The organism is Streptomyces sp. NPDC006365, from assembly GCF_042870755.1.
Taxonomy (GTDB): domain Bacteria; phylum Actinomycetota; class Actinomycetes; order Streptomycetales; family Streptomycetaceae; genus Streptomyces; species Streptomyces xiangluensis.
This window is the reverse complement of the sequence record NZ_JBIAHS010000002.1, coordinates 35,639-92,108: the sequence shown is the minus strand read 5'-3', so window position 1 is coordinate 92,108 and position 56,470 is coordinate 35,639. Positions and strand designations below refer to the sequence as shown.

The following is a 56,470-nucleotide window of genomic DNA, read 5'->3' as shown; positions in this document are numbered from 1 at the left end:
GGCGGCAGGGGTCATCGCCGGGATCGGGCGGGTGAGCGGCCGCGAGTGCGTGGTCGTCGCCAATGACGCGACCGTCAAGGGCGGCACGTACTACCCGATGACGGTGAAGAAGCACCTGCGCGCCCAGGAGGTGGCGCTGGAGAACCGCCTCCCCTGTGTGTACCTGGTGGACTCCGGGGGCGCGTTCCTGCCCATGCAGGACGAGGTCTTCCCCGACCGCGAGCACTTCGGGCGGATCTTCTACAACCAGGCGCGGATGTCGGGGGCGGGGATCCCGCAGATCGCGGCGGTGCTCGGCTCCTGCACAGCGGGTGGGGCGTATGTCCCCGCCATGAGCGACGAGGCCGTGATCGTGCGCAATCAGGGCACGATCTTCCTCGGCGGCCCGCCCCTGGTGAAGGCCGCCACCGGAGAGGTCGTCACCGCCGAGGAGCTGGGCGGCGGCGAGGTCCACGCGCGCGTGTCGGGTGTCACCGACCATCTCGCGGAGGACGACGCGCACGCGCTGCGGATCGTGCGCACCATCGTTTCCACCCTCCCCGCGCGCGGAGCACTGCCCTGGACGGTCGCACCGGCCGTGGAGCCGAAGGCGGACCCGGCGGGACTCTACGGCGTGGTGCCGGTGGATTCCCGTACCCCCTATGACGTACGCGAGGTCATCACGCGCGTGGTCGACGGCTCGCGCTTCGCGGAGTTCAAGTCGGAGTTCGGGCAGACGCTGGTGACGGGGTTCGCGCGGGTGCACGGGCATCCGGTCGGGATCATCGCCAACAACGGCATCCTGTTCTCCGAATCGGCCCAGAAGGGCGCCCACTTCATCGAGCTGTGCGACCAGCGCGGGATCCCGCTGCTGTTCCTGCAGAACATCTCGGGCTTCATGGTGGGGCGTGACTACGAGGCGGGCGGTATCGCCAAGCACGGCGCCAAGATGGTCACAGCGGTGGCCAGTACGCGCGTACCGAAGCTGACGGTGGTGATCGGCGGCTCGTACGGCGCGGGCAACTACTCGATGTGCGGCCGGGCGTACTCCCCGCGCTTCCTGTGGATGTGGCCCAACGCCAAGATCTCCGTGATGGGCGGCGAGCAGGCGGCGTCGGTCCTCGCGACCGTCAAGCGCGACCAGTTGGAGGCCCGCGGCGAGTCCTGGCCCGCCGAGGAGGAAGAGGCCTTCAAGGAGCCGATCCGCGCACAGTACGAGCGCCAGGGGAACGCCTACTACGCGACGGCCCGGCTCTGGGACGACGGGGTCATCGACCCGATGGAGACCCGGCAGGTACTGGGACTGGCGCTGACTGCGTGCGCGAACGCCCCGCTGGGCGAGCCCCAGTTCGGCGTCTTCCGGATGTGAGGGTGAGGGACTCTTGACGATGTTCGAGACAGTGCTTGTGGCCAACCGGGGCGAGATCGCGGTCCGTGTCATCCGTACGCTCCGGTCGCTGGGTGTGCGTTCGGTGGCCGTCTTCAGCGATGCGGACGCCGACGCACGGCACGTCCGGGAGGCGGACACGGCCGTACGGATCGGTCCGGCGCCGGCGGGTGAGAGCTATCTGTCGGCGGAGCGGCTGCTGGAGGCGGCGGCACGGACGGGCGCGCAGGCGGTGCATCCGGGCTATGGCTTCCTCGCCGAGAACGCCTCCTTCGCGCGTTCCTGTGCCGACGCCGGGCTCGTCTTCGTCGGGCCGCCCGCCTCGGTCATCGAGCTCATGGGCGACAAGATCCGGGCCAAGGAGACGGTGCGGGCGGCCGGGGTTCCGGTCGTACCGGGGGCCGCCGATCCCGAACTGGAGGAGGCGGCCCGCGAGTTGGGCGCGCCCGTGCTGCTCAAGCCCTCGGCGGGCGGTGGCGGCAAGGGGATGCGGCTGGTGCGCGACCTGTCGGTGCTGCGCGAGGAGATCGCGGCGGCCCGGCGTGAGGCGCGGGCATCCTTCGGTGACGACACGCTGCTCGTGGAGCGGTGGATCGACCGTCCCCGGCACATCGAGATCCAGGTCCTGGCGGACGGCCACGGCCATGTGGTGCACCTGGGCGAGCGTGAGTGCTCCCTCCAGCGCCGGCACCAGAAGATCATCGAAGAGGCGCCGAGTGTGCTGCTCGACGAGAAGACGCGGGCGGCCATGGGGGCGGCGGCGGTTGAGGCGGCGCGGTCCTGCGGGTATGTGGGTGCGGGCACGGTCGAGTTCATCGTGCCGGGCGATGACCCTCCCCCAGCTACCGCTGGGGGGACCCCCAGGTACTACTTCATGGAGATGAACACCCGGCTTCAGGTCGAGCATCCGGTGACGGAGATGGTCACGGGGGTCGATCTTGTCGAGTGGCAGCTCCGGGTCGCTGCGGGTGAGCGGCTGGCGTTCGGGCAAGAGGACATCACGCTCACCGGGCACGCGGTCGAGGCGCGGATCTGCGCGGAGGATCCGGCGCGGGGGTTCCTTCCCTCCGGGGGGACGGTGCTGGCTCTGCGCGAGCCTCAGGGCGACGGTGTTCGCACCGACTCGGGGCTCAGCGAGGGCACAGAGGTCGGTTCGCTCTACGACCCGATGCTGTCGAAGGTCATCGCGTACGGGCCGGACCGCGCGACCGCGCTGCGGAAGCTCCGCACCGCCCTCGCCGAGACGGTGACGCTGGGGGTGCCGACCAACGCGGGGTTCCTGCGGAGGCTGTTGGCCCACCCTGCCGTTGTGGCCGGGGAGTTGGATACGGGGCTGGTGGAGCGGGAGGTTGACGGGCTGGTCTCGGCTGAGGTGCCTGGTGAGGTGTACGTGGCGGCGGGGTTGCTGCGACAGGCGGAACTTCTCCCTGAACGGCCTCGTCCTCAATCGCCGGACGGGCTGGAGGGGTGGACCGATCCTTTCTCGGTACCCAGTGGGTGGCGGCTCGGCGGCGAACCGGCGTGGACCCTGCACCACTTGCGAGTACCAGGGCACGACCCCGTGACCGTCCGCGTGCGGAGCACATCGGAGGGCGTGGAGTTCCTCCTTGAAGGCGCAGCCGAACCGCTTCGAGGGTCTGGGGGCTTGCCCCCAGCTTCGGGAAGGGGCGGGCTTGGGGAAGAAAAACCCCCCACTGCCACCCTCCACCTGAACGGCGTCACCCACACCTTCGCCGCCCTGCCGGCAGGCACATGGCTCGGCCGCGACGGCGACGCCTGGAACGTCCAGGATCACGACCCCGTCGCCGCCTTGCTCACCGGCGCCGCCCGCACCGGCGTCGACTCCCTCACCGCCCCCATGCCCGGCACCGTCACCGTCGTCAAGGTGGCCGTTGGGGACGAAGTGGCCGCCGGACAGAGCCTGTTGGTGGTGGAGGCGATGAAGATGGAGCACGTCATCTCCGCCCCGCATGCCGGCACCGTCACCGAGCTGGACGTCACCGTGGGCTCGACCGTCGCCATGGACCAGGCGCTGGCCGTCATCGCGCCTCAGGAGCAGGAACTGGGGCAGGAGCAGGAGGAGGCCACCTCATGACCGCACCCGCGCTGGGACTCCCGATGGCCGTTCCCACCCAAGGCATCCCGGCCACCGTCCGGATCCACGAGGTCGGTGCCCGCGACGGTCTGCAGAACGAGAAGGCCACCGTCCCGACGGAGACCAAGGCCGAGTTCATCCGGCGCCTCGCCGACGCGGGCCTCACCACCATCGAGGCCACAAGTTTCGTGCACCCCAAGTGGGTGCCCCAACTGGCCGACGCGGAGCAGCTGTTCCCCCTCGTACGGGACCTCGCCGACCTGAGCGACACCGCCCTGCCCGTGCTCGTACCCAACGAAAGCGGGCTGGACCGCGCCCTCACGCTCGGCGCGAGCCGTATCGCCGTGTTCGCGAGCGCCACGGAGTCCTTCGCGAAGGCCAACCTCAACCGAACCGTCGACGAGGCGCTGGCCATGTTCGAGCCGGTGGTCGAGCGGGCGAGGGGGCAGCAGGCCCACGTCCGCGGTTATCTCTCCATGTGCTTCGGCGACCCCTGGGAGGGCCCGGTCCCCGTCCCCCAGGTCGTGCGGGTCTCCAAGGCACTCCTGGACATGGGCTGTGACGAACTGAGCCTCGGCGACACGATCGGCGTCGCGACCCCGGGGCACGTACAGGCACTGCTCAGCGCGCTGAACGACGCAGGCGTCCCCACGCACACCCTCGGCGTGCACTTCCACGACACATACGGGCAGGCCCTCGCCAACACCCTGGCGGCGCTTCAGCACGGGGTCACAACCGTCGACGCGTCCGCCGGAGGGCTCGGCGGCTGCCCGTTCGCCAAGTCCGCCACCGGCAACCTCGCCACCGAAGACCTCGTGTGGATGCTGCACGGCCTCGGCATCGACACCGGGGTCGACCTCGACCGTCTCGTCGCCACCAGCGTCTGGATGGCCGAACGACTGGGCCGGCCCAGCCCATCCCGCACCGTCCGCGCCCTCTCCCACAAGGAGTGATTCCCCATGTCACTTGACCATCGGCTCTCCCCCGAACTCGAAGAACTCCGGCGTACGGTCGAGGAGTTCGCCCACGATGTCGTGGCCCCGAAGATCGGTGATTTCTACGAGCGGCATGAGTTCCCGTACGAGATCGTGCGGGAGATGGGCCGGATGGGCCTGTTCGGGCTGCCGTTCCCGGAGGAGTACGGCGGTATGGGCGGCGACTATATGGCGCTGGGCATCGCGCTGGAGGAACTGGCCCGCGTGGACTCCTCGGTGGCGATCACGCTGGAGGCGGGCGTCTCGCTGGGCGCCATGCCGATCCACCTCTTCGGCACGGAGGACCAGAAGCGGGAATGGCTGCCCCGCCTCTGCACGGGCGAGATCCTCGGCGCCTTCGGCCTGACCGAACCGGACGGCGGTTCGGACGCGGGCGCGACCCGTACGACAGCCCGTCTGGACGAGGCGACGAACGAATGGGTGATCAACGGCACCAAGTGCTTCATCACCAACTCCGGTACGGCTGTCACGGGTCTGGTCACCGTCACGGCGGTGACCGGCCGCACCGCCGAGGGCAAGCCCCGTATCTCGGCGATCATCGTCCCGTCCGGGACGCCGGGCTTCACGGTGGCGCCCGCGTACTCGAAGGTCGGCTGGAACGCCTCGGACACCCGCGAGCTGTCCTTCGACGACGTCCGCGTACCAGCCGCGAACCTGCTCGGCGAGGAGGGCCGCGGTTACGCCCAGTTCCTCCGCATCCTCGACGAGGGCCGTATCGCCATAGCGGCCCTGGCGACGGGTCTGGCGCAGGGCTGCGTCGACGAATCCCTCAAGTACGCCAAGGAGCGCCAGGCCTTCGGCCGGCCGATCGGCGCGAACCAGGCGATCCAGTTCAAGATCGCCGACATGGAGATGAAGGCCCACACGGCCCGCCTGGCCTGGCGCGACGCGGCCTCCCGCCTGGTGACCGGCGACCCCTTCAAGAAGGAGGCGGCCCTGGCCAAGCTCTACTCCTCCACGATCGCCGTGGACAACGCCCGCGACGCCACCCAGATCCACGGCGGCTACGGCTTCATGAACGAGTACCCGGTGGCCCGCATGTGGCGCGACTCCAAGATCCTGGAGATCGGCGAGGGCACGAGCGAGGTCCAACGCATGTTGATCGCACGGGAGTTGGGGCTGGCGGGATGATCCCCTCCCCGTCGGAAGTCCGTGTGATGTGAACCGCCGCGCCGCGAACTGCTCGATGGTGTCGCGCCGGCTCACCCTCACGGGTGACGATGAGCAGAGTGGCCCACTCGACCAAGGCATGGGGCAGGTCGAGTGTGGCTGGACAGGGAACCAACGAGGTTCCTGAGCCGGTGAGTTGAGACGTCGAACACCTCTCTCACATGTGCAGCAGCTGGCCGCCGTCAACCACCAGTACATGACCCGTGACATAGTCGGCCTCGGCCAGGAAGACAACCGCATGACCGATCTCCTCGGGTCGGCCGAATCGCCCCAGCGGGATCATTGACAATACGCGCTCCTTGAATTCCGGAGAGGCGCCCTGAGTCATTGCGGTGTCGAAGTTTCCAGGCGCCACGGCGTTGACCCGGATATTCTTCGGACCCAATTCCCTCGCGAGGCCGGAGGTCACCGAAACCAATCCGGCTTTGGCAGCCGCATAGGCCATCACGCCGGCCGACCCGGCCAAGCCGTATGCGGAAGTGATGTTGATGACGACACCGCCACGCCGTTCCATGGAAGGGACGATCTTCTGCATGACACGGATGTGCCCGGTGACGTTCGCCGCGATGGTGGCATCCAAGTCACTGCCGAGGAGCTTGTCCCAACTCCCCGGACGCCGCAACTCTCCGCCATTGTTGACCAGAATGTCGGGATCCTGGAGTTCGGCGACCCGGCGAGCGAAGTTCTCAATGCTCGACTCCGAAAGCAAATCGAGCTGAATAATGTTGCACTTTCCGCCACGAGCAACGATGAGATCACCTACTTCCGCGGCAGCGTCCTTGTCGGATTTATAGGTGATCGACACGGTCGCACCACGATCGGCAAGCGATAATGCAATCGCCCTTCCCAGCCCCCGGCTGCCGCCAGTGACCACAGCGTGCGCACCCTCGATATTCACGAATCAAGCCCCCTACTGGCATGTGCAATACCGCATGTGTAATACCGGCACAGAAGACTACTCCGGCCCCTTGCGCCGGTCAATCGAGGACACAACGGCAAGGTGACCTTCCGAACAGGTGAACTCTCGAACCCCCGGGCGGGCGAAAAGGTAAGCGCTCCGTGTGTGGCCGCCGGTCGCGATTCATTCAAGAGCACGCACAATCGCGTGATACGTGGTTGCCGCGGCTCGTAAATACTCGGTACCCTGCCCGGCGAATCCAGACCCCAAGTTGATTCCTTCATTCACTTCGAGTATCCGCCACGATCGATCGCCGGACTCCACCAGATCTACGGCGGCCAGTCTGAGCCCGATGACTTCACAGGCACGAAGGGCTTCGGCGATCAACCGCTCATTTTCATGGATGGACAGCAATTTCGGTGCTGCACCGAACGCGAGGTTGTGCCGCCAGTCAGCATTGCGGATCTTCTCGAAGATCAGCAGCGGCGCACCGTCCAGGACGATCACCCGAACCTCGCGCCGGAGGTCCAGGTAGGGAGAAACAGCGGCCACTCCGTCGTAGCGCCCCAGCAAATGGTCCAGCTTTTTCCGGGCGGCACGGAATGTGGCTGCCCGCTCGACATCACGGCCATTGCTTCCCGTTACGGGTTTCAGGACCACTTCCGAGGTCGACAGCCCCGCCAGTCTCAGCTGGTTGTGACACAGCCGCCGAATCTCCTGCCGGCTTCGCCCTTTGGCCAGCACCAGGAAGTGCTGGACGGCGTCGACGCCGGCAGCCGACAGGACTGTGTACGTCGCAACCTTGTCCATGGCGACTCTGGCTGCGGTATTTGAGTTGTGCGGAAAAGAGTAGCCGATCACGTAGTGTTTCGTGCCGCCCTTCTGCAGTTCATGCAGCCAGCCACCCCGAAGCGCCTGGTAGTCCCACCCCAGATTGTCCGCGGACCCCCTGAGGAAGTATCCGATGTCATGCAATGCCTCAGCCTCCAGTTCCGGAGCGATCACGGTCGTGTTCGACAGAACCGGCTAACTGGCTTCCTTTTTCTGCGCCCAGCCCCACCAGCCATCCTCGTCGATCACTCGGGCGAACGCCGGGTTCGTTTTGACCAGGAGGTCGAATACGGCACGCAGATGGGGTGTCCGGCGCTCCGTCTCGCTCAGTCCGGAGACTTCCACTTCATAGTGTCTGGGCCCGTATGAATGCTCTTCGTAATTCCATCCGAGATCATCCATGACAAGCCATCCGCCCGGAGCGAGGAGCCTTTCCGCCAGCACCACGGCCAAGCCGTCGACCGACCATTCTTTGGCCCCGTCGAGAAAGATCAGGTCGTAGGCCGAAGCGGGGTCTCCACCCTTCTTGAGGTGGTGTTCCAGTTGCACCTTCAGGAACCAGGTGTACGTGGAGAAACTTCGGTCGAGCACTACCAGATCAGCCAGGTCGGCTCTCTCCAGCGTCTCCTGCGCAGAGGGCTCTTTCCATTCCCTGCGGCATGAATCCACACTCGTGAGACGGCCGGCTCCGTTGGCCCTGAGCGCGGCCGCGATGAAGACTGCGGAACCACCACGTGCTGTCCCCAGTTCCAGTACCCGGGTGGGCCGCCACTGCCTGATGTGGTCGTACAGCATGCGGCCGCGATGGGCCCGGATATGGGGTCCGGGCAGTTCATCGACGACAGCTCTTGCCAGCTCGAACTCCATGGCTCCCCAGACGGTCGTGGATCACGGCTGCGAAGCCCCGGCGAGCTCGGCGGACAGCAATGAACGAAGTCGCGTCCAGTGCGCCGCACCGGAGAAAGCAGCCGCAGCGTGCTCACCGGCGCGCCGACCGGCGGCCGATCGTTCTTCCTCCCTCGAACCGAAACGGCACAGTGCGTCGACCGCCGCCCGATAGCACCGGCGCGGATCGCGCGGTACGGGAGGCTCCAGGGGGACGGTGGCGCCTGCATCACAGGCGTGAATGTCAGGGGCGATACCGACCACATCGGTGGTGACCACCGGAACGCCGCACGCCATTGCCTCAGCGAGGCTCAGATTGAACGAATCGTGACGACTGAGGTTGAGTTCCGCGTCCGAGACCTGCAGAACTTCGGTCACATCACGGAGCAGCCCAAGCAACCGGATGTCAAGGGGTGACAGGTCCCACGGGATACTGGGCGCGGGTCCGGCCAGAAGGAGAACCACGTTCCTCGAGTCGAGCAGGCCGGCCACTCGGCGCGCAACACACAGGACGTCTTCCGGCGCCTTCACCGGCCGCATGTTGCTGTGCATCGAGATGAGAAACGCATCGGCAGGCAGACCCAGTCTGCGCCGTGCAGCAGCACGGTCCACGGCCGACAGCGGGCGGTACCTGCCGCTGAGGCAGGGTTTCAGCACGTCAATGGGCCGGTTCACCCCATACTGGTCCGAGAGTTCGGCGGCAAAGGATGGGGAGTAGGTGACAATACGGTCCACTCCCGGATCGCGGAGGAGACCAGTGGAAAGCTCCCTGAGTTGGGGTCCTACCTCCCAGATGTCGGAGCCGGCCGGGTTCAGCCAGAGCCGCACCGGTACACCGGAGCCACGCAGGAGACCTGCGGCCATCAGCCCGGCCGCGCCATAGGGGAACAGGTAGTGCGCCCATATGAGGGGTGCGTTTCCTTCGGCAGCGGACAACCGCGCTGCCCTCATCAAGGAATCCGCCAGTTCCAGCGGCAGTAGTACGGACTCGTTGGCGATGGCGGCCCCGGCTCCTATGGCGCCTGACCTCACCGGCCCGTCTCGCCACGTCACCTCGACTTCCCCGCTTCCACCCCGTCTCCATGGGAAGGGTGTGGCCGGCCCGACATAGGTGCATCGTCCCCCGTGCTCGGCGGCGTTCTGGAGACCGTTGCACATGATTCGGCCCGCCCCAGCGAAGCCGCTTGGGCCGCATGCGATGAGGTGGCTGCTCACACTCCACCCCGTACAACACGTTCGATCTTCTCCGCAGCACCGCGCATGTCGGGCTCGACCGGAAAATGAACAGTTTCCTGGGTTGCCCGAGTAAACCATTCAACGGACTCGAGTATGCTCTGCAGAACGCTTTGCCTGGAGTATTCAGGGAGACTGAACTCAAGTATTCGGGCTACGTCAGCACCCATCTGCTCTTCGTACCGTTTCGCAGGATGGTACGGGCCCACCACCGGGCTGTAACGTCCATGTTGGATGCGAACGATCTGCTGCATCGCCTTGCGCATGTCAGCCAGATACTCGATTGCCCGCCACAGCTCCCCCCTCTGGGCGCTACGAGATGCGTACAACGCCCTTATCCAGAAGTAGCAGTAGTGCTCGTGGTACACCTTCGAGATGTCGATGAGCATCGACTTCGATTGTTCGACCAACGAGGTCATGTATCCATTGCGGTCCAGCACGATCCGGCTGGCGGACCTCATCGGATTGAGCTCAATTGTTTCCCGGGTGTTGACATTCATCTGGCATACGGCAAGATCCGCCAGGACAGCGGTGATCGAGTAACCGAAGTGCGGCACGAAGACCGGACCGCGACGGAGTACGACATCACCGGCCCAGTCGATCAGAGTGTCGGCAGCGTGGTCCACGGTCACGTCGCTATCGGGTGCGATGAGGAAGAAGAGATCGAGATCCGAGTGCTCATCGTGTTCATCGCGTGCGTGCGATCCCGCGATTGACACGGATTCGATCCAGAGCGGCAGCTCTTCTCCGGCACCTCGCACGAGGCGATCCACCAGTTGCGCAAGAGAGCTGAGCGGCATCAAGTCTCCTGAATGGTGTGCGGCTAAGGGAAGTCCGCGACGGCCGATGCGAGGGCTCCGACATGGTGGACGGCTTCGCTGCAATCGCTCGGAACGTGTATCAGGTGATCCCCCGCCGTTGTGTCCCGTCGTGGAACGTGCGTGATCATTTCTTTCCGGTACCGCTTCTTCTCCTCGTTCAGCAGGCGCGCCAGAACAGACACCTCCAGGCGGCGCGTCTCCGCCTGGAGCACCAGGAAGCGGCCTTGGTTGTTCCGGTAGACCCGGCGGTATCTCGGGTCGCCCGGAGGGTGGTCGTCCAGATCCGCGTAAAGCAACCTGATGATGTCCGACCTGCGCTCGTCCACATACGCGGTGAGAAGGTGCGAAAAGGCCAGGTCATGGTGTTCCTCCAGAAATGCCAGGAACACCCCGCCCAGAATGTTGATTCTCAGGAGCTCACAGATGTTCTCGCCCCGCGCGACGATGCCCGCCGCGGGCGTCTCAGCCGTATCGCTCCAGGCACGCACCAATCGCCTCATCGTTCCACGATCCGGAACGAAGGCACTGTCCGGGCAGTGGTAACACGACCCTTCTCGCGTTGCGGCGGTGGGTTTGATGGCCACAGGCCAGGCAGGCGCAGGCCCGGTCATGAAGCTGCATCTTCGGCAGCCGCATCAAAGGGGGGTGCGTTCACCACCACGTACTGCGCCGTTCCTTCCATCGCATGTGTCGCCCCCTTGGGTACCAAGACGGCGTCCCCCGCGCCCACCTTGAACTTCTCGGTGGCCACAGTGAACATGAGAGAGCCCTCGACGATGTAGTACGCCCGCTCACTGAGCCGGCTCACGGTCGGCGGGTGCACACCCCTCAAGGTTGCGACAGAGAGACTGAAGGCCGACTTTGCTGCTCCGGTGATCAGATTTGTGATCTCTACGTCCGCGAACCGGCGAATCACACCGTCTGAATTCGGAAAGCGGTACATGGCCATGCCTTTTTTGCCTTTCAAGTAAGTCTGCTCAGAATGTCTTGGAACACCGTTTTCCGCACCCCACTCGAACAAAACTTGCGTTCGTACTCATAGGTGAGTCGGGAGTCGGCCGACCGAACGGTCATGGGCGATTTTCCCGTGAAACCGCCGCTGGACATCACGGTGATGACCAGATCATCACTGTTCGTTCGTGTCCAGTGGAAGAATTCAGCCGGAATCTGGTAACGCGTCCCCTGCTGTATTCGCTCTTCATTTTCGATCCGAACGGTGACTCGCCGACCCGTGGATTGCGAAATAGAGACGCCTGCGCCATAGGACACCTCATACAGCGTGTAGGGGGCCGCCGCGTCGGCCTCCACATCATATGTTTCGTTCACGAAGCTGCCATAAAGAACCACGCTGTCCAGATGCCAGCCGTGTGAGTGGCAGACATCGGGTGGATCCTGCGGACGAGAGAATTCTGGGTGCCACACGTGGATCGTTGTGTGGGTGCTCTTTCGGCACGCAGCCGCAGCGCCTTCCGATATGGGAATGTCTATGAATCCGAGTGGATGCCATCTGGCTACCAGCTCCTGCGCGTCAGCGCATGCAACCAGCCTGCGTGCCGCCTGCGCGACGTCCTCCCAGTCGGCCTGCTCCTGGTTCATACTCGTCAGTTGCTGGCGTAACCCCATGCTCCCCCACCTTCATTCTCATCAGGCCGTTTCTCCGGCCGGAGCCTCTCCCACGCCGCCGAGAGAGCCAGGATCCCGTCTCTTGTCGGCCAGCTGTGCATGACGGTGTCTTCGTACTGGAAATAGGAGCCCCGATGCGACTTCATCAGTGCCCGGACGCCGTCAACTATGGAGAGTTCGGAGTCCGAGGTCAACGCCGCAGCTATTCCCAGCAGACAATAGGCGTCGCCGAACCTTGTTATCGTATGGCCCATCGGCCGGTCAATCGTGGAGGCCCAGGTACCATCCGGCCTCCGCCGTTCCTTGATGAAATCGAGCGCTCCGCCGATGAGATCAGTGGAATCCATCGTGGGCGCCGCAGCCAATCGTGAAAGCGTGAACAGTACCATTCCGGTAATCGCCACCCGTGAGGTATCACCTGCTTGTGATCCCCAGCCGCAGTCGTTGTTCTGTGTCGTCAGCAACCACTGCTGTGCGACTCGGATCGAGTCCTGAATGTTTTCTCGCTGATCGGGGAGCAGGGGAAGGACAGCGCCCAGAGCGATCAGACCGAAGCACGTTGATGCGGTCCAGCTTGGTTCCCTGCCGGGTCGCCACGCCCATCCTGAGCCGGGTTCCTGGTGCAGGACCAGCCAGTTCGTGAGGTCGGTCATCTTGTCCCGGTAGAAACGATCGCCAGTCGACTCATAGCAGGCGCGGGTGGCCAGGAGTGCCTGCGCGGTGGCATCTGTGATCGACGGGTCCCCCTTACCGACGATAGGAATACCCCGGTCCTGGTTTCCGTGGTCGAGGACCCAGATCAAGGCGCGTTGCCTCCATAGAGCGGCGGCGTCCTCCCCTGCCTCGGCCATGGCCCAGAGCAGACCGGCGGTCGACCATGTGCAGCTCATGGATCCCTCGTTGTCAGAAGGGAGGCCACCATCCTTGTTCTGCACCCGCTGGACCCATGCGCACGACCGCCGAACAACCGAGTCCACATTCCGATAGTGCGATTCCTCAGCTGACTGAAGCGTTACCTGGACCGGTTGGAGGGGGTTCTGGACGGAACCCGAATCGCTGAGGGCGTCGACATCCCGGCTCAGCGCCAGGTAGACCTTACGCAGGTCAAGATGGAGTGGTTCCTTCCGATAATTCTTTTCCCACGTCCAGTGCTTGTCCCGGAGCTTGGCGACGGCGACACGGCGTTCCTGTGCCGGCTTTCCGGTCCAGTCCCCAAGGGCGAACAACATCTCCGCCGCTTGACGATCGTTCATCTTGAGCTGCTCGGCGACAACCCTTTCCAGGACAACAATGAACCCTCGGGCCCTTGCTCCCGGCGAGGATCTCAGTCCGACCCTTCTTACCACCGCAGGAAGATCGATGAGTGGTGAATCCTCCAGCGGAGCCGCATATACACCGGGCGAGATGAGCGCTTTCAAGGCCTCGATGTACATATCGATGTCATCGGCAGGTGGCGTCTCTTCCATGCGGTTCTCAAGCTCCTGACGGGAGGCTACCCCACGACCCTACTCCTGTCTGCTCTTTGTACCTGAAATCGTCGATGTTGGATTCCCCGTCGTAGTCGAAAATGGTCCAGTTCGATCAAACTGTTCTCAAGGTGACAACCGAGGCTCTTGATGTCAGTGATACAGAGCGCCGCATTCCACCCGGTGAGAAAGCCGTGACCAGCCACTACGACACGTTCGGCTCCCACCTGCCGTCTCAACCGAGGCCAGGACGCGGCCATCGCTGGGGAGCGCACGTGCGCCGGGCAGGCGGTCATGCAGGCGGCGCGGACTCGGCCAAGCGGTCCGGCCCGTCGTGGAAGGTCGCCGGACACCGGCGGTGCGGCAGCCGGGACTCGGCGCTTTCTCCCGCAGCTCGACGATCCTTCCCGGCAATTCCCGGCAACTGTTTGGCACGTTGATTCCCGGGAGGCGCCTCCCTTCCAACTCCTCACGGAAGGGAACCCGAGAACATGCTCGCCAAGATCGCTGTGCGTGTCCGTGCCCTGCGCGGCCGCATCAACCGGATGTTGACCCGTTTCGACATCGGCTGGATTGCCGGAGTCGCCATCAGGGCGCTGTTCGTCCTGGCTGGTGTGGAGGCCGTGGACGGACTGCTGGACGGCGTGGTGGTGCTACTCCTGCCGAGTGTCCAGGACGGACTCATCATGCTCGTCCGCTACTGGCTCCGTGCAGGAAAGTCACCGAGGGCCCTCGCGAAGAGGCCCCACGGCAATGTCCGCCGCCTCCGTCGCCGCAAGCGCCAGTCTCAGGGTGATAGGAAGCGGTAACCGGACGGCGGTTCGCAGCCTCATGGAGGCCGATGTCGTCCGCCGCGCTGTGGGACGTCCTCGAAGCCCTGGCAGGGCTTCGAGGACGGAGCGCTTTGCGGCTGCATGGTCGTTGAGCCTTGCATCGGCGCCGCGGAGGTCGCATGCCCTGGCGGTCAGGGCGTGCCGCACGTGGGTTCCGAGTTGGTCTCGGTGGTGCCGGACAGTGGTCCGAAGTCCCCAACGTCCGTGATGGAAAAGGGCGCCTGGCCGCTGGGCTGCTCCAGCGGAGCCTGTTCGTTCTCCCGGAACCAGGCAATGGTCTGCTTCAAGCCGTCGATGACAGAGAATCGCGGTGCCCAGTCGAGTCTCCGGTTGGCGAGTGTGATGTCCGGGCAGCGAACGTCGGGATCGTCCGTGGGGCGATCCACGAAGACTATGGGCGAGTTGGACCCCGTGAGTTCTCTGACCAGCTCGGCGATCTGAAGGACGGTCAGTTCCTCGGGGTTGCCCAGATTGACGGGGCCTGCGAGGTTCGAATGGAGCATCCCGACGACGCCCGCGACAAGGTCGTGCACATAGCAGAGGGAGCGGGACTGGGTGCCGGAGCCCGCGACTGTGATGGGTCTCCCGGCCAGTGCCTGGGTGATGAAGGTGGGTATCGCTCTGCCGTCGTCCTTGCGCATGCGTGGTCCGAAAGTGTTGAAAATACGGACGATGGCGGTGTCGAGGCCCTGGCTCCTGTGACAAGCCATGGTCAGGGCTTCCGAGAAGCGCTTCGACTCGTCGTACACACTGCGCGGGCCAACCGGATTGACATTGCCCCAGTAGGTCTCCGGCTGCGGATGCACCTGTGGGTTCCCGTACGTCTCACTGGTCGATGCCAGCACGAAGCGGGCGCCTTTGCGGTGGGCCAGATCCAGGGCGTGGAAGGTGCCCGAAGAACCCGCCTTCATGGTGGCCAACGGCATGCTCAGATAGTCCGTCGGGGACGCCGGCGAGGCGAGATGCAGCACTGCGTCGACGGGGCCCGGGACATCGCAGCCCTCCGCAACGTCGGTGACTTCGACCGTCAGTCGCCCAGAAGCCGCAGACGACTTCAGGTTTTCCTTCCGGCCGGAGCTGAAGTTGTCCAGGCATACGACCTCCGCGCCGGCGCCCAGGAAGTAGTCACAGAGGTGGGACCCGAGGAACCCGGCTCCGCCTGTTATGACAATGCGTGTGAATTTCACCTGTGTAGTCCTCGGATCGCGCACAGTCGGAGAAGGTCGGTCCGGGCAGGGTGCACGCGTTCAGGCGGTGGTCCCCGTCGGCACCGAAGTAGTCGTTGCCGACCGGTGACGAACGTCCCCGCGCCCCATCCGGGCAGGCGACCAACTCGGCGGCCCCCGCATCAATGCGGACGGGTCGGGCCGTACGCCGAGCATGGTCGTCGGTGTGGCCAGGGAAGTGTCTCGCGCGTCACAGCCATACCGCCAGAGGGGCAACCACATGGTCGAGAAATCCCTCACCCGCGCAACCCCTGTCGGCGGCAACGGAGTTGGGCGCTTTCGGGATGGCCCCTGCCCGTCCTCGCCAACGCCCCATTGGACAGCTTGTAAGGTTAGGCTAACCTACCTTTGACATTGTTCCGTGGGCGATCCGCCCTGTGCGAAAGCAGTCACCACCATGTTCAACGCCCGTTCCGCCCACCTCACCCGCCGCGGCATCCTCGCCGCGGGCGGCGCCCTCAGCCTCGGCGCCGTCCTCGCGGCCTGCGGCGACGACGACGCGCAAAGCGGTGGCTCGGCCGACTCCGAGGAGGCCGCCAAGTCCGGCCCCTGGAGCTTCAAGGACGACCGCGGCGAGACCGCCAAGGCTGACAAGGTCCCGGCGAACATCGTCGCGTTCACCGGCGTCGCCGCCGCGCTCCACGACTACGGCATCGAGGTCAAGGGCGTCTTCGGCCCCACCAAGACCAAGGACGGCAAGGCCGACGTCCAGGCCGGCGATCTCGACATCAACAAGGTGACCATTCTCGGCAACGAGTTCGGCCAGTTCAACGTCGAGAAGTACGCGACCCTGGCGCCCGACGTGCTGATCACCACCATGTTCGACGACGCGGGCACGCTCTGGTACGTCCCCGAGGAGTCCAAGGACAAGATCGTCACCCTCGCCCCGACCGTCGGCATCTCCGTCTACGACCGCCGGCTGACCGAGCCGCTGCAGCGCATGATGGCGCTCGCCGAGTCGCTGGGCGCCGACGTCAAGGCCGCCGAGGTGACCGCCGCGAAGAAGCGCTTCGAGGACGCCTCCGCCAAGGTGCGCGCCGCCGTGAAGGCCAACCCCGGCATCAAGGTGCTGGCCGGCTCCGCGAGCCAGGACATCTTCTACGTCTCCACCTCGAACCTCTCCGTCGACCTGGAGTACTACAAGGCGCTCGGCGTGAACTTCGTCGAGCCCCCCGCCGACGTACTGAAGGCCAACGGCGGCTGGTTCGAGAACCTGAGCTGGGAGAACGTCGACAAGTACGGCGCGGACCTCATCATGATGGACAACCGCTCCTCGGCCATCCAGCCCGCCGACATCACGGAGGGCACGTGGAAGCAGTTGCCTGCCGTCAAGGCTGGGCAGGTCATTGCGCGTGACCCGGAGCCGATCTTGTCCTACGACAAGTGCGCGCCGCTTCTCGAGAACCTGGCCGAGGCCATCGAGAAGGCGAAGAAGGTCGCCTGACTGGAGTTCGTCAACTGCGGGCCGGTTGGCGCTGGTCGTGCAGTTCCCGCGCCCCTGACGGGGCCACCACCGGTCCCTGTGCCTGCGGCACGCGGGCCGGTTCCCTTTCAGGGCGGCCGCCGCCACCCGCGCCCCTTCAGGGGCGCGGGGCTGTGACACACGCGGCTCCGCCGCGTGGGCGCGAGCAACCACAACGAACCCGCAGCCCGGAAACACAACACCGAACCACCCGCCCCCTGACGTCCCATCAGGAGCACGCATGACAACGGCTGTAGCCGCCCCGTACCGTTTGTTCTCCCTCCAGGTCGTACGGACGAGGCGGCTCAGCCCGTCTCTCGTCCGAGTCACCTTCGCGGGCCAGGACCTCAAGGCCTTCGCCTCCGACGGCCTCGACCAGAGCCTCTCCCTCTTCCTCCCGCGCCCGGGCCAGGAGCACCCGGTCATGCCGATGGAGTACGGCGAGGGCTGGCGCCAGGCCTGGATCGACACCCCCGAAGACGTACGCGCGATCATGCGCTCGTACACCCTCCGCGCTCTGAGGCGCACCCCCGACGAGATCGACATCGACTTCGTGCTGCACGGCACGGAACCCGACGCCGCCACCCCGGCCGGCCCGGCCTCCCGCTGGGCCGCCGACGCCGAGCCCGGTGACCGAGTCGTGCTGCTCGGCCCCTCCGTCGCCGACAACACAGCGATCCGTTTCCGCCCACCCACCGACACCGACCTGATCGTCCTGTGGGCGGACGAAACCGCCCTGCCCGCCGCCGCAGCCATCCTGGAGTCCCTGCCGGCGGGGACCAGGGCAGTCGCCTGGCTGGAAGTCCCTCACGCAGGCGACCGCCTCGAACCAGTCAACCCCGCGGACGCGGACATCACCTGGCTCGTACGCGACGAAGACTCCCCCACGGCCCTCGAAGCGATCCGAGCCGCCCGACTCCCGCCCGCAGAAAGCCCGTACGCCTGGATCGCGGGCGAGTCCGGCCAGGTGAAGGAGCTGCGCCGGCACCTCGTGCGGGAGCGCGAGATCGACCGTCGACGGGTCACGTTCGTCGGCTACTGGCGGCGCGGGCTGACCGAGGAGCAACTGCGCGCGCAAGCAGAGTGACAGGGAGAGTGATTCACCCAACACAGACAGCCACCAAAGGCAAGCAAACGCGCAACTAAAGGGACATGAGGGGCCAGCGATCGTCGAGAAGTTAGGTTAGCCTTACCTAAGTAAGGTCCCATGCACTCTCAAGGACACCGCTCTCCCCACCCCCACCCTCTCCTGCCCCGGAGGAAACACCCCCATGCGCTCGCACCTGCTCAATGACACGACCGCGGAGCTGTACCGCAGCTCCGTGACCGAAGGAATCGAGCGGGTGGCGGCCAAACTCGCCACCACCAACCGTCCGTTCACCGGCGTCACGGTCGACGCCCTCGCGCCGAGCATCGACAGGATCGACCTCGACCGGCCGCTGCTCGACACCACCGCGGCCCTGGACGAACTCGAAGAGCTCTATCTGCGCGACGCGATCTACTTCCACCACCCGCGCTATCTCGCGCACCTCAACTGCCCGGTCGTGATCCCCGCCGTCGTCGGCGAGGCGGTCCTGTCGGCCGTCAACTCCTCGCTGGACACCTGGGACCAGTCGGCCGGCGGCACCCTCATCGAGCGCCGGCTCATCGACTGGACCACCGAGCGCATCGGCCTCGGCCCGGCCGCCGACGGCGTGTTCACGTCCGGCGGCACCCAGTCCAACCTCCAGGCGCTGCTGCTTGCCCGCGAGGAGGCCAAGCCCGGGCAGGAAGGGTGGGAGGTGTCGGCCTCGTACGCCAGACTGCGCGTCTTCGCCTCCGAGGTGAGCCACTTCAGCGTCAAGAAGTCGGCGAAACTGCTCGGGCTCAGCGAGGACTCCGTGGTCTCCATCCCCGTCGGTCACGACAAGCGGCTGCAGACCGTCGCGCTGGCCCATGAGCTGGAGCGCTGCCGCCGCGACGGGCTGACCCCGATGGCCGTAGTCGCCACAGCGGGCAGCACCGACTTCGGCTCCATCGATCCGCTGCCCGAGATCGCCGAGCTGTGCGAGCAGTTCGGCGCCTGGCTGCACGTCGACGCGGCGTACGGCTGCGGGCTGCTCACCTCCCGGAGGAACCGCCACCTCATCGACGGCATCGAGCGCGCCGACTCCGTCACCGTCGACTACCACAAGTCCTTCTTCCAGCCGGTGAGTTCATCCGCCGTACTGGTCCGGGACGCGGCCACGCTGCGGCATGCCACGTATCACGCGGAGTACCTCAACCCGCGCCGCATGGTTCAGGAGCGCATCCCCAACCAGGTCGACAAGTCCCTGCAGACCACCCGCCGCTTCGACGCGCTCAAGCTGTGGATGACCCTGCGCGTGATGGGCGCCGACGGCATCGGCGAACTCTTCGACGAGGTCTGCGAACTCGCCTCCGACGGCTGGAAGCTGCTTGCCGCCGATCCGCGCTTCGACGTGGTGGTTCAGCCGTCGCTGTCCACGCTCGTCTTCCGCTACATCCCGGCGGCCGTCACCGACCCGGCCGAGATCGACCGCGCCAACCTGTACGCCCGCAAGGCCCTGTTCGCCTCGGGTGACGCGGTCGTAGCGGGCACCAAGGTCGGTGGCCGCCACTACCTGAAGTTCACCCTGCTCAACCCCGAGACCACGACGGACGACATCGCCGCCGTACTCGATCTGATAGCCGGCCACGCCGAGCAGTACCTGGGAGAGTCCCTTGACCGCGCTTCCTGAATCCTCCGAGAAGACCTACGACTTCATCGGGATCGGCCTCGGCCCCTTCAACCTCGGCCTCGCCTGTCTCACCGAGCCGGTCACCGAACTCGACGGCGTCTTCCTGGAGTCCAAGCCGGACTTCGAGTGGCACTCGGGGATGTTCCTCGATGGCGCGCACCTCCAGACGCCGTTCATGTCGGACCTGGTCACCCTGGCCGACCCGACGTCCCCGTACTCCTTCCTCAACTACCTGAAGTCCTCCGGGCGTCTGTACGCGTTCTACATCCGCGAGAACTTCTACCCGCTGCGCGTCGAGTACGACGACTACTGCCGCTGGGCGGCCGGGCAGCTCTCCAGCATCCGTTTCAACACGACGGTCACCGAGGTCACGTACGTCGATGACGTCTATGTCGTACGGACGGAAGCCGGCGAGACCTACCGCGCCCGGCACCTCGTGCTCGGCACCGGAACACCGCCGTACATCCCCGAGGCCTGTCAGGGTCTCGGCGGGGACTTCATCCACAACTCCCGCTACCGGCAGCACAAGCAGGAGCTGCAGGCGAAGAAGTCGATCACCCTGGTCGGCAGTGGGCAGTCCGCCGCGGAGATCTACTACGACCTGCTGAGCGAGATCGACGTCCACGGGTACCGGCTGAACTGGGTCACGCGCTCGCCGCGCTTCTTCCCGCTCGAGTACACGAAGCTCACGCTGGAGATGACCTCCCCGGAGTACATCGACTACTTCCACGCGCTGCCGGAGCGGACCCGTTACCGGCTCCAGTCGGAGCACAAGGGCCTGTTCAAGGGCATCGACGGTGAGCTGATCAACGAGATCTTCGATCTGCTCTACCGGAAGAACCTCGGCGGTCCTGTCCCTACCCGGCTGCTCACCAACTCCTCGCTGAACAGCGTGAGTCATGAGAACGGCACGTACATCCTCGGCCTGCGTCAGGAGGAGCAGGAGAAGGACTACGAGCTGCTCTCCGAGGGCCTGATCCTGGCGACCGGCTACAAGTACGCGGAGCCGGAGTTCCTGAAGCCCGTACGGGACCGGATCCGCTACGACGAGCACGGCAACCACGACGTGGCCCGCAACTACGCCATCGACACGACCGGACGCGGCATCTTCCTGCAGAACGCGGGTGTGCACACCCACTCGATCACCTCGCCGGACCTCGGCATGGGCGCGTACCGCAACGCGTACATCATCCGGGAGCTGCTCGGCACCGAGTACTACCCCGTGGAGAAGACCATCGCGTTCCAGGAGTTCGCCGTATGAGCACTGCGATTCTCGGGTCGCTCTCCCTGCGCCCCTTCGACCCGCTCGCCGACGCGGAGCTGCTGCACTCCTGGGTGACCCATCCCAAGGCGGCCTACTGGATGATGCAGGGCGCCCGGCTCCAGGACGTTGAGCGCGAGTACATGCGGATCGCGGCCCATGAGCACCACGACGCGTTCATCGGGCTGCACGACGGCGAGCCGGCGTTCCTGATGGAGCGCTACGACCCGCGGTACGTCGAACTGGTCGGCCTGTACGAGCCCGAGGCCGGCGACGTCGGCATGCACTTCCTGGTGGCGCCGACGGACAGGCCCGTGCACGGCTTCACCCGGGCCGTGATCACCGCGGTGATGGAGTCCCTGTTCGCCGACCCGCGCACCCGACGGGTCGTCGTCGAACCGGACGTGAGCAACACGGCGGTGCACGCGCTGAACGAAGCCGTCGGCTTTGTGCCCGTACGTGAGATCCAGAAGCCGGAGAAGCGTGCGCTGCTGTCCTTCTGCACGCGGGCGCACTTCTTTGAAAGGCACAGCTTGGCTTCGCGAGGAGTGGCGATATGACCCTGACCACCGACACCGCAGCCGGACCGCGTCTGTCCGACGCCGTGGCGCACCTGACGCCCGAACGCTGGGCGCGCGCGAACCGCCTCCTCATCCGCAAGGCCCTCGCCGAGTTCGCACACGAGCGGCTCCTCATGCCTGAGGCCGCCGACGACGGCTCGTATGTCGTACGCAGCGACGACGGCCTCACCCGTTACCGCTTCACCGCCGCCCGTCGTGCCCTCGATCACTGGCAGGTCGACGCCGAGTCGATCACCCGGCACCGGGACGGCAGGGAAACTTCCCTGCACGCCCTGGAGTTCTTCATCGAGCTGAAGGGTGCGCTGGGCCTGAGCGACGAGGTGTTGCCGGTCTATCTGGAGGAGATCTCCTCCACCCTCTCCGGCACCTGCTACAAGCTCACCAAGCCGCAGCTCACCTCCGCCGAACTCGCCAGGAGCGGCTTCCAGGAGATCGAGACGGGGATGACCGAGGGCCACCCCTGCTTCGTCGCCAACAACGGGCGGCTGGGCTTCGGGGTCCACGAGTACCTCTCGTACGCCCCTGAGACCGCGAGCCCCGTACGGCTGATCTGGCTGGCGGCGCACCGCTCGCGGGCGGCGTTCACGGCGGGCGTGGGCCTGGACTACGAGTCCCTGCTGCGGTCCGAGCTCGGGGACGAGACGCTGAAGCGGTTCTCCGTCACCTTGACCGAAAAGGGCCTCGACCCGGACGACTACCTCCTCATCCCGGTCCACCCCTGGCAGTGGTGGAACAAACTCTCCGTGACCTTCGCGGCCGAGGTCGCCCAGCAGCACCTGGTGTGCCTGGGTGAGGGCGACGACGAGTATCTGGCCCAGCAGTCGATCCGGACGTTCTTCAACAGGAGCGCCCCCGACAAGCACTATGTGAAGACCGCGCTGTCGGTCATCAACATGGGTTTCATGCGCGGTCTTTCCGCCGCGTACATGGAGGCGACGCCGGCCATCAACGACTGGCTGTCCCAACTCGTCCAGAACGACCCGGTGTTGAAGTCCACCGGCCTGTCGGTCATCCGCGAGCGCGCGGCCGCCGGCTACCGGCACCTGGAGTACGAGGCCGCCACCGACCGCTACTCCCCGTACCGCAAGATGCTCGCCGCCCTGTGGCGCGAAAGCCCTGTCCCCTCCCTCCAGAAGGGTGAGCAACTGGCCACCATGGCCTCTCTCGTCCATGTGGACCACGAGGGCGCGTCCGTCGCGGCGGCGCTGATCGAGCGCTCGGGCCTCGCGCCGACGGAGTGGCTGCGCCGCTATCTGCACGCCTACCTCACTCCGCTGCTGCACAGCTTCTACGCCTACGACCTGGTGTTCATGCCGCACGGCGAGAACGTCATCCTCGTCCTGCAGGACGGCGTCGTACAGCGCGTGATCTACAAGGACATCGCCGAGGAGATCGCGGTGATGGACCCGGATGCGGTGCTGCCGCCGGTGGTCGAACGGATCCGTGTCGAAGTGCCCGAGGACAAGAAACTCCTGTCGATCCTCACGGACGTCTTCGACTGTTTCTTCCGCTTCCTGGCCGCGAACCTCGCCGACGAGGGCGTCATCGAGGAGACCGACTTCTGGCGGACGGTCGCCGACTGCGTACGCGACTATCAGGCAGCCGCGCCCGAACTGGCCGACAAGTTCCGGCAGTACGACATGTTCGCGCCTGAGTTCGCGCTGTCGTGCCTCAACCGGCTGCAACTGCGCAACAACAAGCAGATGGTCGACCTCGCCGACCCGGCCGGAGCACTCCAGCTCGTCGGCAACCTGAGGAACCCCATAGCCGGGCTGTAGCAGCAGCCCCACAAGCAGGCGGGCGCCCTCAAGTACGGTCCCGGGGGGCGCCCGCCGTCGTACAGAATTGCCGTATGGCGGAAATCATCCAAAAGGACGGTACTTGGACCTTCGACGGCGATGCCCTGCACCTGACTCCGGGGCGCGACAAGAGCGTGAGCCTGTTGCGCAAGACGCTGGGTGAACTGACGGTTCCGCTGGGTGCGTTGGCCGGAATCTCCTTCGAGCAGGGCAAGAAGTCCGGGCGGTTGAAGCTCCGGCTGCGGGAGGGCGCGGACCCGTTGCTGCAGGCGACCGGCGGCAAACTCGCCGAGCCGAACGACCCGTATCAGCTCGCCGTCGACTCCGACCGCTACGGGGTCGCCGAGTACTTCGTGGACGAGATCCGCAACGCGCTGCTGCTGGACCAGGTCCCGGCCACCGCCGTCGACCGCTATCTGCTGCCGGGCCCGTCCGTGCCGCTGTCGGTGTCCGCCGGGGACGGCACCGCGAGCTTCGACGGGGAGCGCGTACGGCTGGACTGGAACTGGAAGACGGAGGAGGCCAAGGCGGCGGCCGGTCCGCGCATGCTCTCCTTCGCGGACATCCGGTCAGTGGAATGGCACCCCGCGGTCGGCCTGGAGAACGGCTGTCTCCGCTTCACCGTCCGTAACGCCCCGACCAAGGCCCCGCCGAAGTACGACCCCAACTCCGTTGAGCTGTGGGGCTTCAAGAAGGACCCTCTGATGGCTCTGGTCGCGGCGGCGGTACAGGCCCGCCTGCCGCACCCGTCGTCGGCGTCCATCGAGGACCGGGTGACCACGTCATCGAACTTCCCCGTCCAGGACGCCGAACCACCCGCCGAGCCCGACCACGACGCCCTCCTGCGGCGCCTGCGCGAACTAGGCGAACTACACAAGTCGGGCGTCCTCACGGACGAGGAGTTCACCCTGGCCAAGCAGGCCATCCTGAAGCGCCTCTGAGACGACCCTCAGACCTCACATAGATCTTTTGCGGCCAGTGCAGGTTCTTTGAGACAGTTCCGCCACAACGCTGCCCGATATCGGGCAGATTTCTTGCGATCACACGCCCCATCATCCAGGATCATCGAGTGCACGACGAACTCGTTGATCATCTAATGCGCTCCACCGCCCTCAGCCGGGGCGAGGCACAGCGGGTGATCCAGGACGTGCTCGCCTACTTCGACGAGACGACCGAGGAATACGTCCGTCGCCGCCATCGCGAGCTCCAGGTTCAGGGCCTGGTGAACGCGGCGATCTTCGAACGGATCGCGGCAGACCTGAAGTACCGCGCGGTCGCACCGCCCGAGCTCACGCTCAGACAGCTGCGCCGCATCGTCTATGGCTAGATCGTCTAGGGCTAGGGGCCTTCTGTATGTGTGGAATCGTCGGATACATCGGCAAGCGTGACGTGGCGCCGCTGCTGCTCGAAGGCCTGCAGCGCCTGGAGTACCGCGGCTACGACTCCGCCGGCATCGTGGTGACCAGCCCCAAGACGTCCGGCCTGAAGATGGTCAAGGCCAAGGGCCGGGTCCGCGACCTGGAGGCGAAGGTTCCGGCCCGCTTCAAGGGCACCACCGGCATCGCCCACACCCGCTGGGCCACGCACGGCGCACCCTCCGACGTCAACGCCCACCCGCATCTGGACGCCGAGGGCAAGGTCGCCGTCGTCCACAACGGCATCATCGACAACGCCTCCGACCTGCGCAAGAAGCTGGAGGCCGACGGAGTCGAGTTCCTCTCCGAGACCGACACCGAGGTCCTCACCCATCTCATCGCCCGCTCGCAGGCCGTGAAGCTGGAGGACAAGGTCCGCGACACGCTGCGTGTCATCGAGGGCACGTACGGCATCGCCGTCATGCACGCCGACTTCCCCGACCGCATCGTGGTGGCCCGCAACGGCTCCCCGGTCGTCCTCGGCATCGGTGAGAAGGAGATGTTCGTCGCCTCGGACATCGCCGCCCTGGTCGCCCACACCCGGCAGATCGTCACCCTCGACGACGGTGAGATGGCCACGCTGAAGGCCGACGACTTCCGTACGTACACCACCGAGGGCACCCGTACGACGGCCGAGCCGACCACCGTGGAGTGGGAGGCGGCCTCGTACGACATGGGCGGCCACGACACGTACATGCACAAGGAGATCTCCGAGCAGGCCGACGCCGTGGACCGCTGCCTGCGCGGCCGCATCGACGACCGGTTCTCCACCGTGCACCTGGGCGGCCTGAACCTGGACGCCCGCGCGGCGCGCAAGATCCGCCGCGTGAAGATCCTCGGCTGCGGCACCTCGTACCACGCGGGCATGATCGGCGCCCAGATGATCGAGGAGATGGCCCGTATCCCCGCGGACGCCGAGCCAGCCTCCGAGTTCCGCTACCGCAACGCGGTCGTCGACCCCGACACGCTGTACGTCGCGGTCTCGCAGTCCGGTGAGACGTACGACGTACTGGCCGCCGTGCAGGAGCTGAAGCGCAAGGGCGCGCGGGTGCTGGGCATTGTGAACGTGGTGGGCAGCGCCATCGCCCGTGAGGCCGACGGTGGCATGTACGTGCACGCGGGCCCCGAGGTGTGCGTCGTCTCCACGAAGTGCTTCACCAACACCACGGTCGCCTTCGCACTGCTCGCGCTGCACCTGGGCCGCACCCGTGACCTGTCGGTCCGGGACGGCAAGCGGATCATCGAGGGCCTGCGCAAACTGCCCGGCCAGATCTCCGAGATCCTCGAGCAGGAGGACGCGATCAAGAAGACGGCCGAGCAGTACGCCGAAGCCCGCTCGATGCTCTTCATCGGTCGCGTACGCGGCTACCCGGTGGCCCGCGAGGCCTCGCTGAAGCTCAAGGAGGTCTCGTACATCCACGCCGAGGCCTACCCGGCATCCGAGCTGAAGCACGGCCCGCTGGCGCTGATCGAGCCGGCCATGCCCACGGTGGCGATCGTCCCCGACGACGACCTGCTGGAGAAGAACCGCGCCGCCCTGGAGGAGATCAAGGCCCGCAGCGGCAAGATCCTCGCGGTGGCGCACCAGGAGCAGGAGAAGGCCGACCAGACGATCGTCGTCCCGAAGAACGAGGACGAGCTGGACCCGATCCTGATGGGCATCCCGCTCCAACTCCTCGCCTACCACACGGCCTTGGCCCTGGGCAGGGACATCGACAAGCCCAGGAACCTGGCGAAGTCCGTGACGGTGGAATAAGGAATCCACAAGACGGCCGAAGCGATAATTGAGCAACCCCCACGGCGAGCAACCAGATCCGCGAGAGCGGCGCCGGTTCAGGCGCAAAGAGGTGCCCGCGAGAGCGGCGCCGGTTCAGGCGCAAAGAGGTGCCCGCGAAAGCGGCGCCGGTTCAGGCGCAAAGAGGTGCCCGCGAAAGCGGCGCCGGTTCAGGCGCAAAGGGGCGCGAACGGCCTCCCGTGTGTGCCACCAGCACACAGGAGGCCGTTCTTTGCGGGAGCCGAGGTCGCCCATTACCTCGGCTCGTGGCTGCCTCAGCCGGTAGCCGTCATCCTCCGGCCGGCAGCGCGTCGTGGGAGTGCGGTGGGCCAGTGGGCCAGGAACGCCGTCGCGACGTACCAGGCCACGGCGCCGCCTGCCACGGCGAACCAGCCGCCGACCTTCCCCAGCGCCTCGTTGTCCGCGAAGCTCGAGATGGCGAGAAGCAGGAGCGCGACGAAGAACAGCCCGTAGGCACCCTGTGCGAGCGGTCCACGGGCCGCCGCCCCGAGGGTCAGACTCAGCGCGACGAGAGCGAACAGCAGGAAGAACAGCCCTGCGGCGTTGTCCGACAACGCGCTACCGGCGGTGACTCCCCAGTCGCCCGTCATCGCACCCCAGGCGAACCACAGGGCCCCGAACCCCGCGAAGGCAGTGCCGGTGACGATGTCACGGTCACTGAACGCGAACAGACCCGCGATGAAGAGCGCGATGCCGCCTACGTACGTGGCGAGGCCCACGGCGTCGGCCGCCGTCACGCCGTCGATCACTTCGGTGTGACCGAGGCCGAAGAACAGCAGGGTGATACCGAGGGCGAGATGACCGAGGGTGGTGATGGTGCTTCCCGCAGTGACTTCGTTCTTCACGGCGGGCCCCCTTTCGTGCAGGAGCGCTTGCGCGATGCCCTATGCCGGGACCGTGTCGGCCCGGCGACCGGTATGTACCCTTCACAAGGGCACAAACCACCTCTACGCGCGAGTAGGTTTATGCCGCGTCAGGAGCACGCCGACACCCAAGCGTGCCTCGCCTCACCTGGGACAACGCCTGGAGCAACGGGGACGATGACGCGTCACGGGATGACGATGACAGGGCGCTGCGCCCGCTTCGCCAGCCGCCCCGCGACCGAGCCGAAGATGCGCCCGACGATGCCGTGCGTGGAGCCGACGACGATCGCGTCCGCCTCGTACTCCCGCCCGACCTCCTCGAGCTCGTGGCAGATGTCGCCGCCGCGCTCGACGAGGATCCAGGGCACCTCGGCGAGATAGTCCGCGCAGGCGAGTTCGAGCCCTAGCACCTCGGTGCGATGGTCGGGGACGTCGACGAAGACCGGGGGTTCACAGCCCGCCCACACCGTGGTCGGCAGTCGGTTGGCGACGTGCACGATGATCAGGCCGGAGCCGGAGCGGTGTGCCATCCCGACCGCATAGGCGAGGGCGCGCTCACTGGACGTCGAACCGTCGAAACCGACGACGACGCCGTGCTTGAACGCGGGGTCACAGGACTGACGTGTCTCTTCCGCCGCGAAGGGCTCGGACGCCGTGGGATCGACGACGGGGCGCTTGCGGTCCGCGGGATCGTAGAATTCTTGACCGGCCATGGCTGTCTCGGCGTTTGGATCCTCATGGGTGGGACGACAGGTGCTACGGAGCTGTGTCCGGGAATCATCTTCCCAACCCCATACCCCCAAGGGTACGGCGGCACGCCTCCTCTGCCCAGATCCCGCGACGGCCGCGGGAGGGTTCCAGGGAGCATGCACGAGAGGGCACCCGCAACGCAATGGTTGCTGCCACGTACAGGCTGTTTGCACAGGGTTTCGATCGCCGTGGCAGGCAGTTGCTCGGTTTGCCACGCTTCTCGGTCTGTTTCCGCCGCCCGGTTCGTCCCGGCGGACTCCCGCCGCGGTGCGGATTCCGTGACCGGCGGGTCGAACAGGCGTTGAACTCCCGTAAGCCACCGCTCCAGGGAGGCCCACCGTGTCCGCACCCCAGCCCTCCTCCGGGAAGCCCGCCGCGCGGGGCTCCGTCGGCGCCTCCGTGAGCGATCTGGTGCGCTGGGCGGCCTTCAGCTGCGTACTGGTCCCCGTGGTGCTCGTCCTGTACGGAACCTCCCTGGCGGGTGCGGCCGGCACGGCCCTCGGGCTGGCAGCCGTGACGGCGGTGTGCCGGGCCCTGCTGAGGCGGTCCGAGCGGTTCGCGGCGGGCACGGTGAGCGAGAAACCGGCCGCGAAACGGACAGCAAATCGCCGACGGCGCGTCAGGGGCGGTACAGGAGCGCACAGAGGGCGTCGGAGGACCTCAGAAAACGCGCCGGTCGACTGACCGGTTTCCGCTCACACACCCGGTGCTTTTCAGCCAACTTCCGTCTCCTGTGCATTCCTTGGCCGAAGGGGCCTCCACGCCCCGTTCCACCTGCACCGAAAGGGGCACCAAGGGGCCTCGCACCCTACGGGGACCGGCCACGGAGGCGAGGCGCACTTCCCTGTACGGCCCACGAGTGCAACGCTTCGTGATCGAATGCTTCACGCCAAGTTGCCATGTCGACAATGTGCCGAGTGCTGAACTGGTCACGTAGGCACCATGGGACACAGTAGATTCGATCATGCTGTCTTACGGCGGGGGACTCGTGCAGGACCAAGGGGAAACGTGCAGGAGCGACACAACCGAGGAGCCGCGACCACCGAGGGGGGCTTAGCAGTATGAGCCACGACTCCACTGCCGCGCCGGAAGCCGCGGCCCGGAAACTTTCCGGGCGACGCCGCAAGGAGATCGTCGCGGTGCTGCTGTTCAGCGGCGGCCCCATCTTCGAGAGTTCCATTCCACTGTCGGTGTTCGGGATTGACCGCCAGGACGCCGGCGTGCCGCGCTACAGGCTGCTTGTATGCGCCGGGGAGGAGGGGCCCCTGCGGACCACAGGGGGACTCGAACTGACCGCGCCCCAGGGGCTGGAGGCGATATCCAGGGCGGGCACCGTCGTCGTGCCTGCCTGGCGGTCGATCACCTCGCCGCCGCCGGAGGAGGCGCTCGACGCACTGCGCCGGGCCCACGAGGAGGGCGCCCGCATAGTCGGGCTGTGCACCGGCGCCTTCGTACTCGCCGCGGCGGGGCTGCTGGACGGCCGGCCGGCGACCACCCACTGGATGTACGCGCCGACGCTGGCCAAGCGCTATCCGTCCGTCCACGTCGATCCCCGCGAACTGTTCGTGGACGACGGCGACGTACTGACATCGGCGGGTACGGCGGCGGGCATCGACCTCTGTCTGCACATCGTGCGGACGGACCACGGAAACGAAGCAGCCGGAGCGCTGGCCCGCCGTCTGGTGGTCCCGCCCCGGCGCAGTGGCGGTCAGGAGCGCTACCTCGATCGGTCTTTACCAGAGGAGATCGGCGCCGACCCGCTCGCGGAGGTCGTCGCCTGGGCGCTGGAACATCTCCACGAGCAGTTCGACGTGGAGACGCTGGCGGCACGCGCGTACATGAGCCGTCGCACGTTCGACCGCCGGTTCCGCTCGCTCACTGGGAGCGCTCCGCTGCAGTGGCTGATCACGCAGCGGGTGCTGCAGGCGCAGCGGCTCCTCGAGACGTCCGACTACTCGGTGGACGAGGTGGCGGGCCGCTGCGGCTTCCGCTCCCCGGTGGCCCTGCGCGGCCACTTCCGCCGGCAGCTCGGCTCGTCCCCCGCCGCGTACCGGGCCGCCTACCGCGCCCGGCGCCCGCAGTCCGACAAGCCCTCGGACGCGGAGGAACCGCCACCGCCGCAGCCCCCGCAGGAGTCCGCCCCGGTCCCCCAGCAGACCCGCCGCACGGCCGCCGCCCACGCGGTGGGCCCGACGGCGTCCCTGTCCACGGAGCCGGGCAAGAGCGGCAACGAGATGTACGCCAATGGCCGGCCGAGCCTGCCGGGGCAGCGGAGCGCGCCGTAAGGGCGTAAGGCCGTAGCGGGGTGGGACGCGGCCCTTTCGGGCCGGCCGCCCGCCCCGCCCGGCAGCTGTCCTGGTCCCGCGCCTGCCCCCCCGGTATGGCGGGGCCGTAGGGTAAGGCATATGAACGATCGCATGGTGTGGATCGACTGCGAGATGACCGGCCTCTCGCTGTCCGACGACGCGCTCATCGAAGTGGCCGCACTGGTCACCGACAGTGAGCTGAACGTGCTCGGCGAAGGGGTGGACATCGTGATCCGCCCGCCCGACACGGCGCTGGAGACCATGCCGGAGGTGGTGCGCGCCATGCACACCGCCTCCGGTCTCCTCTCCGAGCTGGCCGCCGGTACGACACTGGCGGACGCCGAGGAGCAGGTCATGGCGTACGTACGAGAGCACGTGAAGGAGCCGGGCAAGGCCCCGCTGTGCGGCAACTCGGTGGGCACGGACCGCGGTTTCCTGCTGCGGGACATGCCGAGCCTGGAGGAGTACCTCCACTACCGGATCGTCGACGTCTCCTCCGTCAAGGAACTGGCCCGCCGCTGGTACCCCCGGGCGTACTTCAACAGCCCGGAGAAGAACGGCAACCACCGCGCCCTGGCGGACATCCGCGAATCCATCGCCGAACTCCGCTACTACCGTGAGGCTATCTTCGTCCCACTCCCGGGCCCGGACTCGGACAAGGCCCGCGCGATCGCCGCAAAGCACGTTCTGCCTGCGCAGTAGGGGCCCTGCAAACGCGGGCGCGAGCACCCCTTGGGACCCTGTACACTTTTTCTCGGCCGGTCGGGAAGTCCAGGCGGATAACCGCCGGTCATGGTGGGTGTAGCTCAGCTGGTAGAGCACCTGGTTGTGGTCCAGGATGTCGCGGGTTCAAGTCCCGTCACTCACCCTCAAGGATCAAGGCCCGACCTGCACTGACAGGCCGGGCCTTCATCATTCCCGAACCATGGGAACCGCACGGAACCCCGCGGGAGCACCGCCCCTCACGACGAGGCGCGCTCCACCAGCGTCGCGGGAAGTACCAACTGCCGCTTGTCCAGGCCGCGAGAAACCGCCGGCCGGCGGTCCGCGATCTCGTCCTGCAGGAGGTCGATCATCGCGCGGCCCATGTCCTCGATGGGCTGGCGGACGCTGGTGAGGGGCGGGTCCATGTGACGGGCGATGGCGGAGTCGTCGTAACCGACGAGGGCCACGTCGTCGGGTGTGCGGCGGCCGACCTCGCGCAGGACTTGGCGGGCGCCGGCCGCCATGACGTCGGAGCCGGCGAAGACTGCGTCCAGGGTGGGGCGGCGGGCGAGCAGTTCCGTCATCGCGCGGCGGCCGCCCGCCTCCGTGAAGTCACCCGTGAGGATCAGTTCCTCGTCGACTTCCCGGCCCGCGTCGCGCAGCGCGTCGCGGTAGCCGTCGATGCGGCGCTGGGCGCCGAAGACGTCGAGGCGGCCGGCGATGTGGGCTATGGTGCGGCAGCCCCGGTCGAGCAGGTGCTCCACCGCGGCCCGGCCGCCGCCGTAGTTGTCCGAGTCGACGGACGGCAGTGTCTCCTCCGCGGATCTGCGACCACTGATCACCGCCGGGATCTCCAGCTGGGACAGCAGATCCGGCAGCGGGTCGTCCGCGTGGACCGAGACCAGCAGGACACCGTCCACCCGGTGCGCCGCCAGGTACTGGGCCAGCCTGCGCCGCTCCCGGTCACTGCCGGCGAAGATCAGCAGGAGCTGCATCTCGGTGTCCGAGAGGGCCGCGCCCACGCCGCGGAGCATGTCCGAGAAGTACGGCTCCGCGAAGAAGCGGGTCTCGGGCTCGGGGACGACGAGGGCGATCGCGTCGGTGCGGTTGGCCGCGAGAGCGCGGGCCGCCGTGTTCGGGACGTAACCGAGCTCCGCGACCGCCGCCTCGACGGCCGCGCGTGTGGCGTCGCTGACCCGCGGGGATCCGTTGATCACGCGGGAGACCGTGCCGCGGCCCACTCCGGCTCGCGCGGCGACCTCTTCGAGGGTCGGCCGCCTGCCGCTGCGGCCCCGCGCTCCGTGGACTACCATCCCCTGCCTCCCGTCCGACACGGCTCGCACCGTGTGTGGCCTGGAATCTAACAGTGTCGGTCCGTACGCGGCTTCCGGCGCCCTTCCACCGGCGCCCGTACCGGACTTGATCACTCCCCGGCCGTTAGCTAACGGCCCGATAACTGAAGACATATCTCGCCGTCCGGTCCCTTGACACCCCCGCATCGAGGGGCGAACCTTCAACACATCACCTGTGGGAGCGCTCCCACAGTACCTGGTACATACACATCCCGCACGTTCCCCGCCCGAGCCGCAAGTGAGAACACACGGGCCCAGCAAGAGAGTTGGCCGGGGGGTCGGCACGTCAGGGCAACAGGAGGACGACAATGCGCGCACGTACCCGAACCGGCCGCCGCAAGGTGGTAGTCCTCGCGGCCGTGGCGTCGCTGGGCGCCGGGCTGCTGGCCGGCTGTGCAGAGGACTCCGGCGACGGCTCGTCGAACTCGGACGGTGGCAGCGACGGCAGCGGCAAGACCACGCTGACCATCGGCACCTTCGGTGTCTTCGGCTACAAGCAGGCCGGTCTCTACGACGAGTACATGAAGCTGAACCCCGACGTCTCCATCAAGGAGAACGTCACCACCCGCACCGACGTGTACTGGCCCAAGACCCTCACCCGTCTGCAAGCCGGTTCCGGTACCGACGACATCCAGGCGATCGAGGTCGGCAACATCGCCGAGGCCGTGCAGACGCAGGGCGACAAGTTCGTCGACCTCGGCAAGGAAGTCGACAAGTCCCAGTGGCTGGACTGGAAGAACGCGCAGGCCACCACCAAGGACGGCAAGTTGATCGGGCTCGGCACCGACATCGGTCCCATGGCGGTCTGCTACCGCAAGGACCTCTTCCAGAAGGCCGGCCTCGAGACGGACCGCACCAAGCTCGCCGAGCAGTGGAAGGGCGACTGGTCCAAGTACGTCGACCTCGGCAAGCAGTACATGGAGAAGGCGCCGAAGGGCACCAAGTTCGTGGACTCCGCCTCATCGGTCTACAACGCCGCGCTCGGCGGCGAGGCCGAGCGGTACTACGACAAGGACGGCGAGGTCATCTGGGACAAGTCCGACGGCGTGAAGAAGTCCTGGGACGCCGCGATGGAAGTGGCGACCAGCGACATGTCGGCGAAGCTGAAGCAGTTCGACAAGCCGTGGGACCAGGGCTTCGCCAACGGCACGTTCGCGACGGTGGCCTGCCCCGCGTGGATGATCGGCTACATCCAGGAGAAGTCCGGTGACTCCGGCAAGGGCAAGTGGGACGTGGCGGCGGCGCCCACCGCGGCCAACTGGGGCGGCGCGTTCGTCGGTGTGCCGACGGCGAGCAAGCACCAGAAGGAGGCCGTCGCGCTCGCGAAGTGGCTGACCGCCCCCGAGCAGCAGGCGAAGGTCTTCGCCAAGCAGGCGAGCTTCCCGTCGACCCCGTCGGCGTACGCTGACCTGAAGCCGCAGGCCGACACCACGGCGTACTTCTCGGCCGCTCCGATCGCGCAGATCTTCTCCGACTCGGCGAAGACCATCCCGACGCAGATCTTCGGTATCAAGGACCAGCCGATCGGCACCGCCATCACGGACGTCGGCGTCCTGCAGGTCGAGCAGAAGGGCGCATCGCCCGAGGAGGGCTGGGACGCGGCCACCGAGGAGATCAAGGACGTACTCGGCCAGTGACCAGCTCCAAGCAGGCTCTCGCGCAATCCGCGCCGAGCGCCGACGCCGCGCCCGGCGAACAGCCGGGCGCGGCCCGGGGCGCTCAAGGTCGCGGTACACCGCCCCCAGGCCCCAGCTCCTGGCGCAGCCGGCTGTACCGCTGGGACATGAAGGCGTCGCCGTACGCGTTCATCTCCCCTTTCTTCATCTTCTTCGGGGCCTTCTCGCTCGTCCCGCTGCTGTACACGGCCTGGTACTCGCTGCACGACGTGCAGCTGTCCGACCTGGACAACCAGACCTGGGCGGGCCTGGACAACTACCAGAACCTGTTGTCCTCGGACTTCTTCTGGAACTCCCTGTGGGTCACGCTCCTCATCGGCGTGATCTCGACCGTGCCGCAGCTGATCATGGCGATCGGGCTCGCGCACCTGCTCAACTACAAGCTGCGCGGCTCGACCGTGTGGCGGGTGGTCATGCTCACCCCGTACGCCACCTCGGTGGCGGCGGCCACGCTGGTGTTCGTGCTGCTGTACTCCTGGGACGGCGGCATGATCAACTGGCTGCTCGACTTCGTCGGGGTCGACCCCATCAACTGGCGTGAGTCCGACTGGGGTTCGAAGTTCGCCGTCTCCACGATCGTGATCTGGCGGTGGACCGGCTACAACGCGCTGATCTACCTCGCGGCGATGCAGGCGATCCCCGCCGACCTGTACGAGTCGGCATCCCTCGACGGCGCGAACCGCTGGCAGCAGTTCCGCCATGTGACGGTCCCGCAACTGCGGCCGACGATCCTGTTCACGGTGGTCGTCTCCACGATCGGCGCGACGCAGCTCTTCGGTGAACCCCTGTTGTTCGGCGGGGTCAGCGGCTCGAAGGGCGGCTCCGGCCACCAGTACCAGACACTCGGCCTGTACATGTACGACCAGGGCTGGATCGTCGGCAACCTCGGCAAGGCGTCCGCGATCGCCTGGTCGATGTTCCTGATCCTGCTGCTCATCGCCGTGATCAATCTGCTGGTCTCCCGACGCCTGAGGAAGTCCTAATGACCACCAGTGAAGTGCCCCTCACTCAGGCGAAGGAGAAGGAGAAGGGCGACCGGGGTCCCCGGCGCCTCCGGATACTCGGCGCGGGCAAGCAGCTGCACGCGGGCCCGGTCACCTATGTGGTCCTGACCCTCTTCGCTCTCGTCTCGCTGGCGCCGCTGTTGTGGACGGCGATCGCGGCCTCGCGCACCGACCAGCGGCTCGCGCAGACGCCGCCGCCGCTGTGGTTCGGCGGGAATCTGTTCAAGAACCTCGAGCGTGCGTGGGAGGAGGCCTCTCTCGGCACCGCGATGTTCAACACCACGCTGGTCGCGACCACCATCACCGTCGGCACGGTCCTGTTCTCCACGCTGGCCGGTTTCGCCTTCGCCAAGCTGCGGTTCAAGTTCTCCAGCACCCTGCTGCTGCTGACCATCGGCACGATGATGATCCCGCCGCAGCTCGCCGTCGTACCGCTGTACCTGTGGATGGCCGACCTCGGCTGGTCCAACCAGCTGCAGACCGTCATCCTGCCGACACTGGTCACCGCCTTCGGCACGTTCTTCATGCGGCAGTACCTGGTGCAGGCGCTGCCCACCGAGCTGATCGAGGCGGCGCGCGTGGACGGCGCGAGCAGTCTGCGGATCGTATGGCACGTGGTCTTCCCGGCGGCGCGGCCCGCGATGGCCGTGCTCGGCCTGCTGACCTTCGTGTTCGCCTGGAACGACTTCCTGTGGCCGATCATCGCCCTCAACCAGGAGAACCCGACCGTGCAGGTCGCGCTCAACTCCCTCGGTACCGGCTACGTCCCCGACCAGTCGGTGATCATGGCGGGCGCGCTGCTCGGCACGTTGCCGCTGCTCATCGCCTTCCTCCTGTTCGGCAAGCAGATCGTGGGCGGGATCATGCAAGGCGCGATCAAGGGCTGACCCGCCGCGCCTCCGTCCGACGGGGCCGGGTCATCGCCGCCCCGGCCCCGCTCCTCTCCCCCACCTACCCCTCGGCCTCCACGACCCCTATGGGAGCGCTTCCATGCCTGAGCCTGTGACCTTTCCCCCAGCCTTCCTCTGGGGAGCCGCGACCTCCGCGTACCAGATCGAGGGGGCGGTGCGGGAGGACGGCCGTACGCCCTCGATCTGGGACACCTTCAGTCATACGCCGGGGAAGACGGCCGGTGGCGAACACGGTGACATCGCTGTCGACCACTACCACCGCTACCGCGACGACGTGGCCCTCATGGCGGAGCTGGGCCTCGGCGCATACCGCTTCTCGGTGTCCTGGCCGCGGGTGCAGCCGACGGGCCGCGGCCCCGCCGTCCAGCGCGGGCTCGACTTCTACCGCCGCCTGGTGGACGAGCTGCTCGCGCACGGCATCAAGCCGGCCCTCACCCTCTACCACTGGGATCTGCCGCAGGAGCTGGAGGACGCGGGCGGCTGGCCGGAGCGCGACACGGCGCTGCGTTTCGCGGAGTACGCGCAGATCGTCGGCGAGGCGCTCGGCGACCGCGTCGAGCAGTGGATCACCCTCAATGAGCCTTGGTGCAGCGCCTTTCTGGGGTACGGGTCCGGGGTGCACGCTCCGGGCCGTACGGACGCGGCGGCCTCGCTGAAGGCGGCCCATCACCTCAACCTGGCGCACGGGCTCGGCACTTCGGCCCTGCGCGCCGCGATGCCCGCCCGCAACACGATCGCGGTGAGCCTCAACTCCTCGGCGGTCAGGACGGTTTCGCAGGATCCGGCGGACCTGGCGGCCGGGCAGCGGATCGATGACCTGGCGAACGGCGTCTTCCACGGCCCGATGCTGAACGGCGTGTACCCCGAGACACTCTTCGAGGCGACGTCCTCGGTCACGGACTGGTCGTACGTCCAGGGCGGCGACCTCCAGCTGATCCACCAGCCCCTGGACGCCCTGGGCCTCAACTACTACACCCCGGCGCTGGTTTCAGCGGCCGAGTCCGCCCCGACCGGGCCGCGCGCGGACGGCCACGGCGCCAGCTCGTACTCCCCCTGGCCAGCCGCAGACGATGTGATGTTCCATCAGACTCCGGGCGAGCGCACGGAGATGGGCTGGTCGATCGACCCGACCGGCCTCCATGAACTCATCATGCGCTACACGAGTCTGGTCCCCGGACTGCCCCTGTACGTCACGGAGAACGGCGCCGCCTACGACGACAAGCCGGACCCCGACGGCCGCGTCCACGACCCCGAGCGGATCGCCTACCTGTACGGCCACCTCTCGGCCGTCCGCCGCGCGATCACCGACGGCGCGGACGTCCGCGGCTATTACCTCTGGTCCCTGATGGACAACTTCGAATGGTCGTACGGCTACGGCAAGCGCTTCGGCGCGGTGTACGTCGACTACTCGACCCTGGCCCGCACGCCGAAGTCGAGCGCCCTCTGGTACGGACAGGCGGCTCGCTCGGGGGAGCTGCCTCCGGTGACCACCGAGTAGCCCTCGTAACCATTGAGTAGGGGGAACCGGGGGATGGGGCGCGGCGCTTGAGGGGGGTGCCGCGCCCCTGGTCTTGAGCGGAGGCGAGGGCGGGGGTGATGGTGCGGCCGCGTGGCGCGGTGCGGCGGTGCGGGCGTTGGACGCGGTGTCGCGCGGTGGACGCGGCGGTGGGCCCGGGAGAGTGCTGTGTCGAAATGTGTGAGCACTTCTCCCTGCTGTGTTCACGCACTGCTCGTTTGAGCTCCTGAAGGACAGCTTTCCGCTGTGTGTTCACGATTTTTGCGGGGGTATCCCCGTCAGCGTGGTCGCCCCAACTCGAACCAGGTGGCCTTGCCCCGGCCCGGACCATGCGTACACACGCCCCAGGCGTCGGCGCCGTACGAGATGAGGTGCATGCCGCGGCCTCGTTCAGCGGCGGCGGCGAGGGCGAGTGCGTGGAGCTGGCGGCAACGACCCCCGACCGCATTCACCTCCGCGAGAGCGACCACCCGCACAAGATCGCCACCACGACACCTCACCCCCTGGCGAATCAGCGGTGATTGAGCCGTCCGGCCGGCGCCGGGCTGGCTACCCCCGCCGACCCGGCGCGCCTCCCTCCGCATGCAGCGCCCCCGCCCCCACGACCCGCACCCCCGTCTCCTCCCCCGGCCGCACCAGCAGCGGGCCCGCGACCCGGATGCCGACCGGGGCGTCGTGACCGTCGACGGACACGGTGACCATGGCGTCGTGGCCGTAGTAGCAGACGTCGGTCACCGTGCCTCGTGCCGCGCCTTCCGCGGTGGGGTCGGTGAGGCGGAGTTGTTCCGGGCGGAGCAGTACCGTGCCGGTGCGCAGACTCGCAGGCGGGGTGCCCAGGGACACGGTGCCCAGCGGTGTGCGGGCCGTGCCGTCGGTCTCGACCGTGCCGGGGAGCAGGACGGCGTCGCCCACGAAGTCGGCGACCCAGGGGTCGGCGGGGCGCCGGTAGAGATCCTGCGGGGTGTCGCACTGGGCGACACGGCCGTCGCGGACGACGGCGACGAGGTCGGCGGTGGACAGGGCCTCCTGCTGGTCGTGGGTGACCAGCACGGCCGTGGCTCCCGTCGCGCGCAGCGCCGTTCGCACGTCCGCCCGTACTCCCGCCCGCAGCGCGCTGTCGAGGGCGTTGAACGGCTCGTCCAGCAGCACCAGTTGAGGGCGCGGGGCGAGCGCCCTGGCGAGTGCGACGCGTTGCTGCTGGCCGCCCGACAGTTCGTGCGGCATGCGGTCGCCGTAGCCTGCCAGGCCGACCAGTTCCAGCATCTCGTCGGTGCGGCGGCGTCGCTCGGCCCGGTCCACACCCTTCAGGCCGAAGGTCACGTTGTGTGCCACGCTCAGGTGCGGGAACAGCGCGCCCTCCTGCGGGACGATGCCGACGCGGCGCCGCTCGGGTGGCACATGGACGCCCGCACCCGGGCCGGTCAGGACCCGGTCGCCCACCCGTACCGTGCCCGCGTCGGCGCGCAGGAAGCCGGCGACGATGCGCAGCAGGGTCGTCTTGCCGCAACCGGAGGGGCCGAGGACGGCGGCCAGCGCACCGGTCGGCACGGTCAGGTCGAGTCCGCGCAGAACGGGGCCGCCGTCACCGTAGGACTTGGTGAGCCCTTCGACGTGCAGTTCGTTCGCGTTTTCGCTCGCGTTTTCTTTCGCGTTCATGTCCGTCATGTCCGGTGCCTGCCCAAGAGGTACGAAGGGACCGCGGCCAACAGGATCAGCGCGGCAGCGTAGGGTGCGGCCGCCCCGAAGGACCCGGCGCCCGTCTCGGTCCAGAGGCGGGTGGCCAGGGTGTCCATGCCGGTGGGGCGCAGGAGGAGGGTGGCGGGCAACTCCTTCATGCAGACCACGAACGTGAGTGCCGCCCCCGCCGCCACCCCCGGCGCGGCCAGCGGCACAGTCACCTCGCGCAGGACCTGCCACGGCCGCCGCCCCAGCGACCGGGCCACGTCCTCCAGCACGGGCGGCGCCTGGAGCACGGCGGCCCGCGTTGCGGCCACCGCGACCGGCAGGAAGAGGACCGCGTACGCGCAGACCAGGAGCGGGAGTTGCTGGTACAGGGGGTACGCGTAGCGGACCGCGAAGAAGACCAGGGAGAGTGCGACCGTGATGCCGGGCAGCGCATGGCCCGCGTACGCCGCCTGCTCCAGCAGGCGCGCGCCGCGCCCCCGGTGCCGGGCGGCGATCACCCCGACCGGCAGGGCGAGGGCCGTGGTGAGGGCGGCCCCGGCCGCAGCGACTGTGAGCGTGGCCCACGCGGTGTCCGCGATCCCGCCCAGGTCCCAGGTGGCCGAACTGCCGGCGGTCAGCCAGTACCCGAGGGTGCCGAGCGGGAAGACGACGGCCACGGCCACGACCGCCCCGCACCAGAGGAGGACGAGCGGCCGCCACCGGCCCAGTGCCATCGGAACGGCCGGGCGGGCGGTGCCGGCGCCGGTCCTGGCGTGCCCTGCGCGTCCGCGCGTACGGGCCTCGGCGGCGACCAGGGCCACCGTCATCACCACCAGCACGACGCTGAGCGCGGCGGCCGGAGTGCGGTCGAAGGACGCGCGGTACGAGGTGTGGATGGCGCGGGTGAAGGTGTCGTACCGCATCAGTGAGACCGCGCCGAAGTCGGAGAGCACGTACAGCGCGACGAGCAGCCCGCCGCCCGCCGCGGCCGGTCGCAGTTGCGGCAGGGTGACCCGTAGGAAGGTCGCCGCCGGGCCGTGACCGAGGGAGCGCGAGGCCTCCTCCTGCGCGGGGTCGATGCCGCGCAGCGCGGCGGCGACCGGCAGATGGACGTACGGGAAGCTGACCAGGGTCAGGGCGAGTGCGGCGCCCGCGAAACCGGCGAGTCCGGGGGCGGCGGACAGCCAGGCGAAGGCGGCGACGTAGCTGGGCACCGCCAGCGGCAGCGTGGCCAGCACCGACCAGGCGCGGGCGCCGGGCAGGGCGGTGCGTACGGTCAGCCAGGCCAGCGAGACGCCGAGCACCAGGCTGGCCGCGACGACCACGGCGGTGAGGCCGAGGCTGCGGCCGAGCAGGTGCAGGGTGCGTTCGTCCGCGACGACGTCCCAGGCATAAGCGGGGCCGCGTTCGAGGGCGCGGACGGCGAGATAGCCGAGCGGGAGCAGGGCGAAGAGGGCCGCCACGCAGGCGGGGACGAGCAGGACGAGGGGTGTCCTGCGCGCGGCCGTGGTACGGAACGGCCGTACGTCGAGAGCCTTCTGGACCATACGGAAGCGGGGTGGCTCCCCGCCTGACCGGGACCGACGTGCGCCGGGCACCCCACTGCTCGTGTCGGGGCGCCCGGACTGCGGTGTACACACGACTGTCAGACCAGTCCGACGTCCTGGAGCATGGCCTGGGTCTCCTGGATGGATTCCAGCTTGCCCAGGTCGATGTCCGGGGACTGGAGGGAGTCGAACGGCGGCAGGTCCTCGACGGTGCTCGTGACGCCCGCGGCCAGCGGGTACTCCATGGTCTTGTCGGCGAAGTAGGTCTGCGCCTCCTTGGACAGCAGGAAGTCGACGGCCTTCTGTGCGGTCTCGCTCTGCCCGCTGTCCTTGAGCACGCCCGCCCCGGCGACGTTGATCAGCGCGCCGGGGTCCTTGCCGGGCAGGAAGTGCAGCTTGGCGCCGACCTTGTCCTCGCCCTTCTCGGCGACCCGCTCGTACCAGTAGTAGTGGTTGACCAGCCCGAGAGAGACCTCACCGGCCTCGACCGCGTCCAGGGTGGCGAGGTTGTGCGCGTAGGTCTTGGCGCCATTGTCCTTCAGCGCCTTCAGCCACTCGCGGGTCGCGTCGTCGCCCTCCAGGACGCGCATGCCGGTGACGAAGGCCTGGAAGGAGGCGTTGGTGGGCGCGATGCCGACCTTGTCCTTCCACTCCGGCTTCACCACGTCGTGGACACTGTCCGGGACCTCGTCCTCGGTGACCTTGTCCGGGTTGTACGCGATGACGCGGACGCGCCCGGAGAGGCCGACCCAGTCGCCCTCGCCGCCCTGGTAGGCCGTGTCCACCTTGTCGAGGGTGGCCTGGGGCAGCTTCTGAAGCATGCCCTCCTTGGAGAGAGCGCCGAGCGCCCCGGCGTCCTGGGAGAAGAACACTCCGGCCTTCGTCCTGTCCCCCTCCTCCAGGATCTGCGCGGCCAGCTCGGCACTGTCGCCGTAGCGCACCTCGACTTCGGTGCCGACGGCCTTCTCCAGCTGGTCGAGGATCGGCTTGACCAACTTCTCGTTGCGGCCGGAGTAGATGACGAGGGCGGAGTCGCCGCCCTCCCCCGAGCTGCTCTTGTCGTCGTCGGAGCCGCAGGCGGCGAGGGCGGGGAGCAGCAGGCCGGCCGCGACGAGCGCGGTGATTCGGCCAGCCAGAGGGCGTCGCATGAGGGTGCCTTCCTGCGTGGCTCGCCGCGACGCCGCATGTCGCGTCGTCGGGCGGCGAGCAGCGTAGTGATGCTTTTTAGCCAACTATGAACATGCTATGAATAAGGTAAACCTTGCCTAACCGTCAAGGGATCTGTGTTATCGGCGGACTCTGCTGCGGAAAGGCGCGCACCGTGATCGACCCCTTCTGGCCCCTCAAGGCGCCGCCCACCGTTTCCACCCCGTCGGCCGCCCCGCCCGCCTCGGTCCCCTTTCCGGAACCGCCTGTACGTCCGCACGGCGCGCCGCCCGTACGTCCGCACGGCGCGCCGCCCGTACGTCCGCACGGCGCGCCGCCCGTACGTCCGCACGGCGTGCCGTTCGCGCGGGAGCTCGCGGCGTACGGCGACCGCGTCGCGCTGATCACCCCGGACGGGGAGCTCTCCTACCGCCGGCTGGCTGAGCGGGTGGCCGCCACCGCCGAGCGTCTCGGCCCCGTGCGCCGGCTGGTGCTGCTGGCCGGCGGCAACCGGGCCGACGCCCTCGTCGTCCACCTCGCCGCCCTCTCCGCCGGCCACCCCGTGCTGCTCGTCCCCGGCGACAACGACCGGGCGATACGCGCCCTGACCACCGCGTACGACCCGGACGTGGTGGCCCGGCCGAACGACCACGGCACCTGGACCCTTGACGAGCGGCACCACGGCAGCAGCCACACCCTCCATCCGGATCTCGCCCTTCTGTTGAGCACCTCCGGTTCGACCGGCTCACCCAAACTGGTGCGGCTCTCCCACGAGAACGTCCAGACCAACGCCGAGTCCATCGCCACGTACCTCGGCATCTCCGACACCGACCGCGCGGCCACGACCCTCCCCATGCAGTACTGCTACGGCCTTTCGGTGGTCCACAGCCACCTGCTGCGCGGCGCCGGGCTGATCCTCACGGACCGTTCGGTGTCGGAGCCGGCCTTCTGGGCGGATTTCCGCACCGCCCGCGGCACGTCCCTCGCCGGGGTGCCGTACACCTTCGACCTGCTCGACCGGGTCGGCTTCGAGCGGATGCGGCTACCGCATCTGCGCCGCGTCACCCAGGCCGGCGGCCGGCTCGCACCCGAACGGGTGGCACGGTACGCGGAGTTGGGGCGCCGGTCCGGCTGGGAGATGTTCGTGATGTACGGGCAGACCGAGGCGACGGCCCGTATGGCCTACCTGCCGCCGCGCCTCGCCGCCGAGCGCCCGGAAGCCGTCGGCGTGCCGATCCCCGGTGGCTCCTTCCGGCTGCACCCGGTCGACGACCAGGGTGATCCCGGGATCGGCGAACTGGTCTACTCGGGCCCGAACGTGATGCTCGGCTACGCCGAGAGCCCGGCCGACCTCTCCCTCGGCCGGACCGTACGGGAACTGCACACGGGGGACCTCGCCCGGCGCGCACCCGATGGACTCTACGAAATCGTGGGCCGCCGCAGCCGGTTCGTGAAGATCGTCGGCCTGCGGATCGAACCCCAGCGTGTCGAGGCACTGCTGGAGCGGCACGGGGTCACCGCATGCTGCACGGCGGACGGCGACGCGCTGGCTGTGGCCGCGGTGGGGGGCAAGGCCACCGACGGTGACCGGCTGCGGCGCCTGGTGGCCGACGAGTGCGGAATCCCGGCCCGCGCGATACGGGTCCGGGTCCTCGCCGAACTCCCGCGACTCGCCTCGGGCAAGCCCGACTACGAGGCCGTACGACGGCTGACGCGCCCGGCACCGGAGGAGGTGGAAGCGGCAGGGCTCGCCAGGGACCTGTGCCGTCTCTACGCCGAGATCCTCGACCGGGCCGATGCCACCGAGGACAGCAGCTTCGTGAGCCTGGGCGGCGACTCGCTCTCCTATGTCGAAATGTCCCTGCGGCTGGAGGAGGCGCTCGGCGGGCTTCCGACCGACTGGCATACGAAGCCGATCCGCGAACTGCGCGCCCTGGCAGCTCCCGTGACGGAACCGGCAGGTGCGGAAGCCGGCGGAGTTCCGCAAGCCGAGCGGGCCGGACGGCCGATCCGGTGGAACGGGCGGAACCGTACCCGTAGCCACACCGGTACTCGTATCCCGGAACCCCCGCGGTCATCACGGTCCTGGCGCACCCGTCGCACGCTGGAAACCGGCGTAGCCCTACGGGCAGTAGGGATCGTCCTGATCGTCGCCTCGCACATACCCGTCTTCTCCCTCCAGGGCGGCGCGCATGTGCTGATCGGCGTCGCGGGCTTCAACTTCGCCCGTTTCCATCTCACCGCGGCCGAACGCCGCGCGCGCCTACGGCACCTGTGGCGCGGCATCGCCCGCGTCGCCGTGCCGAGCGTGGCGTGGATCGCCGGCGCGGTGGCACTGACCGGCCTCTACGACCCGGCCAACGCCCTGCTGCTGAACAGCCTCCTCGACCAGGGGACCGAACGTCACGAATGGCACTACTGGTTCGTGGAGGCACTCGTCTACTTCCTGGTCGTCCTCGCCGTGCTGATGGCGGTCCCCCTGCTGGACCGGCTGGAGCGGCGGCACGCGTTCGGGGTACCACTGGCGCTCCTGGCGGTCGGCCTGATCGGCCGGTACGACCTGCCGGATCTGGCACCCGCCCGCTTCCACCTCGGACCGACCGTGGTCTTCTGGCTGTTCGCGCTGGGGTGGGCTGCCGCGCGGGCGACCACCATGCGACAGCGGGCGCTGCTTACGGCGGTACTCCTGCTCGCACTCCCGGGCCTCTTCCACGACCAGCCGCTGCGCACCACTCTCGTGGTGGCCGGGCTGACGCTGCTGATCTGGATGCCGACGCTGCCCAGTCTGGGCCCGCTCAACCGGATCGCGGGCATCCTGGCGAGCAGCTCGCTCTATATCTACCTGACGCACTTTCAGGTCTATCCCCACGTCCCGGACGACTTCCCGCTCCTGGCCCTCTTCGCCTCCCTGGCCGTCGGCATCGGGTACGCGGCTGTCGCGACGCGGGTGGTCAGGCGGCTGTGACGCCTTCTTCCGCCGTGACGTGCGCCGGAATCAGCGGAACGCCGAAGGCGGTGGCTGCGGTGAGGCCACCGCAGCGGCGTCCGTGACCGCTGCGGCGCCCCCGGTGAAGTCGGTCAGCGTTCTGCCGTGTTCGACCCTCGCGGGGTGCGGGTCCGAGGCGGCGCGGCGGGTCAGTTCGGCGATCGGGAGCGGGCGGTCGGAGGCGACGAGGACCGCGTTGCCGAAGCGTTTGCCGCGCAGTACGGCCGGGTCGGCCACCAGGGCAAGCTCCGGGAAGACGCCCGCCGCCGTGGCGATCTGCCCGCGCAGGTGGGCCAGCGGCGGGCCGTCGGCGAGGTTGGCCGCGTAGAGGCCGCCCGCCTTGACCACCCGTCGGACGTCGTGGAGAAACTCGGTCGAGGTCAGATGCGCGGGCGTACGCGCCCCGCTGAACACGTCCGCGATGACGAGGTCCGCCCAGCCGTCCGGCACCTTGGCGAGCCCTTCGCGGGCGTCGGCGGAACGTACGCGGATCCGGGCGTTCGGGTCCAACGGCAGTTCGCGGCGGACCAGTTGGACGAGTGCGGCGTCGCGTTCGACGGCCTGCTGGGTGGAGCGGGGGCGCGTGACGGCGATGTAGCGGGCGAGGGTGAGGGCGCCGCCGCCGAGGTGCACGGCGTGCACGGGCCTGCCCGGCGGGGCGGCGAGGTCGATGACATGGCCGAGGCGGCGCTGGTACTCGAAGTTCAGATACGCCGGGTCGTCGAGGTCCACGTACGACTGAGGGGCACCGTCGATGAGCAGCGACCAGGCACGCGCCCGGTCCCGGTCGGGCATCAGCTCGGCGAGCCCGCCGTCGACTGGGGCGACTACGGCCTGAGGCGCCGGCCGCCGGTCCCCTGACCGCTTGTTCCGCGCCTTCGCCTTTGCCATCACGCCATTATCGCGGCGTACGGGCGGGGCGGCCCAGCGACGGCGGAAATGCGGTTCGAGCTGCGGGGCGTCGCGGCTGGTCGCTCCCCCACTCCCTCTCGGCTTCTCCCCCACTCTCGGCTCCGCTCGAGCGGGGGGACCCCCATCGCGGCGGAGCCGCGTATGTGACAGCCCCGCGCCCCTGAAGGGGCGCGATCAACGGCAGTTGTCCGCCGCCTCGAGCAAGCGAGCCGCCTCGTCCAGCGCAGCGCGCAGGACGACCGGGTCCGTGGCGAGCTCCGAGTCCTCCGGGGGCAGGAGCCAGCCGGAGCCCTCGACGGGCCGCTCGCCGGACACGGCCCCAGACCCGGCGCCCTCGGTGACCGCAGCCTCGGCGATGAGGCTGATACCCCGGCCGTCGGTCTGCGTACAGGTGCTGCCCGGCACGTCCCAGGCATCCGCCGTGCCCGGCGGCACCAGGAAGCCGAGGGTGTCGCAGGTGTCGTCGTGCAGGACGGGTCCCACGGCCTCCGAGGCACCCCGGCGCAGGATGTCGACGGCCTCCAGGCCCTGCCGCGTCGGGACGGTGACAAGGTCACAGGGGTCACACGGATCGCAGGGATCGCAGGGATCATCGGGATCCGCCTGCCCCGCACCGTCTGCCGGGGCGTCCGTCGGGAGCGGCGCACGGCGATCGATGCTCTGACTGGTCTCCATTCCGGCCTCCATCGTGGATCCCTCCTCGATCGAACTCACCGCATGGTTCAACGCCTCCGGACGTCAACGGCTACGGCGCAACTGAGCCGCAAAGGATGGCAGTTCATGGCAGATCATGGATGAGATATCCGGTTTGTAGCCAAACCTCGCGTGGTGGACTCGTCACAGCGGGTACGTTCTTGCCCGCCGGAAGCCCGAGCGAGACCCGATCAACCCGAGGGGGAAGTGATCAACTCGCCTTGGTTCCGGCATGGTTCGACGGTTCGCGAGAGAGGGCCCGGCCATGGCGTCGTACACGACGACCTCGTCGTCCCAGTCACCTCGGCCACCGCGGCCGAACCTCGCCTTCCGGGAGCTGCGCGGGCAGCGTTCGCCGGGCGAGTTCGCCGCGGCGGTGCGACGGGCCGCGCGGGAGATCGGGGAGCGGGTGAGCTGCGACGCACGCTATGTGGGGCGCGTCGAGGCGGGGGAGATCCGCTGCCCGAACTACGCGTACGAGCGGGTGTTCCTGCATATGTTCCCCGGCCGGTCGCTGACCGACCTGGGGTTCGCGCCCCGCTCATCGGTACGCGGACGCGGGGCGCGCGCCATTGACAAGGCGCTCCCCTCGCGCACCACGAGCCCGACGTACGCCCCGCATGAAACGGATGGGGCGCACGAGCCGTATGAAACGCAGGACACGCAACACGCCTGCGGCACGCACAACACGTACGGCATGCAAGACACGTACGGACCGCAAGGCACGTACGAGTACCACGATCAGAACCACGAGGAGAGCGACGTGCAGCGTCGCGCATTCATGACCGGAGGCACCGCCACCGTGGCGGCCGCCTCCCTGGGCCCGCTGGGCCTCGCGTTCGGTGGCCCGGCCGCCGCGGCGGACCGTCCCGTGCACCGGGTCGGTGAGGCCGAGGCGGGCGCGCTGGAAGAGGCCGTACGGCAGATCCGGGTGCTCGACGACCGGCACGGTGCCGACGGGCTGTACCGGAGGGCGGCGGCTCCGCTGCGAGCCGCGTACGCCCTGCTGGACGCGGGCGCGACCCTGCGGGCGACCGCCGAGCGGCTGCACTCGGGCGCCGGTGAACTGGCCATCTCCGTGGGCTGGCTGGCGCACGACTCGGGGCGCTTCGGCGATGCGCGCTCGCACTACGCGGAGGCCCTCGCCACCGCCCGGGTGGCCGGGGACCCGGCCCTGGAGGCACACGCCTTCTGCAACACGTCCTTCCTGGCACGCGACGCGGGCCGCCCACGCGAGGCGGTGCGGGCGGCGCAGGCCGCGCAGCGCACCGCCCGTCCACTCGGTTCGGCCCGACTCCTGTCGCTGCTCGCCATGCGCGAGGCCGGCGGCTGGGCCGGGCTCGCCGACCGCACCGGCTGCGAGCAGGCACTCGCCCGCGCCCACGCGTTGTTCGACCGCGGGCCCTGCGACGCCGACCCGGAGTGGATGAGCTTCTACGGACCGGCCGAACTGGCGGGCCTGGAGGCCCAGTGCTGGTCGACGCTCGGTGACTGGCCGCGCGCGGCCCACCACGCCCGGCGCGCGGCCCGTCTCCAGGACCCCCACTTCACCCGCAACATCGCGCTCTACACCGCCGAACTCGCCGACGACCTGGCCCGCGCCGGCCACCCCGACGAGGCCGCCATGGCCGGACTGCGCGTACTGGACCTCCTGGACCAGGTGCAGTCCTCACGCGTCCAGACGATGCTCGCGGGCACGGCCCGCGTGCTGCTGCCGCATCGCCGCGCGACGGGGGTGTCGGACTTCCTGGAACGGCACGCGGCTCTGGCGCGGACGGCGTAGGGCAGACGGATTACGCGCTCCTGGGGCGCTTTGTGTAGGCACCCGACCGTTATGCGGTCAGGTGCCCGCAGTCGTTCCACGTCTCGATCGCGGGCTCGCCGTAGGCCCAGCCGAGCACCGACAGGGACGTCGGGTTGAGGCGGATCCGGGCCGCGAAGTCCAGGTCCAGGCCGAGCCAGCGGGCACCTATGGAGCGCAGGATGTGGCCGTGCGCGAACACGAGAACATCGCGGTCGGCGGAGCGCGCCCATCCCACCACCTCGTCCGCGCGCGCGGCGACCTCGCTGAGGTTCTCGCCCCGGGGCACCCCGTCGCGCCAGATCAGCCAGCCGGGCCGCCCCGCCTGGATCTCTGCGGGCGTCATGCCCTCGTACGCGCCGTAGTCCCACTCCATGAGGGTGTCCCAGACAGCCGCCCGGTCGCCGAAGCCGGCGAGTTCGCATGTCTCACGCGCGCGTGCCAGCGGACTCGTACGCACCTCGACCCCGGGGAGCCCGCCCAACGGCGCCCGGTGCAGCCGCTCGCCGAGCAGCTTGGCACCGCGCCTGCCCTCCTCCAGGAGAGGAATGTCGGTCCTGCCGGTGTGCTTGCCGGCCAGCGACCATTCGGTCTGTCCGTGCCGGGCCAGCAGGATGCGCGGAGCCATGAATTCAGCCTCTCCGGGTGACTCGGGGATGGATCAGGGATGACCCTCTGGTGGATCGCTCCATCATCGCCGAGGCTCTTGCGGGGCAACCCACTGGGCGATCTCTGCGTCTTCGAGGACCGAGGCGCCCCGTTCAGGCGTTCGCATAGGTTGGACCTTGGGGCGTGGCGCATCGGCCACGGGGGACAGAAGGGGGAGGGCGATCGGATGCGGCGGACCGATGTACCGGGCACCGAGGCGGTATCGCGCGCCCGGCCCCGCTGGTGGGCGGAACTGCCCCTGATCCTCCTGGTGTACGGCGTGTACTCGGCCGGCCGGCTGCTCGCGCGTGGGGACGTGACCACCGCCGTGGACCACGGTCTGGCGATCCTGCGCATCGAGAAGGTCTTCTACCTCAACGCCGAGCACCCGCTGAACCGCCTCTTCACCCGCGAGCCCTGGATCGGCATACCCGCCGACTTCTGGTACGCGTCGCTGCACTACCTCGTCACGCCCGCGATCCTGGTGTGGATCTTCCGCTCCCGCACCGTGCGCTACAGGGCGGCGCGCACCTGGTTGCTGACGTCCACGTTCATCGGCCTGATCGGCTTCACACTGCTGCCCACCTGCCCGCCCCGGCTGCTGTCCGCGGGGTACGGCTTCGTCGACACGATGGCCCAGTACAGCGACTACGGCTGGTGGGGCGGCGAGGCGAGCGCACCACGGGGCCTGGGCAGCATGACCAACCAGTACGCGGCGATGCCGAGCCTGCACGTCGGATGGGCGCTGTGGTGCGGGGTGATGCTGTGGCGGTACGGCGGCACGCGGCTCACCAAGGTCGCGGGGGTCGCGTACCCCTTGATCACCACGATCGTGGTGATGGGCACCGCCAACCACTACTTCCTCGACGCGCTCGCGGGCGCCGCCGTGATGGGCGTAGGGCTGCTGCTGACCCGGCCGGTGCTGCGGCTGGCGGACGTGGCCCGGCAGCGGCTGCGGGTGCTGCGTCCCGCCTGGGGCGGGACGGCGGTCACACCGGGCTCGACACCGGTCCCGTCCGGCTCGGCATCGGGTACAGCATCAGGCGCGACACCGGTCACGGCGCCGGTTCCAGAACCGGCGCCGGAACCGGTCACAGTGGGCTCGCGCGGCGCAGGCTCCTCAATTGTCAGTGGTGGATGCCAGACTTCCCCGGGTGAGCGAATTCCCGGACAGCGCAAGGTCAGTGCCGGCCCCGGTTCCGGTGCCGGGCAGAGAGCCGATCCCGAGGCAAGTCCCGCCGACGCGGGGGACGAGGCTCCGGCAGCGGCTCGCTGAGCTGCGCGGTCCTGCGGTCGCGGCGCAGCCGCTGGACGCCCGCGCTCTGGCGGCGCTCGCCGCGAACCCCGGCTGCAAGCGGCGCGCCATCCTCGACGGAGCGGGGGTGGACAAGGCGGCGCTGGCGAGTGCGCTCGGCTCGCCGTCGGCCTTCGGGCAGTCACAGTTCGCGTTCATGCGGGGCAATGCCTTCGAGGCGCGCGTCAAGGCCGACGGGGGCGCGGAGCTGCTGCGGCTGGTGCACGAGAAGCTGGACGCCGGGGCGGAGCCGCCGGTGGCCGGCCTCGTTCCCGACCTGGCGGCCGTGGGCCCCGAGGGACGTGCGGCCCGTACGGCACTGGCGCTGCGCGAAGCCACCGAGGCCGGCGCCTGGACGCTGCTCGACCACCCCATGCTCGCCCTGGACGTCGCGGGCTCCCCGGCCTTCCTGGAGCCGGACGCGGTGGTGGTGCATCCCGACGGAAGCTGGACGGTCGTAGAGATCAAGTCCTTCCCGATGCTGGACGGTTCGGCGGACGCCGCGAAGGTGGGCGCGGCGGCACGCCAGGCCGCGGTGTACGTACTGGCGCTGGAGCGGGTCGCGGACCGGCTCACCCCGGCCCCCGAGGTACGGCACTCGGTGCTCCTGGTCTGCCCGAAGGACTTCTCGAACCTCCCCACCGCCTCCGCCGTCGACGTCCGCAAACAGCGCTCCGTGACCCGCCGCCAACTGGACCGCCTCACCCGCATCGAGGACATCGCCGCCGCCCTCCCGGAGGGCACCTGCTTCGCCCCCGACCTCCCCGCCCCCGACCTGACGGCGGCAGTCGAGTCGGTCCCCGCCACATACGCCCCCGAATGCCTCTCCACCTGCGAACTCGCCTTCCACTGCCGCGCCCGCTCCCGCACGGAGGGCGCTGTGACGTCACTCGGCCGCTCGCTCCGGGCGGAGCTGGGCGGCTTGGCGCGGGTCGACGAAGTACTGTCAGCGGCCCGCGGCGAGTCCGGCGACCCGACCGACCCGGCGGTCACGGCGCTGCGCAGGGCGGCGGAACTGCGGGCGGAGGCGCTGGGCGGCGCGGAACTGCGCGCCGGGGTGTCGGGCGGCGGAGAGGGCGCGCGGGCCGGGGCATCGGGACGTGCAACGTGCTGAGCCCGTTCCAACCCCATTGCGGTCGGCGCCCCGTAAGGGCCGCGGGGCGTGACACCATGCGGCCCTGCCGCGATGGGGGTCCCCCCGCTCGAGCGAGAGCCGAGAGTGAGGGAGCGACCAGCCCCCACCGACCCGCACGCAATGCACCGGCCCGCGCGGAGCGCGCCGCGGCCACCGGCCATGAGGGAGCCGCATGTCCTTGATCACCACCCTCGCCCGACTCGAAGCCGTCGACTCCGGCCGTGCACAGCCCCTCGCCACCGTGCGGCACCGGCACCTCACCGACCGCCCCCTCGTGTTCGTACCGCTCACCACCGCCGGAGAAGCCGGGGCCCCGCTGGGGGCACTCGTCGGCACCGACCGCGAAGCCCCCCGTCTGCTCGTCGTGCCGCAGCCACGCGACCGCGACCTGCGGTTCACGTTCCTCGCCGAGCTGGCCGGAGTCGTCCTCCCGTATATCGACTCGTACGGCGAGGACGTCGAGGCCGCGGAGCGCACCGAGACCGATCCGGAGACCGGTAAGCGGGTCAAGGTCGAGGTCGAACTGTGCGCGGACGCACCGCAGTTGATCGTGCCGAGCCGGGCCGGTGTCGACTTCGTACGGCTTCTCGGGCGCTCCATGCGTTTCCGACGCACCGCCGAGCAGGAACCGGAAGCGCCCCATCCGGCACCCCCGCACGTACCGCTGCTCGGGCGATGGCTGACGCACTACGGCGAGCGGGCGCGGGTGCCCGGCTCCGCGCTGCTGCTCGCCCTCACGGACGTACTGTCACGGCACTGGGCCACCGGCCAGAGCAGTCTGGAGGACCAGCACCTCGGCGCGCTCCTCGCCTGGATCGACCCTCCCCCACTCTCGACGTCGCTCGAACGGGGGGACCCCCACCGGGCGTCGTCCGGAGCCGAGGCCGCGCTGCGGGCCGAGCTCCAGCGCGACGCCAGGGGGCAGCTCCTGTGCCCGCCCGCCGGACCCGCCACCGACCCGGCGTTCGACAACAAGCTGCTCGCCCCCGCCATCGAGCGCTACGACCGGGCGCGTACGGCACTCGCCGCCGCCGAGGACGGCCTGCAGGCGGACGACCGGCTCGGTGAACTCACCGCCGCCGAGCGCGGGATCCGCGACCTCGTCGACAGCCGCACCCGCCCCACCTGGGATGCGGTGTGGCGCGGCCTCGACCTGTTGCGCGCCCTGCCCGAGGGCACCCACGCCGCCGACCGCTGGACCCGCGACCGCTGGTCGTTCACCGGCCACCGGGACCGTGTCCTCGCAGGCGAGCCCCCGCAGCCGCGCCGGGACGACGCGGTCACCGCCGCGAACAAGCTCGCGACACGCGAGCGCGAACAGGCCCGGCTGGAAGCACAGGAAGCCCTCGACGACCCGCTCGTCATGGCCGGACGGCGGCTCGCCGGGGAGGCCTTCGCCGGCGAGGTCACGGACGTCGTCATGGCGTACAGCGAAGGCAAGCGCCCCAGCCCGCGCCCCCTCGTCACGGTCCGCACGGACGACCGGCCGCACCTCGCCGAGCGCGCCAAGGTCTACCGCTCGCTCGGCGGAAAACCGCAGGCGGCCGAGTACGTCGAGGGGACATTCGAGGAGGACGGCGCCGACGCCGGAGGCATGAGCGTCGTCCTGCGCATCGTCGACAAGATGGGCCGCGGCAAGGAACCCGAGACCGGTTCCGTCCCCGAGAAGGGCGACCTCGTCTGCTTCACGCTCTTCGAGCACGAGCAGCGGGGTGGCGCGAAGCTGCCCGACCCGGAGGACACGCCGTGGACGCATGGCGGCCCACCGGGTGAGGCGACGGATCCGCCGGCCGACGCGGTGACCGAGGAGGATGTGCTGTGACCACCACCGCCCCGTTCGACCCCGGCGCCGAAGCCGCCCGCGCCACCGACGCCATCCTGCGCGACACCCTCCACGGGGCGCACCGCGGTGTCGTCGTCGACTCCCCGCCCGGCGCCGGCAAGTCCACGCTCGTCGTCCGCGCCGCACTCGAACTGGCCGACGCGGGACGCCCGTTGATGGTCATCGCCCAGACCAACGCACAGGTCGACGACCTGGTCCTGCGGCTCGCCGAGAAGAACCCCGAGCTGCCCGTCGGCCGCCTGCACAGCAGCGACCCGGACCCGTACGACAAGGCACTCGACGACTTGCCGAACGTCCGCAAGTCGGCGAAGGCCGGAGATCTCGCCGGGCTCGACGTCGTCATCTCGACGGCGGCCAAGTGGGCCCACGTCAAGGGCGTCGAGCCCTGGGGGCACGCGATCGTCGACGAGGCGTACCAGATGCGCTCGGACGCGCTGCTCGCCGTCGCCGGCCTCTTCGAGCGGGCGCTGTTCGTCGGCGACCCCGGCCAGCTGGACCCGTTCGCGATCGTCGGCTCGGAGCAGTGGGCGGGCCTGTCGTACGACCCGTCCGCCTCGGCCGTGACGACGCTGCTCGCCCACAATCCGCAGCTGCCGCAGCACCGCCTCCCCGTCTCCTGGCGGCTCCCGGCGTCGGCGGCGCCGCTGGTCTCGGCCGCGTTCTACCCGTACACCCCGTTCCGCAGCGGCACGGACCACGACGACCGGCACCTGGACTTCACGGTCCCGTCGGACGGTTCGGGCCCCGACCGCGTGATCGACGAGGCGGCCGAGACGGGCTGGGGCCTGCTGGAACTCCCCGCCCGGCACACACCTCGTACGGATCCCGAGGCGGTACGCGCACTGGCCCAGGTCGTACGCCGCCTCCTGGACCGAGGCGGCGCGGCCAGGTCCGAGCGCTCCCCCGAACCGACCCACCTGACCGCCGACCGCATCGCCGTGGGCACGGCCCACCGCGACCAGGCGGCAGCGGTCCGCTCGGCCCTGGCGGAGCTGGGCGCCGAGGGCGTGACCGTCGACACGGCGAACCGCCTCCAGGGCCGCGAATACGACGTCACGGTCGTCCTGCACCCCCTCTCCGGCCGTCCCGACGCCACGGCCTTCCACCTGGAAACGGGCCGCCTCTGCGTACTCGCCTCCCGCCACCGCCATGCCTGCATCGTCATCAGCCGCGCCGGAGTACCCGACCTCCTGGACGACCACCCCTCCACGGAACCGGTCCAGCTCGGAGTCACGGTGAAGTTCCCGGACGGCTGGGAAGCGAACCACGCGGTGCTCGCCCACCTTTCGGAACACCGGGTGCCATGGCATCCCTGACCTACCCTCGGTGCCCGTCGGGCACGGGCCGGGCGCCATGCGGCGCAACTGCCGGACGGAGTCCGGCCGGGCTGCCGCACGGCTTGGACGAAGGCGATCCCGAGCTCTTCCACCTGTGCCCGAGTGAGCGGCCGCGCGTCGGGCGGGCTGAGGCCCACTTGCGCGGTCAAGAGACAATGGACGGTGGCACACCCACCAGGACGGGTCGTCCACCGCATGAGGAGGAGAAGTCATGGCGGAGCAAACGCCGCGTCGGAGCGAGCCGCGGCTTCGCCCCGCGCCCCTGCTCTTCGAGCCGGCGGAAGCCGCCTCCGATCCGGAGCATTTCTTCGACCTGGAGTCGATCGACGATCCACGGGCGCTGCTGGACCGTGCCACGGAGCTGACGCACGCGTTCCGGGCTGCCACCGACCGTGCCGTCGAGTTCCAGGCGATCGCCGCCGCGCAGCTCGCCGACCCTCGCCGGTTCGACCGGCTCACCCCGGCCGATATCGCCGAGCGGGCGGAGTGGACCGAGGACTACGCGAAGAGAATGGTCGACTTCGGCCGGGAACTGCTCAGCGGGACGAACGGCAAGGGGCTCGGGCACGGAATCGGCGACCTGACCTGAGCCCGCGAACCTGAAGCCGGGGAGCCCGAAGCCGGCGGTACTCGTATGCCTGGCCGGGGACAACCATTGAGGCCGGTAGGAGGCGACGGGATCCGCCATGGTCGCAGGGCACTCGCCCGGATGGTGCCGTCAGTCATCGCGAACCTGAAGCCGGGGAACCAGGTTCGGCGAAGCCTGAGCCCGGGGCAAAGACTCCGCGGCATATGCCGGGTGGGCAAGCTACCCCACTCGCACCCCTCCTGTCCCGATTTCCGGCGACTCCTCGCAATCAGACCCTCACCCGCAGTAGACCTATGCGCCATGAGCGGCATGAGCAGCACAGGGAATCCGGCACGCACCGTCGCGCCCAGCGCACGTACCATCGCGCAAGGTGCACTCACCCTCACCGCGGACGGAGCCGCCTGGCTCGCGTCCACGCAAAGCCACACGCGCACCACCGTCGCCGTCCGGAACGACCGGTCCACCACCCCGGCGGCCCTCCCATGCGGCGCCGCCTTCGACGTCGTCAACGCTCCCGCGATCTTCGGCCGCCGCATGCTGGACCAGCTGTGGGGCGAGGGACCGGGTTCGGGGCCGGTGGCTGTGTACCGGGGTCGGATGCTCCTGTTCGCGACGCCGGGCACCGCTCAGCGCCTGCCCGTGCTCCTGAAGTGGGAGGAGTGGGGCTCCGACGGCGGCGCGGGCCGCAGCCGCGCGATCCCGCCGCTGCTCTGCCACGGCAGGGGCGACGCGGTGACGATCCCGCCCGCGGGCACGACACCCGGCGACCCCGAGCCCCTCCCCACACCCGCCCGCTGGCTCGTCGCCCCCGATACCCGGCGGCCCTGGCTGCCGGGTCCGGAGGTCCTGCTCTGGGCGGCGGTACGCGCAGCTCGGGCGGCCCGGATATCGATTTTTCCTCCCGCCGACCTGGGTGCTAAGGTCTACGACGTCAGCAGGCGCCGCTAGCTCAGTTGGTTAGAGCAGCTGACTCTTAATCAGCGGGTCCGGGGTTCGAGTCCCTGGCGGCGCACGATGGCGATGGCGAGGCGTGTTCGCGGAAAGCGCGAACCTCCTCGCCATCGTTGTATTTGCGCGGCTTCGCCGCGCGTGGTGGGGGCTCCGCCACCCACACCCCCCGACGCCAGTCGATGTGACCGTGAGCGCGGAAGCTCACCCCGTAGAGATCGTCACCGCCCACACCCCCGACGCGCGACGACGTGACCGTGAGCGCGGAAGCTCACCCCGTAGAGATCGTCACCGCCCACACCCCCGACGCGCGACGACGTGACCGTGAGCGCGGAAGCTCACCCCGGTAC

General features: G+C 68.7%; 49 protein-coding genes, 2 tRNA genes and 1 pseudogene (1 of these 52 only partly in view). 32 read left to right on the top strand and 20 right to left on the bottom strand.

Annotation, left to right across the window (positions count from 1 at the left end):
* The 4 genes in view from ACFYO0_RS05630 to ACFYO0_RS05615 are tightly spaced (at most 19 nt apart) and all read left to right on the top strand, a layout consistent with a single transcriptional unit that may run on beyond the window.
* Positions 1-1,348 carry the 3' portion of a carboxyl transferase domain-containing protein gene (locus ACFYO0_RS05630; RefSeq protein WP_388671163.1) on the top strand. The gene continues 269 nt to the left of window position 1, outside the view, so 1,348 of the gene's 1,617 nt are visible here — the last part of the coding sequence; its start codon lies beyond the left edge, outside the window; its stop codon occupies positions 1,346-1,348.
* Between the two features lie 19 nt (positions 1,349-1,367).
* Positions 1,368-3,461 carry an acetyl/propionyl/methylcrotonyl-CoA carboxylase subunit alpha gene (locus ACFYO0_RS05625; protein WP_388671160.1) on the top strand — a complete coding sequence of 698 codons (2,094 nt, stop codon included), beginning with the start codon at positions 1,368-1,370 and terminating at the stop codon, positions 3,459-3,461.
* Entirely contained in the window at positions 3,458-4,414 is a 957-nt protein-coding gene (locus ACFYO0_RS05620; protein WP_388671157.1) for a hydroxymethylglutaryl-CoA lyase, read from the top strand. Before ACFYO0_RS05625 ends, ACFYO0_RS05620 begins: the two co-directional genes overlap by 4 nt.
* Before the next feature lie 6 nt (positions 4,415-4,420).
* Positions 4,421-5,587, top strand: a complete 1,167-nt coding sequence (locus tag ACFYO0_RS05615) for an acyl-CoA dehydrogenase family protein (protein ID WP_388671154.1) — start codon at positions 4,421-4,423, stop codon at positions 5,585-5,587.
* A gap of 70 nt (positions 5,588-5,657) precedes the next feature.
* Here the strand turns inward: ACFYO0_RS05615 and ACFYO0_RS05610 are convergent.
* The 10 genes and pseudogenes from ACFYO0_RS05610 to ACFYO0_RS05565 all read right to left on the bottom strand — a co-directional run.
* Positions 5,658-5,741: pseudogene (locus tag ACFYO0_RS05610) on the bottom strand (IS5/IS1182 family transposase); the annotation flags it as partial.
* A 42-nt stretch (positions 5,742-5,783) separates the two neighbouring features.
* A complete protein-coding gene (locus ACFYO0_RS05605) occupies positions 5,784-6,524 on the bottom strand; it encodes an SDR family oxidoreductase (RefSeq protein ID WP_388671151.1) in 741 nt (246 codons plus the stop codon).
* A gap of 183 nt (positions 6,525-6,707) precedes the next feature.
* A complete protein-coding gene (locus ACFYO0_RS05600; protein ID WP_388671148.1) occupies positions 6,708-7,529 on the bottom strand; it encodes a RimK family alpha-L-glutamate ligase in 822 nt (273 codons plus the stop codon).
* Positions 7,530-7,550: 21 nt separating this feature from the next.
* On the bottom strand, positions 7,551-8,222 hold the full coding sequence (locus ACFYO0_RS05595; RefSeq protein WP_388671141.1) for an O-methyltransferase: 672 nt from the start codon (positions 8,220-8,222) through the stop codon (positions 7,551-7,553).
* A 21-nt stretch (positions 8,223-8,243) separates the two neighbouring features.
* Positions 8,244-9,176, bottom strand: coding sequence for a glycosyltransferase (locus ACFYO0_RS05590; protein WP_388671138.1), 933 nt, complete (start codon positions 9,174-9,176; stop codon positions 8,244-8,246).
* 275 nt (positions 9,177-9,451) lie between these two features.
* Complete coding sequence (locus ACFYO0_RS05585; RefSeq protein WP_388671135.1) at positions 9,452-10,273, bottom strand: hypothetical protein; 822 nt, start codon at positions 10,271-10,273, stop codon at positions 9,452-9,454.
* A 23-nt stretch (positions 10,274-10,296) separates the two neighbouring features.
* Positions 10,297-10,785, bottom strand: a complete 489-nt coding sequence (locus tag ACFYO0_RS05580) for a hypothetical protein (RefSeq protein ID WP_388671132.1) — start codon at positions 10,783-10,785, stop codon at positions 10,297-10,299.
* Between the two features lie 116 nt (positions 10,786-10,901).
* Positions 10,902-11,243 (bottom strand): cupin domain-containing protein, encoded by a 342-nt coding sequence (locus tag ACFYO0_RS05575; RefSeq protein ID WP_388671129.1) that lies wholly within the window; start codon positions 11,241-11,243, stop codon positions 10,902-10,904.
* 14 nt (positions 11,244-11,257) lie between these two features.
* Entirely contained in the window at positions 11,258-11,917 is a 660-nt protein-coding gene (locus ACFYO0_RS05570; protein ID WP_388671126.1) for a hypothetical protein, read from the bottom strand.
* Entirely contained in the window at positions 11,896-13,383 is a 1,488-nt protein-coding gene (locus tag ACFYO0_RS05565; RefSeq protein ID WP_388671123.1) for a prenyltransferase/squalene oxidase repeat-containing protein, read from the bottom strand. The genes ACFYO0_RS05570 and ACFYO0_RS05565 overlap by 22 nt, the downstream gene beginning before the upstream one ends.
* 491 nt (positions 13,384-13,874) lie before the next feature.
* Between ACFYO0_RS05565 and ACFYO0_RS05560 the strand changes: the two genes are divergently transcribed.
* Positions 13,875-14,192 (top strand): hypothetical protein, encoded by a 318-nt coding sequence (locus ACFYO0_RS05560; RefSeq protein ID WP_388671120.1) that lies wholly within the window; start codon positions 13,875-13,877, stop codon positions 14,190-14,192.
* Positions 14,193-14,347: 155 nt separating this feature from the next.
* Here ACFYO0_RS05560 and ACFYO0_RS05555 read toward each other — a convergent pair whose 3' ends face one another.
* Positions 14,348-15,403 (bottom strand): UDP-glucuronic acid decarboxylase family protein, encoded by a 1,056-nt coding sequence (locus ACFYO0_RS05555; protein ID WP_388671117.1) that lies wholly within the window; start codon positions 15,401-15,403, stop codon positions 14,348-14,350.
* A 436-nt stretch (positions 15,404-15,839) separates the two neighbouring features.
* On the opposite strand from ACFYO0_RS05555, the gene ACFYO0_RS05550 reads away from it, so the two are divergent.
* The 9 genes from ACFYO0_RS05550 to glmS all read left to right on the top strand — a co-directional run bounded on the left by ACFYO0_RS05550 (position 15,840) and on the right by glmS (position 26,454).
* Positions 15,840-16,886, top strand: coding sequence for an ABC transporter substrate-binding protein (locus ACFYO0_RS05550; RefSeq protein ID WP_388671114.1), 1,047 nt, complete (start codon positions 15,840-15,842; stop codon positions 16,884-16,886).
* 259 nt (positions 16,887-17,145) lie between these two features.
* The gene (locus ACFYO0_RS05545; RefSeq protein WP_388671111.1) at positions 17,146-17,991 is read left to right on the top strand and encodes a siderophore-interacting protein; all 846 of its coding nucleotides are present in this window, start codon (positions 17,146-17,148) and stop codon (positions 17,989-17,991) included.
* A 184-nt stretch (positions 17,992-18,175) separates the two neighbouring features.
* On the top strand, positions 18,176-19,642 hold the full coding sequence (gene desA, locus ACFYO0_RS05540; RefSeq protein WP_388671108.1) for a lysine decarboxylase DesA: 1,467 nt from the start codon (positions 18,176-18,178) through the stop codon (positions 19,640-19,642).
* Positions 19,626-20,903, top strand: a complete 1,278-nt coding sequence (locus ACFYO0_RS05535) for a lysine N(6)-hydroxylase/L-ornithine N(5)-oxygenase family protein (RefSeq protein WP_388671105.1) — start codon at positions 19,626-19,628, stop codon at positions 20,901-20,903. Before desA ends, ACFYO0_RS05535 begins: the two co-directional genes overlap by 17 nt.
* Positions 20,900-21,463: a GNAT family N-acetyltransferase gene (locus ACFYO0_RS05530; RefSeq protein WP_388671102.1), complete on the top strand. Its 564-nt coding sequence runs from the start codon at positions 20,900-20,902 to the stop codon at positions 21,461-21,463. The genes ACFYO0_RS05535 and ACFYO0_RS05530 overlap by 4 nt, the downstream gene beginning before the upstream one ends.
* Positions 21,460-23,262 carry an IucA/IucC family protein gene (locus ACFYO0_RS05525; protein WP_388671099.1) on the top strand — a complete coding sequence of 601 codons (1,803 nt, stop codon included), beginning with the start codon at positions 21,460-21,462 and terminating at the stop codon, positions 23,260-23,262. The genes ACFYO0_RS05530 and ACFYO0_RS05525 overlap by 4 nt, the downstream gene beginning before the upstream one ends.
* A gap of 74 nt (positions 23,263-23,336) precedes the next feature.
* A complete protein-coding gene (locus ACFYO0_RS05520; RefSeq protein WP_388671096.1) occupies positions 23,337-24,224 on the top strand; it encodes a DUF4429 domain-containing protein in 888 nt (295 codons plus the stop codon).
* Between the two features lie 128 nt (positions 24,225-24,352).
* Complete coding sequence (locus tag ACFYO0_RS05515) at positions 24,353-24,610, top strand: hypothetical protein (RefSeq protein WP_388671093.1); 258 nt, start codon at positions 24,353-24,355, stop codon at positions 24,608-24,610.
* 26 nt (positions 24,611-24,636) lie between these two features.
* Positions 24,637-26,454 (top strand): glutamine--fructose-6-phosphate transaminase (isomerizing), encoded by a 1,818-nt coding sequence (gene glmS / locus ACFYO0_RS05510; protein WP_388671090.1) that lies wholly within the window; start codon positions 24,637-24,639, stop codon positions 26,452-26,454.
* 293 nt (positions 26,455-26,747) lie between these two features.
* Here the strand turns inward: glmS and ACFYO0_RS05505 are convergent, their stop codons facing one another.
* Both ACFYO0_RS05505 and ACFYO0_RS05500 read right to left on the bottom strand, forming a co-directional pair.
* The gene (locus ACFYO0_RS05505) at positions 26,748-27,338 is read right to left on the bottom strand and encodes a GPR1/FUN34/YaaH family transporter (RefSeq protein WP_388671087.1); all 591 of its coding nucleotides are present in this window, start codon (positions 27,336-27,338) and stop codon (positions 26,748-26,750) included.
* 203 nt (positions 27,339-27,541) lie between these two features.
* Positions 27,542-28,069, bottom strand: coding sequence for a universal stress protein (locus ACFYO0_RS05500; protein ID WP_388671084.1), 528 nt, complete (start codon positions 28,067-28,069; stop codon positions 27,542-27,544).
* 376 nt (positions 28,070-28,445) lie between these two features.
* Between ACFYO0_RS05500 and ACFYO0_RS05495 the strand changes: the two genes are divergently transcribed.
* From ACFYO0_RS05495 to ACFYO0_RS05480, 4 genes are all read left to right on the top strand, one after another.
* Positions 28,446-28,790 (top strand): hypothetical protein, encoded by a 345-nt coding sequence (locus ACFYO0_RS05495; RefSeq protein WP_388671081.1) that lies wholly within the window; start codon positions 28,446-28,448, stop codon positions 28,788-28,790.
* A gap of 377 nt (positions 28,791-29,167) precedes the next feature.
* Positions 29,168-30,391, top strand: coding sequence for a helix-turn-helix domain-containing protein (locus ACFYO0_RS05490; protein ID WP_388671078.1), 1,224 nt, complete (start codon positions 29,168-29,170; stop codon positions 30,389-30,391).
* Between the two features lie 120 nt (positions 30,392-30,511).
* Positions 30,512-31,114 carry an oligoribonuclease gene (gene orn, locus ACFYO0_RS05485; protein ID WP_388671075.1) on the top strand — a complete coding sequence of 201 codons (603 nt, stop codon included), beginning with the start codon at positions 30,512-30,514 and terminating at the stop codon, positions 31,112-31,114.
* Between the two features lie 93 nt (positions 31,115-31,207).
* Positions 31,208-31,280: transfer RNA gene (locus tag ACFYO0_RS05480), tRNA-His, on the top strand.
* A gap of 94 nt (positions 31,281-31,374) precedes the next feature.
* Here ACFYO0_RS05480 and ACFYO0_RS05475 read toward each other — a convergent pair.
* Entirely contained in the window at positions 31,375-32,430 is a 1,056-nt protein-coding gene (locus ACFYO0_RS05475; RefSeq protein WP_388671072.1) for a LacI family DNA-binding transcriptional regulator, read from the bottom strand.
* A 347-nt stretch (positions 32,431-32,777) separates the two neighbouring features.
* Here ACFYO0_RS05475 and ACFYO0_RS05470 point away from each other — a divergent pair, with 347 nt between their 5' ends.
* From ACFYO0_RS05470 to ACFYO0_RS05450, 5 genes are all read left to right on the top strand, one after another.
* Positions 32,778-34,106, top strand: coding sequence for an ABC transporter substrate-binding protein (locus tag ACFYO0_RS05470; protein ID WP_388671069.1), 1,329 nt, complete (start codon positions 32,778-32,780; stop codon positions 34,104-34,106).
* Positions 34,103-35,128 (top strand): carbohydrate ABC transporter permease, encoded by a 1,026-nt coding sequence (locus tag ACFYO0_RS05465; protein WP_388671066.1) that lies wholly within the window; start codon positions 34,103-34,105, stop codon positions 35,126-35,128. Before ACFYO0_RS05470 ends, ACFYO0_RS05465 begins: the two co-directional genes overlap by 4 nt.
* On the top strand, positions 35,128-36,036 hold the full coding sequence (locus ACFYO0_RS05460) for a carbohydrate ABC transporter permease (RefSeq protein ID WP_388671063.1): 909 nt from the start codon (positions 35,128-35,130) through the stop codon (positions 36,034-36,036). Before ACFYO0_RS05465 ends, ACFYO0_RS05460 begins: the two co-directional genes overlap by 1 nt.
* A 103-nt stretch (positions 36,037-36,139) precedes the next feature.
* Entirely contained in the window at positions 36,140-37,558 is a 1,419-nt protein-coding gene (locus ACFYO0_RS05455) for a GH1 family beta-glucosidase (protein WP_388671060.1), read from the top strand.
* Positions 37,559-37,905: 347 nt separating this feature from the next.
* A complete protein-coding gene (locus ACFYO0_RS05450) occupies positions 37,906-38,097 on the top strand; it encodes a DUF397 domain-containing protein (RefSeq protein WP_388671057.1) in 192 nt (63 codons plus the stop codon).
* A gap of 28 nt (positions 38,098-38,125) precedes the next feature.
* Here ACFYO0_RS05450 and ACFYO0_RS05445 read toward each other — a convergent pair whose 3' ends face one another.
* The 3 genes from ACFYO0_RS05445 to ACFYO0_RS05435 form a co-directional block, all read right to left on the bottom strand.
* A complete protein-coding gene (locus ACFYO0_RS05445; RefSeq protein WP_388671054.1) occupies positions 38,126-39,241 on the bottom strand; it encodes an ABC transporter ATP-binding protein in 1,116 nt (371 codons plus the stop codon).
* Positions 39,238-40,788: an ABC transporter permease gene (locus ACFYO0_RS05440; RefSeq protein WP_388671051.1), complete on the bottom strand. Its 1,551-nt coding sequence runs from the start codon at positions 40,786-40,788 to the stop codon at positions 39,238-39,240. Before ACFYO0_RS05440 ends, ACFYO0_RS05445 begins: the two co-directional genes overlap by 4 nt.
* 98 nt (positions 40,789-40,886) lie before the next feature.
* Entirely contained in the window at positions 40,887-41,936 is a 1,050-nt protein-coding gene (locus ACFYO0_RS05435) for an iron ABC transporter substrate-binding protein (protein ID WP_388671048.1), read from the bottom strand.
* Between the two features lie 173 nt (positions 41,937-42,109).
* Here ACFYO0_RS05435 and ACFYO0_RS05430 point away from each other — a divergent pair, with 173 nt between their 5' ends.
* Positions 42,110-44,899, top strand: coding sequence for an AMP-binding protein (locus tag ACFYO0_RS05430; protein WP_388671045.1), 2,790 nt, complete (start codon positions 42,110-42,112; stop codon positions 44,897-44,899).
* A gap of 30 nt (positions 44,900-44,929) precedes the next feature.
* On the opposite strand, the gene ACFYO0_RS05425 is transcribed toward ACFYO0_RS05430, so the two are convergent.
* Both ACFYO0_RS05425 and ACFYO0_RS05420 read right to left on the bottom strand, forming a co-directional pair.
* A complete protein-coding gene (locus ACFYO0_RS05425) occupies positions 44,930-45,811 on the bottom strand; it encodes a spermidine synthase (protein ID WP_388671042.1) in 882 nt (293 codons plus the stop codon).
* 195 nt (positions 45,812-46,006) lie between these two features.
* The gene (locus ACFYO0_RS05420; RefSeq protein WP_388671039.1) at positions 46,007-46,507 is read right to left on the bottom strand and encodes a hypothetical protein; all 501 of its coding nucleotides are present in this window, start codon (positions 46,505-46,507) and stop codon (positions 46,007-46,009) included.
* Positions 46,508-46,790: 283 nt separating this feature from the next.
* Between ACFYO0_RS05420 and ACFYO0_RS05415 the strand changes: the two genes are divergently transcribed.
* Positions 46,791-48,308 carry a hypothetical protein gene (locus tag ACFYO0_RS05415; RefSeq protein WP_388671036.1) on the top strand — a complete coding sequence of 506 codons (1,518 nt, stop codon included), beginning with the start codon at positions 46,791-46,793 and terminating at the stop codon, positions 48,306-48,308.
* Positions 48,309-48,357: 49 nt separating this feature from the next.
* Here ACFYO0_RS05415 and ACFYO0_RS05410 read toward each other — a convergent pair whose 3' ends face one another.
* Complete coding sequence (locus tag ACFYO0_RS05410) at positions 48,358-48,954, bottom strand: histidine phosphatase family protein (RefSeq protein WP_388671033.1); 597 nt, start codon at positions 48,952-48,954, stop codon at positions 48,358-48,360.
* Positions 48,955-49,161: 207 nt separating this feature from the next.
* Here ACFYO0_RS05410 and ACFYO0_RS05405 point away from each other — a divergent pair, with 207 nt between their 5' ends.
* The 7 genes from ACFYO0_RS05405 to ACFYO0_RS05375 all read left to right on the top strand — a co-directional run bounded on the left by ACFYO0_RS05405 (position 49,162) and on the right by ACFYO0_RS05375 (position 56,184).
* The gene (locus ACFYO0_RS05405; RefSeq protein WP_388671030.1) at positions 49,162-50,250 is read left to right on the top strand and encodes a phosphatase PAP2 family protein; all 1,089 of its coding nucleotides are present in this window, start codon (positions 49,162-49,164) and stop codon (positions 50,248-50,250) included.
* Positions 50,177-51,382 carry a hypothetical protein gene (locus ACFYO0_RS05400; RefSeq protein ID WP_388671027.1) on the top strand — a complete coding sequence of 402 codons (1,206 nt, stop codon included), beginning with the start codon at positions 50,177-50,179 and terminating at the stop codon, positions 51,380-51,382. The genes ACFYO0_RS05405 and ACFYO0_RS05400 overlap by 74 nt, the downstream gene beginning before the upstream one ends.
* Before the next feature lie 193 nt (positions 51,383-51,575).
* Positions 51,576-53,225, top strand: a complete 1,650-nt coding sequence (locus tag ACFYO0_RS05395; RefSeq protein ID WP_388671024.1) for a hypothetical protein — start codon at positions 51,576-51,578, stop codon at positions 53,223-53,225.
* Positions 53,222-54,562: an AAA domain-containing protein gene (locus ACFYO0_RS05390; protein WP_388671021.1), complete on the top strand. Its 1,341-nt coding sequence runs from the start codon at positions 53,222-53,224 to the stop codon at positions 54,560-54,562. The genes ACFYO0_RS05395 and ACFYO0_RS05390 overlap by 4 nt, the downstream gene beginning before the upstream one ends.
* Before the next feature lie 232 nt (positions 54,563-54,794).
* Positions 54,795-55,172, top strand: coding sequence for a hypothetical protein (locus ACFYO0_RS05385; RefSeq protein WP_386352459.1), 378 nt, complete (start codon positions 54,795-54,797; stop codon positions 55,170-55,172).
* Positions 55,173-55,481: 309 nt separating this feature from the next.
* Positions 55,482-56,120, top strand: a complete 639-nt coding sequence (locus tag ACFYO0_RS05380; protein ID WP_388671018.1) for a hypothetical protein — start codon at positions 55,482-55,484, stop codon at positions 56,118-56,120.
* Positions 56,111-56,184, top strand: a tRNA-Lys gene (locus ACFYO0_RS05375). Before ACFYO0_RS05380 ends, ACFYO0_RS05375 begins: the two co-directional genes overlap by 10 nt.
* Positions 56,185-56,470 lie beyond the last annotated feature (286 nt).

What these genes read in the sequence shown, in the direction of transcription:
- ACFYO0_RS05585 (WP_388671135.1), bottom strand. Translation starts at nt 10,273, where the DNA reads ATGCCGCTCAGCTCTCTTGCGCAACTGGTGGATCGCCTCGTGCGAGGT.
- ACFYO0_RS05545 (WP_388671111.1), top strand. Translation starts at nt 17,146, where the DNA reads ATGACAACGGCTGTAGCCGCCCCGTACCGTTTGTTCTCCCTCCAGGTC.
- ACFYO0_RS05395 (WP_388671024.1), top strand. Translation starts at nt 51,576, where the DNA reads ATGTCCTTGATCACCACCCTCGCCCGACTCGAAGCCGTCGACTCCGGC.
- ACFYO0_RS05620 (WP_388671157.1), top strand. Translation starts at nt 3,458, where the DNA reads ATGACCGCACCCGCGCTGGGACTCCCGATGGCCGTTCCCACCCAAGGC.
- glmS (WP_388671090.1), top strand. Translation starts at nt 24,637, where the DNA reads ATGTGTGGAATCGTCGGATACATCGGCAAGCGTGACGTGGCGCCGCTG.
- ACFYO0_RS05520 (WP_388671096.1), top strand. Translation starts at nt 23,337, where the DNA reads ATGGCGGAAATCATCCAAAAGGACGGTACTTGGACCTTCGACGGCGAT.
- ACFYO0_RS05455 (WP_388671060.1), top strand. Translation starts at nt 36,140, where the DNA reads ATGCCTGAGCCTGTGACCTTTCCCCCAGCCTTCCTCTGGGGAGCCGCG.
- ACFYO0_RS05570 (WP_388671126.1), bottom strand. Translation starts at nt 11,917, where the DNA reads ATGGGGTTACGCCAGCAACTGACGAGTATGAACCAGGAGCAGGCCGAC.
- ACFYO0_RS05625 (WP_388671160.1), top strand. Translation starts at nt 1,368, where the DNA reads ATGTTCGAGACAGTGCTTGTGGCCAACCGGGGCGAGATCGCGGTCCGT.
- ACFYO0_RS05450 (WP_388671057.1), top strand. Translation starts at nt 37,906, where the DNA reads ATGCGTACACACGCCCCAGGCGTCGGCGCCGTACGAGATGAGGTGCAT.
- ACFYO0_RS05410 (WP_388671033.1), bottom strand. Translation starts at nt 48,954, where the DNA reads ATGGCTCCGCGCATCCTGCTGGCCCGGCACGGACAGACCGAATGGTCG.
- ACFYO0_RS05460 (WP_388671063.1), top strand. Translation starts at nt 35,128, where the DNA reads ATGACCACCAGTGAAGTGCCCCTCACTCAGGCGAAGGAGAAGGAGAAG.
- ACFYO0_RS05575 (WP_388671129.1), bottom strand. Translation starts at nt 11,243, where the DNA reads ATGGCCATGTACCGCTTTCCGAATTCAGACGGTGTGATTCGCCGGTTC.
- ACFYO0_RS05435 (WP_388671048.1), bottom strand. Translation starts at nt 41,936, where the DNA reads ATGCGACGCCCTCTGGCTGGCCGAATCACCGCGCTCGTCGCGGCCGGC.
- ACFYO0_RS05475 (WP_388671072.1), bottom strand. Translation starts at nt 32,430, where the DNA reads ATGGTAGTCCACGGAGCGCGGGGCCGCAGCGGCAGGCGGCCGACCCTC.
- orn (WP_388671075.1), top strand. Translation starts at nt 30,512, where the DNA reads ATGAACGATCGCATGGTGTGGATCGACTGCGAGATGACCGGCCTCTCG.
- ACFYO0_RS05490 (WP_388671078.1), top strand. Translation starts at nt 29,168, where the DNA reads ATGAGCCACGACTCCACTGCCGCGCCGGAAGCCGCGGCCCGGAAACTT.
- ACFYO0_RS05470 (WP_388671069.1), top strand. Translation starts at nt 32,778, where the DNA reads ATGCGCGCACGTACCCGAACCGGCCGCCGCAAGGTGGTAGTCCTCGCG.
- ACFYO0_RS05530 (WP_388671102.1), top strand. Translation starts at nt 20,900, where the DNA reads ATGAGCACTGCGATTCTCGGGTCGCTCTCCCTGCGCCCCTTCGACCCG.
- ACFYO0_RS05445 (WP_388671054.1), bottom strand. Translation starts at nt 39,241, where the DNA reads ATGACGGACATGAACGCGAAAGAAAACGCGAGCGAAAACGCGAACGAA.
- ACFYO0_RS05425 (WP_388671042.1), bottom strand. Translation starts at nt 45,811, where the DNA reads ATGGCAAAGGCGAAGGCGCGGAACAAGCGGTCAGGGGACCGGCGGCCG.
- ACFYO0_RS05615 (WP_388671154.1), top strand. Translation starts at nt 4,421, where the DNA reads ATGTCACTTGACCATCGGCTCTCCCCCGAACTCGAAGAACTCCGGCGT.
- ACFYO0_RS05385 (WP_386352459.1), top strand. Translation starts at nt 54,795, where the DNA reads ATGGCGGAGCAAACGCCGCGTCGGAGCGAGCCGCGGCTTCGCCCCGCG.
- ACFYO0_RS05415 (WP_388671036.1), top strand. Translation starts at nt 46,791, where the DNA reads ATGGCGTCGTACACGACGACCTCGTCGTCCCAGTCACCTCGGCCACCG.
- desA (WP_388671108.1), top strand. Translation starts at nt 18,176, where the DNA reads ATGCGCTCGCACCTGCTCAATGACACGACCGCGGAGCTGTACCGCAGC.
- ACFYO0_RS05550 (WP_388671114.1), top strand. Translation starts at nt 15,840, where the DNA reads ATGTTCAACGCCCGTTCCGCCCACCTCACCCGCCGCGGCATCCTCGCC.
- ACFYO0_RS05565 (WP_388671123.1), bottom strand. Translation starts at nt 13,383, where the DNA reads ATGGAAGAGACGCCACCTGCCGATGACATCGATATGTACATCGAGGCC.
- ACFYO0_RS05525 (WP_388671099.1), top strand. Translation starts at nt 21,460, where the DNA reads ATGACCCTGACCACCGACACCGCAGCCGGACCGCGTCTGTCCGACGCC.
- ACFYO0_RS05500 (WP_388671084.1), bottom strand. Translation starts at nt 28,069, where the DNA reads ATGGCCGGTCAAGAATTCTACGATCCCGCGGACCGCAAGCGCCCCGTC.
- ACFYO0_RS05380 (WP_388671018.1), top strand. Translation starts at nt 55,482, where the DNA reads ATGAGCAGCACAGGGAATCCGGCACGCACCGTCGCGCCCAGCGCACGT.
- ACFYO0_RS05595 (WP_388671141.1), bottom strand. Translation starts at nt 8,222, where the DNA reads ATGGAGTTCGAGCTGGCAAGAGCTGTCGTCGATGAACTGCCCGGACCC.
- ACFYO0_RS05420 (WP_388671039.1), bottom strand. Translation starts at nt 46,507, where the DNA reads ATGGAGACCAGTCAGAGCATCGATCGCCGTGCGCCGCTCCCGACGGAC.
- ACFYO0_RS05440 (WP_388671051.1), bottom strand. Translation starts at nt 40,788, where the DNA reads ATGGTCCAGAAGGCTCTCGACGTACGGCCGTTCCGTACCACGGCCGCG.
- ACFYO0_RS05405 (WP_388671030.1), top strand. Translation starts at nt 49,162, where the DNA reads ATGCGGCGGACCGATGTACCGGGCACCGAGGCGGTATCGCGCGCCCGG.
- ACFYO0_RS05560 (WP_388671120.1), top strand. Translation starts at nt 13,875, where the DNA reads ATGCTCGCCAAGATCGCTGTGCGTGTCCGTGCCCTGCGCGGCCGCATC.